This window comes from Pseudomonas entomophila L48, from assembly GCF_000026105.1.
GTDB classification, from domain to species: Bacteria; Pseudomonadota; Gammaproteobacteria; order Pseudomonadales; family Pseudomonadaceae; genus Aquipseudomonas; species Aquipseudomonas entomophila.
Map to the genome: position 1 here is coordinate 4,653,843 of NC_008027.1, position 57,671 is coordinate 4,711,513.

General features: G+C 63.9%; 47 protein-coding genes (2 of these 47 cut by a window edge). 26 read left to right on the top strand and 21 right to left on the bottom strand.

The annotated features are described in order from the left end of the window. The 4 genes from ttgB to PSEEN_RS20195 all read left to right on the top strand — a co-directional run. Nucleotides 1–608, top strand: the 3' end of a protein-coding gene (gene ttgB, locus PSEEN_RS20180) for a multidrug efflux RND transporter permease subunit TtgB (RefSeq protein WP_011535417.1). Its footprint begins 2,545 nt before the window's first position; the window shows 608 of its 3,153 coding nt (coding positions 2,546–3,153); the start codon falls outside the window, past its left edge; it ends in the stop codon at nt 606–608. Further along, entirely contained in the window at nt 605–2,050 is a 1,446-nt protein-coding gene (locus PSEEN_RS20185) for an AdeC/AdeK/OprM family multidrug efflux complex outer membrane factor (protein WP_011535418.1), read from the top strand. The genes ttgB and PSEEN_RS20185 overlap by 4 nt, the downstream gene beginning before the upstream one ends. Before the next feature lie 293 nt (nt 2,051–2,343). Next, a complete protein-coding gene (locus PSEEN_RS20190) occupies nt 2,344–3,597 on the top strand; it encodes an OprD family porin (protein WP_011535419.1) in 1,254 nt (417 codons plus the stop codon). A 180-nt stretch (nt 3,598–3,777) separates the two neighbouring features. Further along, entirely contained in the window at nt 3,778–4,761 is a 984-nt protein-coding gene (locus tag PSEEN_RS20195) for a LysR family transcriptional regulator (RefSeq protein ID WP_011535420.1), read from the top strand. Here PSEEN_RS20195 and PSEEN_RS20200 read toward each other — a convergent pair. Beyond that, entirely contained in the window at nt 4,661–5,347 is a 687-nt protein-coding gene (locus PSEEN_RS20200; protein ID WP_011535421.1) for a Crp/Fnr family transcriptional regulator, read from the bottom strand. The genes PSEEN_RS20195 and PSEEN_RS20200 overlap by 101 nt on opposite strands. 90 nt (nt 5,348–5,437) lie before the next feature. On the opposite strand from PSEEN_RS20200, the gene PSEEN_RS20205 reads away from it, so the two are divergent. Beyond that, entirely contained in the window at nt 5,438–5,962 is a 525-nt protein-coding gene (locus PSEEN_RS20205) for an Mpo1 family 2-hydroxy fatty acid dioxygenase (protein ID WP_011535422.1), read from the top strand. 99 nt (nt 5,963–6,061) lie between these two features. After that, on the top strand, nt 6,062–8,485 hold the full coding sequence (lon, locus tag PSEEN_RS20210; RefSeq protein ID WP_011535423.1) for an endopeptidase La: 2,424 nt from the start codon (nt 6,062–6,064) through the stop codon (nt 8,483–8,485). Nucleotides 8,486–8,576: 91 nt separating this feature from the next. On the opposite strand, the gene PSEEN_RS20215 is transcribed toward lon, so the two are convergent. The 3 genes from PSEEN_RS20215 to PSEEN_RS20225 all read right to left on the bottom strand — a co-directional run bounded on the left by PSEEN_RS20215 (nt 8,577) and on the right by PSEEN_RS20225 (nt 11,760). Beyond that, complete coding sequence (locus PSEEN_RS20215) at nt 8,577–9,527, bottom strand: hypothetical protein (RefSeq protein WP_044488418.1); 951 nt, start codon at nt 9,525–9,527, stop codon at nt 8,577–8,579. Between the two features lie 63 nt (nt 9,528–9,590). Continuing rightward, a complete protein-coding gene (locus PSEEN_RS20220; RefSeq protein WP_044488420.1) occupies nt 9,591–10,583 on the bottom strand; it encodes an alpha-xenorhabdolysin family binary toxin subunit B in 993 nt (330 codons plus the stop codon). Between the two features lie 13 nt (nt 10,584–10,596). After that, on the bottom strand, nt 10,597–11,760 hold the full coding sequence (locus PSEEN_RS20225; protein WP_011535426.1) for an alpha-xenorhabdolysin family binary toxin subunit A: 1,164 nt from the start codon (nt 11,758–11,760) through the stop codon (nt 10,597–10,599). Nucleotides 11,761–11,884: 124 nt separating this feature from the next. On the opposite strand from PSEEN_RS20225, the gene PSEEN_RS20230 reads away from it, so the two are divergent. From PSEEN_RS20230 to cmoB, 3 genes are all read left to right on the top strand, one after another. After that, nucleotides 11,885–12,283, top strand: coding sequence for a protease inhibitor I42 family protein (locus PSEEN_RS20230; RefSeq protein WP_011535427.1), 399 nt, complete (start codon nt 11,885–11,887; stop codon nt 12,281–12,283). 79 nt (nt 12,284–12,362) lie between these two features. Continuing rightward, nucleotides 12,363–13,106, top strand: a complete 744-nt coding sequence (gene cmoA, locus PSEEN_RS20235) for a carboxy-S-adenosyl-L-methionine synthase CmoA (RefSeq protein ID WP_011535428.1) — start codon at nt 12,363–12,365, stop codon at nt 13,104–13,106. Next, a complete protein-coding gene (gene cmoB, locus PSEEN_RS20240; RefSeq protein ID WP_011535429.1) occupies nt 13,103–14,059 on the top strand; it encodes a tRNA 5-methoxyuridine(34)/uridine 5-oxyacetic acid(34) synthase CmoB in 957 nt (318 codons plus the stop codon). Before cmoA ends, cmoB begins: the two co-directional genes overlap by 4 nt. Before the next feature lie 69 nt (nt 14,060–14,128). Here the strand turns inward: cmoB and PSEEN_RS20245 are convergent, their stop codons facing one another. After that, a complete protein-coding gene (locus PSEEN_RS20245; RefSeq protein ID WP_011535430.1) occupies nt 14,129–14,332 on the bottom strand; it encodes a hypothetical protein in 204 nt (67 codons plus the stop codon). Between the two features lie 203 nt (nt 14,333–14,535). Then, nucleotides 14,536–15,504: a type II secretion system minor pseudopilin GspK gene (gene gspK, locus PSEEN_RS20250; RefSeq protein WP_011535431.1), complete on the bottom strand. Its 969-nt coding sequence runs from the start codon at nt 15,502–15,504 to the stop codon at nt 14,536–14,538. A gap of 149 nt (nt 15,505–15,653) precedes the next feature. Here gspK and tatA point away from each other — a divergent pair, with 149 nt between their 5' ends. Further along, the gene (gene tatA, locus PSEEN_RS20255) at nt 15,654–15,869 is read left to right on the top strand and encodes a twin-arginine translocase TatA/TatE family subunit (protein WP_011535432.1); all 216 of its coding nucleotides are present in this window, start codon (nt 15,654–15,656) and stop codon (nt 15,867–15,869) included. Between the two features lie 95 nt (nt 15,870–15,964). Here the strand turns inward: tatA and PSEEN_RS20260 are convergent, their stop codons facing one another. Then, complete coding sequence (locus PSEEN_RS20260; protein ID WP_044488425.1) at nt 15,965–16,198, bottom strand: DUF3077 domain-containing protein; 234 nt, start codon at nt 16,196–16,198, stop codon at nt 15,965–15,967. Further along, entirely contained in the window at nt 16,195–16,434 is a 240-nt protein-coding gene (locus tag PSEEN_RS20265; protein WP_011535434.1) for a hypothetical protein, read from the bottom strand. Before PSEEN_RS20265 ends, PSEEN_RS20260 begins: the two co-directional genes overlap by 4 nt. A 748-nt stretch (nt 16,435–17,182) precedes the next feature. Between PSEEN_RS20265 and PSEEN_RS20270 the strand changes: the two genes are divergently transcribed. From PSEEN_RS20270 to PSEEN_RS20295, 6 genes are all read left to right on the top strand, one after another. Then, the gene (locus PSEEN_RS20270; RefSeq protein ID WP_044488427.1) at nt 17,183–17,914 is read left to right on the top strand and encodes a GntR family transcriptional regulator; all 732 of its coding nucleotides are present in this window, start codon (nt 17,183–17,185) and stop codon (nt 17,912–17,914) included. Between the two features lie 11 nt (nt 17,915–17,925). Continuing rightward, the gene (gene nagA / locus PSEEN_RS20275) at nt 17,926–19,014 is read left to right on the top strand and encodes an N-acetylglucosamine-6-phosphate deacetylase (protein ID WP_011535436.1); all 1,089 of its coding nucleotides are present in this window, start codon (nt 17,926–17,928) and stop codon (nt 19,012–19,014) included. Beyond that, nucleotides 19,011–20,033 carry an SIS domain-containing protein gene (locus PSEEN_RS20280; RefSeq protein ID WP_011535437.1) on the top strand — a complete coding sequence of 341 codons (1,023 nt, stop codon included), beginning with the start codon at nt 19,011–19,013 and terminating at the stop codon, nt 20,031–20,033. The genes nagA and PSEEN_RS20280 overlap by 4 nt, the downstream gene beginning before the upstream one ends. Before the next feature lie 18 nt (nt 20,034–20,051). After that, on the top strand, nt 20,052–22,592 hold the full coding sequence (gene ptsP, locus PSEEN_RS20285) for a phosphoenolpyruvate--protein phosphotransferase (protein ID WP_011535438.1): 2,541 nt from the start codon (nt 20,052–20,054) through the stop codon (nt 22,590–22,592). Nucleotides 22,593–22,604: 12 nt separating this feature from the next. Further along, a complete protein-coding gene (gene nagE / locus PSEEN_RS20290; RefSeq protein WP_011535439.1) occupies nt 22,605–24,269 on the top strand; it encodes an N-acetylglucosamine-specific PTS transporter subunit IIBC in 1,665 nt (554 codons plus the stop codon). A gap of 217 nt (nt 24,270–24,486) precedes the next feature. Beyond that, nucleotides 24,487–26,484 carry an HET-C-related protein gene (locus PSEEN_RS20295; protein WP_011535440.1) on the top strand — a complete coding sequence of 666 codons (1,998 nt, stop codon included), beginning with the start codon at nt 24,487–24,489 and terminating at the stop codon, nt 26,482–26,484. 74 nt (nt 26,485–26,558) lie between these two features. Here the strand turns inward: PSEEN_RS20295 and PSEEN_RS20300 are convergent, their stop codons facing one another. Together PSEEN_RS20300 and purL are read right to left on the bottom strand one after the other, a co-directional pair. After that, nucleotides 26,559–26,870 (bottom strand): YqfO family protein, encoded by a 312-nt coding sequence (locus PSEEN_RS20300; protein ID WP_011535441.1) that lies wholly within the window; start codon nt 26,868–26,870, stop codon nt 26,559–26,561. A gap of 2 nt (nt 26,871–26,872) precedes the next feature. Further along, on the bottom strand, nt 26,873–30,772 hold the full coding sequence (gene purL / locus PSEEN_RS20305; protein ID WP_011535442.1) for a phosphoribosylformylglycinamidine synthase: 3,900 nt from the start codon (nt 30,770–30,772) through the stop codon (nt 26,873–26,875). 279 nt (nt 30,773–31,051) lie between these two features. Here purL and mltF point away from each other — a divergent pair, with 279 nt between their 5' ends. After that, nucleotides 31,052–32,509: a membrane-bound lytic murein transglycosylase MltF gene (mltF, locus tag PSEEN_RS20310; RefSeq protein WP_044488430.1), complete on the top strand. Its 1,458-nt coding sequence runs from the start codon at nt 31,052–31,054 to the stop codon at nt 32,507–32,509. Nucleotides 32,510–32,615: 106 nt separating this feature from the next. Here mltF and tadA read toward each other — a convergent pair whose 3' ends face one another. Together tadA and PSEEN_RS20320 are read right to left on the bottom strand one after the other, a co-directional pair. Next, nucleotides 32,616–33,095: a tRNA adenosine(34) deaminase TadA gene (gene tadA, locus PSEEN_RS20315; protein ID WP_044488432.1), complete on the bottom strand. Its 480-nt coding sequence runs from the start codon at nt 33,093–33,095 to the stop codon at nt 32,616–32,618. After that, the gene (locus PSEEN_RS20320; protein ID WP_011535445.1) at nt 33,095–34,477 is read right to left on the bottom strand and encodes a multicopper oxidase family protein; all 1,383 of its coding nucleotides are present in this window, start codon (nt 34,475–34,477) and stop codon (nt 33,095–33,097) included. Before PSEEN_RS20320 ends, tadA begins: the two co-directional genes overlap by 1 nt. A 196-nt stretch (nt 34,478–34,673) precedes the next feature. On the opposite strand from PSEEN_RS20320, the gene PSEEN_RS20325 reads away from it, so the two are divergent. Further along, the gene (locus PSEEN_RS20325; protein WP_011535446.1) at nt 34,674–37,634 is read left to right on the top strand and encodes a membrane-targeted effector domain-containing toxin; all 2,961 of its coding nucleotides are present in this window, start codon (nt 34,674–34,676) and stop codon (nt 37,632–37,634) included. 50 nt (nt 37,635–37,684) lie between these two features. Here the strand turns inward: PSEEN_RS20325 and guaA are convergent, their stop codons facing one another. The 4 genes from guaA to PSEEN_RS20345 form a co-directional block, all read right to left on the bottom strand. After that, the gene (gene guaA / locus PSEEN_RS20330; RefSeq protein WP_011535447.1) at nt 37,685–39,262 is read right to left on the bottom strand and encodes a glutamine-hydrolyzing GMP synthase; all 1,578 of its coding nucleotides are present in this window, start codon (nt 39,260–39,262) and stop codon (nt 37,685–37,687) included. Between the two features lie 75 nt (nt 39,263–39,337). Further along, on the bottom strand, nt 39,338–40,807 hold the full coding sequence (guaB, locus tag PSEEN_RS20335) for an IMP dehydrogenase (protein WP_011535448.1): 1,470 nt from the start codon (nt 40,805–40,807) through the stop codon (nt 39,338–39,340). A gap of 210 nt (nt 40,808–41,017) precedes the next feature. Next, nucleotides 41,018–41,569, bottom strand: a complete 552-nt coding sequence (locus tag PSEEN_RS20340; protein ID WP_011535449.1) for a hypothetical protein — start codon at nt 41,567–41,569, stop codon at nt 41,018–41,020. A gap of 50 nt (nt 41,570–41,619) precedes the next feature. Further along, the gene (locus PSEEN_RS20345; protein ID WP_011535450.1) at nt 41,620–42,375 is read right to left on the bottom strand and encodes a sulfite exporter TauE/SafE family protein; all 756 of its coding nucleotides are present in this window, start codon (nt 42,373–42,375) and stop codon (nt 41,620–41,622) included. A 97-nt stretch (nt 42,376–42,472) separates the two neighbouring features. Here PSEEN_RS20345 and PSEEN_RS20350 point away from each other — a divergent pair, with 97 nt between their 5' ends. The 7 genes from PSEEN_RS20350 (at nt 42,473) to PSEEN_RS20380 (ending at nt 51,680) form a co-directional block, all read left to right on the top strand. Further along, nucleotides 42,473–43,351: a LysR family transcriptional regulator gene (locus PSEEN_RS20350; RefSeq protein ID WP_011535451.1), complete on the top strand. Its 879-nt coding sequence runs from the start codon at nt 42,473–42,475 to the stop codon at nt 43,349–43,351. A 103-nt stretch (nt 43,352–43,454) separates the two neighbouring features. Continuing rightward, nucleotides 43,455–44,834 carry an exodeoxyribonuclease VII large subunit gene (gene xseA, locus PSEEN_RS20355; protein WP_011535452.1) on the top strand — a complete coding sequence of 460 codons (1,380 nt, stop codon included), beginning with the start codon at nt 43,455–43,457 and terminating at the stop codon, nt 44,832–44,834. A 3-nt stretch (nt 44,835–44,837) separates the two neighbouring features. Then, nucleotides 44,838–45,665: a M23 family metallopeptidase gene (locus PSEEN_RS20360; RefSeq protein ID WP_011535453.1), complete on the top strand. Its 828-nt coding sequence runs from the start codon at nt 44,838–44,840 to the stop codon at nt 45,663–45,665. A 360-nt stretch (nt 45,666–46,025) separates the two neighbouring features. After that, nucleotides 46,026–47,699 (top strand): 2-isopropylmalate synthase, encoded by a 1,674-nt coding sequence (gene leuA / locus PSEEN_RS20365; RefSeq protein WP_011535454.1) that lies wholly within the window; start codon nt 46,026–46,028, stop codon nt 47,697–47,699. 90 nt (nt 47,700–47,789) lie between these two features. After that, on the top strand, nt 47,790–49,133 hold the full coding sequence (locus PSEEN_RS26510; protein WP_162042929.1) for a DUF6384 family protein: 1,344 nt from the start codon (nt 47,790–47,792) through the stop codon (nt 49,131–49,133). Between the two features lie 4 nt (nt 49,134–49,137). After that, complete coding sequence (locus tag PSEEN_RS20375; RefSeq protein WP_011535456.1) at nt 49,138–50,493, top strand: coiled-coil domain-containing protein; 1,356 nt, start codon at nt 49,138–49,140, stop codon at nt 50,491–50,493. A gap of 44 nt (nt 50,494–50,537) precedes the next feature. Next, on the top strand, nt 50,538–51,680 hold the full coding sequence (locus PSEEN_RS20380) for a hypothetical protein (RefSeq protein WP_011535457.1): 1,143 nt from the start codon (nt 50,538–50,540) through the stop codon (nt 51,678–51,680). 99 nt (nt 51,681–51,779) lie between these two features. Here the strand turns inward: PSEEN_RS20380 and PSEEN_RS20385 are convergent, their stop codons facing one another. The 3 genes from PSEEN_RS20385 to zwf are packed head-to-tail and all read right to left on the bottom strand — an operon-like array spanning nt 51,780 to nt 54,641. Next, nucleotides 51,780–52,454 (bottom strand): bifunctional 4-hydroxy-2-oxoglutarate aldolase/2-dehydro-3-deoxy-phosphogluconate aldolase, encoded by a 675-nt coding sequence (locus PSEEN_RS20385; protein WP_011535458.1) that lies wholly within the window; start codon nt 52,452–52,454, stop codon nt 51,780–51,782. 17 nt (nt 52,455–52,471) lie between these two features. Next, nucleotides 52,472–53,185: a 6-phosphogluconolactonase gene (gene pgl, locus PSEEN_RS20390; RefSeq protein WP_044488433.1), complete on the bottom strand. Its 714-nt coding sequence runs from the start codon at nt 53,183–53,185 to the stop codon at nt 52,472–52,474. Next, nucleotides 53,172–54,641, bottom strand: coding sequence for a glucose-6-phosphate dehydrogenase (gene zwf, locus PSEEN_RS20395; RefSeq protein WP_011535460.1), 1,470 nt, complete (start codon nt 54,639–54,641; stop codon nt 53,172–53,174). The genes pgl and zwf overlap by 14 nt, the downstream gene beginning before the upstream one ends. A 211-nt stretch (nt 54,642–54,852) precedes the next feature. On the opposite strand from zwf, the gene hexR reads away from it, so the two are divergent. Beyond that, a complete protein-coding gene (gene hexR / locus PSEEN_RS20400) occupies nt 54,853–55,716 on the top strand; it encodes a DNA-binding transcriptional regulator HexR (protein ID WP_181427842.1) in 864 nt (287 codons plus the stop codon). On the opposite strand, the gene PSEEN_RS20405 is transcribed toward hexR, so the two are convergent. Then, the gene (locus PSEEN_RS20405; protein ID WP_011535462.1) at nt 55,709–56,563 is read right to left on the bottom strand and encodes a D-hexose-6-phosphate mutarotase; all 855 of its coding nucleotides are present in this window, start codon (nt 56,561–56,563) and stop codon (nt 55,709–55,711) included. The genes hexR and PSEEN_RS20405 overlap by 8 nt on opposite strands. 119 nt (nt 56,564–56,682) lie before the next feature. Continuing rightward, a protein-coding gene (locus PSEEN_RS20410; RefSeq protein ID WP_011535463.1) for a carbohydrate porin crosses the window boundary here: on the bottom strand, nt 56,683–57,671 show its 3' portion. Its footprint extends 355 nt past the window's final position; the window shows 989 of its 1,344 coding nt (coding positions 356–1,344); its start codon lies beyond the right edge, outside the window; its stop codon occupies nt 56,683–56,685.

Consider the following 57,671-nt stretch of genomic DNA (forward strand, 5'->3'; position numbering starts at 1 on the left):
TACCAACCGGCATCGGTTACTCCTGGACCGGCATGTCCTACGAGGAAAAACTCTCCGGCTCGCAGATGCCGGCGCTGTTCGCCCTCTCGGTGCTGTTCGTGTTCCTGTGCCTGGCGGCGCTGTATGAAAGCTGGTCGATCCCGATCGCGGTGGTGCTGGTAGTGCCATTGGGTATCATCGGTGCCCTGCTCGCCACCAGCCTGCGCGGTCTGTCCAACGACGTGTACTTCCTGGTCGGCCTGCTGACCACGATCGGCCTGGCGGCGAAGAACGCCATCCTGATCGTCGAGTTCGCCAAGGAGCTGCACGAGCAAGGCCGCAGCCTGTACGACGCGGCGATCGAGGCGTGCCGCATGCGTCTGCGCCCCATCATCATGACTTCGCTGGCGTTCATCCTCGGCGTGGTACCGTTGACCATCGCCAGCGGCGCCGGCGCGGGCAGCCAGCACGCCATCGGTACCGGCGTGATCGGCGGCATGATCAGTGCGACCGTGCTTGCAATCTTCTGGGTACCGCTATTCTTCGTCGCTGTGTCGTCGCTGTTCGGCAGCAAAGAACCGAAACAGGACGCCACCCCTGAAACTCCACGTTATGAGGCTGGGCAATGACCAAGTCTTTGTTGTCCCTGGCGGTCACCGCCTTCATTCTCGGCGGCTGCTCGCTGATCCCCGACTACCAGGCGCCTGAGGCGCCGGTGGCCGCGCAGTGGCCGCAAGGCCCTGCGTACTCGCCGACCGAGTCCGCCAACGTCGCCGCCGCCGAACAGGGCTGGCGCCAGTTCTTCCACGACCCGGCGCTGCAGCAGCTGGTGCAGACTTCGCTGGAAAACAACCGTGACCTGCGCGTGGCGGCGCTTAATATCGACGCCTACCGTGCGCAGTACCGCATCCAGCGTGCCGACCTGTTCCCGGCGGTATCGGCCAACGGCAGTGGCAGCCGCCAGCGGGTACCGGCGAACATGTCGCAGACCGGCGAAGCGAACATCACCAGCCAATACTCGGCGACCCTGGGTGTCAGCGCCTACGAGCTGGACCTGTTCGGCCGCGTGCGCAGCCTGACGGAGCAGGCCCTGGAGACCTACCTCTCCAGCGAGCAGGCACGTCGCTCCACGCAGATCAGCCTGGTGGCCAGCGTGGCCAACGCCTACTACACCTGGCAGGCCGACCAGGCGCTGCTCAAGCTGACCGAAGAAACGCTCAAGACGTACGAAGAGAGCTACAACCTGACCCGCCGCAGCAATGAGGTGGGCGTGGCTTCGGCCCTGGACCTGAGCCAGGCGCGTACCGCCGTCGAAGGCGCGCGGGTCAAGCTGTCGCAGTACCAGCGCCTGGTCGCCCAGGACCTGAACAGCCTGACCGTGCTGGTGGGTACCGGCGTGCCGGCCAACCTGCCCAAGCCGCTTGAGCTCAATGCCGACCAACTGGCCGAGGTGCCGGCCGGCCTGCCGTCCGACATCCTCCAGCGTCGCCCGGACATCCAGGAGGCCGAGCACCTGCTCAAGGCGGCCAACGCCAACATCGGCGCCGCCCGCGCAGCGTTCTTCCCGAGCATCAGCCTGACCGCCAATGCCGGTACCCTGAGCCCGGACATGGGCGGGCTGTTCAAGGGTGGCTCGGGCACCTGGCTGTTCCAGCCGCAGATCAACCTGCCGATCTTCAACGCCGGCAGCCTGAAAGCGAGCCTGGACTACTCGAAGATCCAGAAGGACATCAACGTCGCCAAGTACGAGAAGACCATCCAGACCGCCTTCCAGGAAGTCGCCGATGGCCTGGCCGCACGCAAGACGTTCGAAGAGCAGCTGCAGGCGCAACGCGACCTGGTGGCGGCGAACCAGGACTACTACCGCCTGGCCGAACGCCGCTACCGTATCGGCATCGACAGCAACCTGACCTTCCTCGACGCCCAGCGCAACCTGTTCAGTGCCCAGCAGGCGCTGATCAGCGACCGCCTGTCGCAACTGGTCAGCGAGGTCAACCTGTACAAGGCCCTCGGTGGCGGCTGGTACGAGCAGACCCAGCAACAGGCCTCGATCCAGACGCCGAAAGGCTGATTGGTTCGGTAACAGCATCAAGCCCACCCGCGCGGTGGGCTTTTTGTTTCAAAGCCCGTTCGCCGGCAAGCCGGCTCCTACACTGATCCCGGTAGGAGCCGGCTTGCCGGCGAACCGCTGCCACAATGCGTTCGATAATCGCCCCATTCCGCTTACGACGAATTGCCTCGCCCCCGCCCTGCCCCGCACCATCGCCCACGCAACGTTGCACAAGCTCTCAAAAATGAAGCCAAACCCTGCGGCCCGCACCCGCAGCGCCCCGGCTCGCCCAATAAAAACAAGAGATCCAAGCGATGAGCACTTTGCACCCCGCACGCCAGCTGCTGCCCGGCCTGTTGGCCCTGTCCTGCGCCGTCCCCACCCTGGCCGCCGAAGGCGGCTTCGTGGACGACGCCAAGGCCAGCTTCAACCTGCGCAATTTCTACATCAACCGCAACTTCGTCGACCCAGCCAACCCCCAGGGCAAGGCCGAGGAATGGACCCAAAGCTTCATCCTCGATGCCCGCTCCGGCTTCACCCAGGGCACCATCGGCTTCGGCGTGGACATGCTGGGGCTGTATTCGCTCAAGCTCGATGGCGGCAAGGGCACGGCCGGCACCCACTTATTACCCGTGCATGACGACGGCCGCCCGGCGGATGATTTCGGCCGGCTGGGCGTGGCGCTCAAGGCGCGCCTGTCGCAGACTGAACTGAAGGTCGGCGAATGGATGCCGGTGCTGCCGATCCTGCGCTCCGACGATGGGCGCTCGCTGCCGCAAACCTTCCGCGGCGGCCAGCTCACGTCACGGGAACTCGACGGCCTGACCCTCTACGCCGGCCAGTTCCGCGGCAATAGCCCGCGCAATGACGCCAGCATGGAAGACATGTTCATGCAGGGCCGCACCGGCATTACCTCCGACCGCTTCAACTTTGCCGGTGGCGAGTACACCTTCAACGACAAGCGCACGATGCTCGGCCTGTGGAACGCCCAGCTCAAGGATATCTACCGCCAGCAGTACGTGAACCTGGTGCACAGCCAGCCCCTGGGCGAATGGACCCTGGGCGCCAACCTCGGCTACTTCCTCGGCAAGGAAGACGGCAGCGCCCGCGCCGGCGACCTGGATAACCGCACCGCCTCGGCCATGCTCTCCGCGCGCTACAAGGGGCATACCTTCTATATCGGCCTGCAGAAGGTCAGCGGCGACGATGCCTGGATGCGGGTCAACGGCACCAGTGGCGGCACCCTGGCCAACGACAGCTACAACGCCAGTTTCGACAATGCCAAGGAGCGCTCCTGGCAGCTGCGCCATGATTTCAATTTCGTCACTGTCGGGCTTCCTGGGCTGACCTTGATGAACCGCTATATCAAAGGTGACAACGTGCATACCAGTGCAGTGGACGACGGCAAGGAGTGGGCGCGGGAAACGGAGCTGGCCTATGTGGTGCAGTCCGGGGTGTTCAAGGACCTGTCGGTGAAGTGGCGCAATTCGACCATGCGCCGGGATTTCAGCAGCAATGCGTTCGATGAGAACCGGGTGATCGTGAGTTATCCGTTGAATCTGTTGTGAGGCGGTTCGCCGGCAAGCCGGCTCCTACAATGGCGCGCCGCTCCCAGGTAGGAGGCGGCTTGCCGGCGAACGGTCTATGCACATAACAAAATCTACTAAAAACAACAAATAATCATTGTTGACGCTATATGCAACAGCCACTAAAAACGAGGACTGATCACCCACCACTAGAGCCCGAGCATGGACCTCCGCCAACTGCGCTATTTCATCGCCCTCACCGAATATCGCAGTTTCATCCGCGCCGCCGAGGCCATGGGCATCACCCAACCCGCCTTCAGCCGTGCCATTCAGAACCTCGAACAGACCCTCGGCTGCAGCCTGATCGATCGCGGCAACAAGGTCCTGCCGCCCACTCCGGAAGGCCAGGTGGTGCTGCAACACGCCCGGCGCCTGGTGCAAGGCGCGGCTCAGCTGAACAACGAAGTCCTGCAAATGACCAAGCTCGATGCCGGCGAACTGCATTTCGGCAGTGGCCCCGCGCTGGCCGTGCACCTGGTGCCACAGGCGTTACAGCACTTCATCGAACACCACCCAGGCATCCGCAGCGCGCTGCTGGTCGACAACGCCGAACGCCTGGGCCAGGCCCTGCGTCGCGAACAGATCGAGTTCTTCGTCGATGATATCCGTCCGTTCGAGGCCGACCCGAACTTCCACACCGAGCCACTCAAACCACGCCCCGGCCTGTTCTTCTGCCGCCCCGAACACCCTTTGCTGGCCAAGGACAGCCTGTCGACCAACGACCTGTTCGCCTACCCGCTGGCCAGTGCCCTGCTTGCTCCCGGTGTGCGCAAGCGCCTGGCCAACCTCAGCGGGCGCAGCGACTTCACCCCGCACCTGCAGACCGAACACCTGGCAGTGCTGCGCAGCGTGGTGCTGGCCAGCGATGCGATCGGTACCGCCAGTGAAGAAGCCGTCAGCGAGGACCTGGCCGCCGGCCGCCTGGTGCGCCTGCACTGGCGCAACCTGCCCCCGGGGCTGGAAGTATTGAGCGTACGCTGCGGGGTGATCAGCCGCAGCGGCTATCGTCTGTCACCCGCTGCCCGCGCGATGATCGATACGCTGGTCAGCCTGGATGCTGCGCCATCGCCCGCAGACGCGGCGCATCGACAATCTCCACCTCGCCATAGCCCAGGCGCACCACGCCGGACTGTTCGAGGCTCCTGAGAATCTGGTTGATGGTCTGGCGCGACAACGACAGCATCAAAGCCAGTTGCTCTTGCGAGAGCTGCAACCGCCACTGTGGCACATCCCGTTCACCATAGCCCTCGGCAATCTGCAGCAGCCGATGAGCCAGGCGCGGCGCTGCAGCCAGCAGGCTTTGCTGCTCAAGGGCAATGAACACCCAACGCAGCTTGTGGCTCATCAACAGAGCCAGCTCGCGCCAGTGCCAAGGCTCGCGGTCAAGCCACTCCAACAGCGGCGCCTGGGGTATCCACAGCAACCGTGTCGCACCTTCGGCGAAAGCGTCATGGGTACGCGGCTGGCCGTCGAACAGGCTGATCTCACCAAACCAGTTGGGCGCTTCGACCAGGGTCAGCAACGCCTCCTTGCCTTCGCTGCTGACCGCCCCCACGCGCATCGCCCCGTCGAGCACCGCATACAGGCCGCAGGGCGCGTCGCCGCGCTGGAACAGACACTGCCCGGGTGCCAGCTCGCGAAACCGGGCCAAGGCCAGCAGGCTATCCTGAACATGTACGGGCAACTGCCGGAACCACTGGCCGTGCAACAGCTGGGTACGTGGATCGTGCATGGCACCTCACAAATGGACTCTGTCGGCCAGGCGACAGACGACGATGGATGAACGGGGCAAGCTGGCGTCACAAAGAACGGAGGAACAACAATGAAAAACCTCGTCGATCACCTGAGTCAATACGCGGCCTACCACCGTGACCCACGCAACATCGCCACCCACTTCATCGGCATCCCGTTGATCGTGCTGGCCGTGAGCATCCTGCTGTCGCGGCCCGGCTGGGACGTGGGCGGCCTCTGGTTATCACCGGCCCTGCTGCTGGCGACCTGGTCGGTGTGGTTCTACCTGCGCCTGGACACCCGCTTCGGCCTGGTGATGGGCCTGTTGCTGGGCCTGTGCCTGTGGGCCGGGCAGGCCGTGGCGGTACAGACCACCGGGCTGTGGCTGAGTGCCGGCCTGGGTGCGTTCGTCATCGGCTGGGTCATCCAGTTCGTCGGGCACTGGTATGAAGGGCGTAAGCCGGCATTCGTCGACGACCTCAGCGGTTTGATCGTCGGGCCGCTGTTCGTGGTGGCGGAGCTGGCCTTCATGGCCGGACTGTGCGGCGACTTGAAGCGAGCCGTGGAAGCCAATGCCGGACCGGTAGCGGTGCGTCAGAAGAAAGCGGCGATCTGAGATCTCGGGGGCCGCGATGCGGCCCTCTCCTTCGTCTACCATTGAAACCTGCCAACCACCGCCCCATCTAAGCACCATAGCCATTCACGCAGGTGCCCCATGAGCGACCAGCAGGATTTCCCGGAACGCCCCGACGAACACAGCGAAGTCGAACACCTCGATCCAGCGGCCAGCACCGGCCACCACCTTGCCCTGCCCGGCCAGCAACTGCCGGACAAGGTCTACGTGATCCCGATCCACAACCGCCCGTTCTTCCCCGCGCAAGTGCTGCCGGTGATCGTCAACGAAGAGCCCTGGGCCGAAACCCTCGACCTGGTGGCCAACACCCCGCACCGCTCGTTGGCGCTGTTCTTCATGGACACCCCGCCCGAAGACCACCGCCATTTCGACACCAAGGCGCTCCCTGAGTACGGCACCCTGGTGAAGGTGCACCACGCCAGCCGCGAAGGCGGCAAGCTGCAGTTCGTCGCCCAGGGCCTGACCCGGGTGCGTATCCGCACCTGGCTCAAGCACCACCGCCCGCCTTATCTGGTCGAGGTCGAATACCCGCGCCAGCCGTCCGAGCCCACCGACGAGGTGAAGGCCTACGGCATGGCCCTGATCAACGCGATCAAGGAGCTGCTGCCGCTCAACCCGCTGTACAGCGAAGAGCTGAAGAACTACCTCAACCGCTTCAGCCCCAACGACCCCTCGCCGCTGACCGACTTCGCCGCCGCGCTGACCTCCGCCACCGGCAACCAGCTGCAGGAAGTGCTCGACTGCGTGCCCATGCTCAAGCGCATGGAAAAGGTTCTGCCGATGCTGCGCAAGGAGGTCGAGGTCGCCCGGCTGCAGAACGAGATTTCCGCAGAAGTGAACCGACAGATCGGCGAGCACCAGCGCGAGTTCTTCCTGAAAGAACAGCTCAAGGTCATCCAGCAGGAGCTGGGCCTGACCAAGGACGACCGCAGCGCCGACCTCGAGCAGTTCCAGCAACGCCTTGAGGGCAAGACATTGCCCGAGCAGGCGAAAAAGCGCATCGACGAAGAGATGGGCAAACTGGCCATCCTCGAGACCGGCTCGCCGGAATATGCCGTTACCCGCAACTACCTGGAATGGGCCACCGCCCTGCCCTGGGGCATCCAGGGCAAGGACAAGCTCGACCTCAAGCACGCCCGCAAGGTGCTCGACCAGCACCACGCCGGCCTCGACGACATCAAGGAGCGCATCCTCGAGTTCCTCGCCGTCGGTGCCTGGAAAGGCGAGATCAGCGGCTCCATCGTGCTGCTGGTCGGCCCGCCTGGGGTGGGCAAGACCAGCATCGGCAAGTCCATCGCCGAATCCCTGGGTCGGCCGTTCTATCGCTTCAGTGTCGGTGGCATGCGCGACGAAGCGGAGATCAAGGGCCATCGCCGCACCTACATCGGCGCCCAGCCCGGCAAGCTGGTGCAGGCGCTGAAGGAGGTCGAGGTGATGAACCCGGTGATCATGCTCGACGAAATCGACAAGATGGGCCAGAGCTACCAGGGCGATCCGGCCTCGGCGCTGTTGGAGACCCTCGACCCGGAGCAGAACGTCGACTTCCTCGACCACTACCTGGACCTGCGCCTGGACCTGTCCAAGGTGCTGTTCGTCTGCACCGCCAACACCCTCGACTCGATTCCTGGACCCTTGCTCGACCGCATGGAAGTGATCCGCCTGTCCGGCTATATCACCGAAGAGAAGCTGGCCATCGCCAAGCGCCACCTGTGGCCCAAGCAACTGGAGAAGGCCGGGGTTTCGAAGCACAGCCTGAGCATCAGTGACAGCGCCCTGCGCACGGTGATCGAGGGTTACGCCCGCGAAGCCGGCGTGCGCCAGTTGGAGAAGCAACTGGGCAAACTGGTGCGCAAGTCGGTGGTCAAGCTGCTGGAAGACCCGGACGCCAAACTCAAGATCGGCACCAAGGACCTGGAGTCAGCCCTGGGCATGCCGGTGTTCCGCAGCGAGCAGGTGCTGGCCGGCAAGGGCGTGATCACCGGCCTGGCCTGGACCAGCATGGGCGGCGCCACCCTGCCGATCGAGGCCACGCGTATCCATACCCTGAACCGTGGTCTCAAGCTCACCGGCCAGCTGGGCGATGTGATGAAGGAGTCGGCAGAGATCGCCTATAGCTACATCAGCTCGAACCTCAAGCAGTTCGGTGGCGCGCCTGGTTACTTCAACGAGGCATTCATCCACCTGCATGTGCCCGAGGGCGCAACCCCGAAGGACGGTCCGAGCGCCGGGATCACCATGGCCAGCGCGCTGCTGTCGCTGGCCCGTGACCAGGCACCAAAGAAAGGCGTGGCCATGACCGGCGAGCTCACCCTCACCGGCCAGGTGCTGCCGATCGGTGGGGTACGTGAGAAGGTGATCGCCGCGCGGCGGCAGAAAATCTTCGAGCTGATCCTGCCAGAGGCCAATCGAGGGGACTTCGAAGAACTGCCGGAGTACTTGAAGGAAGGACTTACAGTGCATTTCGCCAAACGTTACGCAGACGTGGCGAAAGTGTTGTTCAGCTGAACGGCCAGGAGACTTGTTCCTGATGCCCTGTACGAAATATGCCTCCCTGCCAAGCCACCGCACGGGCACATTTCGTACAAGGGCCGTACAGCTAGGCAAAGGCGATTTTCAGCCGCTCCCCTAGTGCGCCAACATGCAGCCACTCAGACAAGAACCTTTTGAAATACACCATGAAAATCGCCAAGCGCTGCCGCGTGTCAATTGCCTTCAGGCTATTGGCCGCCCCCTCGGCATAGGCATCCACCTCTTGCCAGGTCGAATGAAACTGTTCGAGGTGCCGAGTGACGCCGATAATCCCTGGGTCCATTCGTTCAAGCCTGGAGTTCAATAGATCGGCGTCGTACGCTTCCAGCAACCTCGGCTCCATCAAACGCCGCCAGAAATCTGGGTACCGTGAGAGGTCGTGAACCTGGGCACGCTCAAGCGCAACACGTTTTCCATTTACCTGAGGCGTCAAGTCGTACCTGTATTTGTCGCGAAATGCCCCGAAGTCGGCCAACAACAACGTGACATCACCCGCAAGGCCGTTGACCAGAAGGCGAAGGGTGTCCAGGCGTTCCGCCATCAACACTACTTGCTGACGATCGCCGGGGCTGAGCGGCAGATCATCGTCCTGTGCCAGTTGCTCCCAGGTGTACTGCCCCCCGCCCAATGCCTCGAGCCGCGACGCAAGGCCCAACGTTTGTTCTCCCAGGCGCTCTACTTCGTGGGTGAGATCCACCAGGTCGCGGCCCATGAACAGTGCGCCATATCGCAAAGGCCACCATTCACGCGCGATCCACCTGAGGCCGTCTACCAGTTCCAGCATTCGTTGGGGCATGAGTTCCGGTTCATCGGTATCGCTGTAGCCCAACCACCAGGTCATCGATTCAAGGCTGGCAGGCAATTGTTCCAGGTAATTGACATGGTCATCCACGCGCTTGACAGCGATGCGTAGAGAGTCATCCCCTATCGTCATCATTCCAGCCAATGCGTTCATCAGCGCATCCACCCGCGTAGAGTCACTGCTCTCCAACTGGCTTGATACAGTCAAGTCCTTCATGACATCTGAACCTTTCCAAGGCGAGACCGCCGCACCTCGATGCGGGGTCTCGCGCGTCAACACTCAGAAGCCATCTCGGATCTGGCCAAGGATGCTTCGCTGATAAGCCAGAAGGCTGTTGAACAGGTCTGCAATGTTCTGCAGGCCCGCCACATCTTGCGGCGTGGTGCCTTTGAGCTCGCTCAGGAAAGTGTCCAGGGACAGGGTCAGGCCATTGACGGCGGTGCTCCAGTCACTGCGCTGGGCCAACAGGGGCGGCACCCCTTCCAGGGCCGTGAGCTGCCGCAGGCATTCAGCGAGTTCTTTGCTCTGCGCCAGCTGTCGCTCCTTGAGTGAGTCCAGGTTGCCCGCCAGCCGGCGACGCTCATCCTGCAACCTGCTGTAGTGCTGGCCGCTGACCAGCAATCCAACAATCTTCTCCAGGTCTTTGAGCGCCTTGGTGGCAGCCTCCGCCAACAACGCGGCCTCGCCACCGGGCAGCGCCAGTGCGGCCAGCTGTTCAGGAGTCGGGACCAACCCTTCGAACTTCACCTCGACCTCGATGGCTTCCAGTGCCTGAAGCGCAGCCCTCACCGCCTCTAACTTGCCTTCCTCGACCTTGATCTCGGCATCCAGCTCCACTTGGCCGCTTTCCAGTTGCGTTTGCCGCTTGGACAGACGCGTCTCGTCGCTCGTGGGATCGAGCGCAGGCAACGCCAGCAGATCGGTTCTCGCCGCCCTGAGCCTGGAAACCTGGAGAGCGAGACGTGTCAGCACGTCTTGGATTTCCCCGTGAGCCATCGACCAAAGTTCCTCATCCTCGAATCCAGCGAGTGCCTCGATGATGTCGTCCAGTGGGTTGATGTTGAGCTTCGCCTCAAGCTTCTGGGCATCAGCCTGCAAGTTTTCAGAAGTCTCTTTCATCAGCTTCGCGTGCCGTTCAAGCGCCTCATGCAACAGCGGCATCGGCTTCAGCCGGCCCTCTTGCCAGGCCCGCAGGAATGCAACGGCGGTGGCGAGAATCCGGTCCAGTTCGGGCTGCTGGGCAGGGGTCATGTGAATCACGTTATCGTTCATGGTGCAGTACCTGTCAGCGGGCCGAAATGGCGTCATCGAATACACGGGTCAAATGAAGGGAGAGGCGCTCGACGCCGTTCCACTGGCCAAGGAATTTTTTGAACATGATGACGAAAATGGCCAACTTCTGGCCATCCTTGATCAGCTCGAGTTGCTCGACTGCTCCGCTGGTATATCCATCGACATACCCCCACATCGAGTGCAGGTGCTTGGCCGACGCCGCTACATCCCGCAGGCGCGCATCCAGGTCATCGACGAACTGGACCAGCTCCGTGAGTCGCCCCTCCAGGTTGAGGCGTACCCTCAGCTGTTCGGCGACGTCGCGACGTTCAACTTCGCGCTTCTTGCGTTCCTTGCGCGCCGTTTCAGCCTTCGAACCATAAATTGAACCACCGATAATCGCCCCAAGGGCACCACCGGCCAGACTTCCCAGCACCAACTTCAGGTACTGGTCGTATTCCGCTTTCCGCTCGGCAATCTCAGCATCGAGGTCCTTGAGCCGTCCTCGCAGACGCTCGACCTCGCCATCGCCCTTCTTGCGCTCAAGAGCGACGTCCTTGTCCGCAACGGCAGGCAGCAACTTCAACTCGATTTCGTCCCTGAACACCGCGCACTCTTCCACCACGCGATCAACACAGTCGGCGTAGGTTCTTGCATCGGCGTTGAGGATCTTCATGTATTCGACCAACAGCGTGACAGCCTCCTGGTCGTTCTCGCTCAGGGGAATTGGCTGGGCCAGCTCCATCTCTTCCCAGGGAATCCCGCCCAGGCCCTTGTCTCTCAGGCGCTCGCACTCATCGACAATCTCCTTGCCCGTCACCTTGAACTTGTTGGCAGTCGACGCCAGCTCGCTCGAAAGCTGTTTGCTTTTGTCAGACAGGGGCGTCCATTTGCCCGCATGGCCACGCAGGTCGCCAAACAGCGCCTCCATGCTCGCAGGTTTCAGCTCGGGTTCGTCGATGTCCTGGTAGCCCAGCCAACGTTCCAGGTTGTCCTGGGTCCTGGGCAAGGCATAGACGTAATTGACGTACTTGTTGATGGTGATGATGTGTTCACGACTGAGCGTCAGGCCACCCTCGTTCTCGCCGTCGCGCTCCGCCATGGCTTGCACCATCGCCAAGGGCTGGTCGGCCGCCGCTTCCGCCAGCTCTTCGAAGCTGACATCTTGATATCTCATACGCTACTCCTTGTACCCAAACCACCGTGGTTTGGTGGTACAAAGCTAGGGCGTGCCTACGGCTGCTAGCAGCAGGCAGTACTTCCTCCTACATCAGTTGTTCCACTTTCCGATCGGGGTTTTCATGCTATCTCGCACTGCATTGTTCCTTCTTGCACTCGGCCTGTTGAGCGCCTGCGCGCCCATGCCCAAGCACCCGGAACCGATCGTCCTGGAAAAAGCCAACCAGTGCCCGATTACACTGGCCGCTGGGCAGACGCTGACATTGCGTCTGCCCAGCAACCCCAGCACGGGCTATCGCTGGCTGGTCCAGCATCCGGCGGCCAATATCCTGCGCAGCCTTGGCCCAGAGGTATACAGCGATCCGGACGATAACGGGGTGGTGGGCAGCGCTGGCCAGTCGCAGTGGCGTTTCCAGGCCCAGGGCAGCGGGGAAAGTCACCTGATTCTGGTGTACCAGCAACCCTGGGCACCTGAAGTCAGCCCTGCGCAAACCTTCGACTGTGCCGTGACCGTCAAGTGAGCCTGCCGGATGGCGATGCACAAACACTGGGCTTTGGCTAAAATGCTTGCCCATTTCGTCGTCCCTCCCTGGTAGATCCGTGAGCAAAGAACCCGACCGCCTATTCGCCCAGCCCCTGGAGCAGGTGCCCGACTTCGTCTTCAACGAAGATGTGGTGCAGGTGTTCCCGGACATGATCAAGCGCTCGGTGCCCGGTTACCCGACCATCGTCGAGAACCTCGGCGTGCTGGCTGCGCGCTTCGCCCAGCCGCACTCCGCGCTGTATGACCTGGGTGCCTCGCTGGGCGCGGTCAGCCAGTCGCTGCGCCGCCATGTGCGCAGCGACGGCTGCCGGGTGATCGCGGTGGACAACTCCGCGGCCATGGTCGAGCGCTGCCGCCAGTACCTCACCGCCCAGGACTCGATGTTCCAGGAGTTGCTGCCGGTTCAGGTGCTGGAAGCCGACATCCTTACGCTGCCCTTCGAGCCCGCCTCGGTGGTGGCGATGAACTTCACCCTGCAGTTCATCGCCCCCGAGCAACGCCTGGCGCTGCTCGGTCGTATCCGCCAGGCCCTGCTGCCGGGCGGTGCGCTGATCCTCTCGGAGAAATTGCGTTTCGCCGACGATCAGGAACAGCAACTGCTCAACGAACTGCATCTGGACTTCAAGCGTGCCAATGGCTACAGCGAACTGGAAATCGCCCAGAAGCGCAGTGCCATCGAGAACGTGATGAAACCCGACACCCTGGAAACCCACAAGGAACGCTTGCACGCCGCCGGCTTCAGCAAGGTCGTGCCGTGGTTCCAATGCCTCAACTTCGCCTCGCTGATAGCCCTGCCATGATCGATCTGTCCCCCCTCGTCCGCCGCCTGGCGGGCACGCCCCTCGCCACCTGGTCCCAAGGCCTGCAGGCACAACTGGAAGCCAAGCTGGAGAAAGGCCACGGCGATCTGGATCGCTGGCGCGGCGCCCTGGAGTCGCTGCCGAAGCTGACACCCAGCCAAGTTGACCTGGTCGACGGCCTGCGTCTGGACTGTGACTGCGACGACGCCACCCGCGCGCAGATGCATCAGGCGCTGATGGGGCTGTCGCCCTGGCGCAAGGGGCCGTTCGACCTGTTCGGCGTGCACGTGGACACCGAATGGCGCTCTGACTGGAAATGGTCACGGGTCGGCCCGCATCTGGACCTCAAGGGCAAGCGCGTGCTCGATGTAGGTTGCGGCAACGGCTACTACCAGTGGCGCATGCTCGGCGCCGGGGCCGACATGGTCATCGGCGTCGACCCCAACTGGCTGTTCTTCTGCCAGTTCCAGGCGGTGCAGCAGTACCTGCCGGAGCTACCGGCCTGGCACCTGCCGTTCGCCCTGGAAGAGCTGCCGGCCAACCTCGAAGGCTTCGACACCGTGTTTTCGATGGGCGTGTTCTACCACCGTCGCTCGCCCATCGAGCACCTGCTGGCGCTCAAGGACTGCCTGGTCAAGGGCGGCGAACTGGTGCTGGAGACCCTGGTGATCGAGGGTGACGAGAACCAGGTGCTGGTGCCTGAAGACCGCTACGCGCAGATGCGCAACGTCTGGTTCCTGCCCTCGGTGCCGGCGCTGGAGCGCTGGCTGCGCCGGGCGGGCTTCAGTGATGTGCACTGCGTCGATGTTAGCGTCACGTCGGTCGAGGAACAGCGTAGCACCGAGTGGATGCGCTACCAGTCGCTGGGCGACTTCCTCGACCCGAACGACCACGGCAAGACCGTCGAAGGCCTGCCGGCACCGCGCCGCGCCACGCTGCTGGCGCGCAAATAAAAAAGGCGCCCATCTGGGCGCCCGAATCCACCTGCGCCGAGGAGCTGACGCGGCGCAGGTGTGTGGTACTCAATCCTTGGCAAGCTCGCGGGCCTTCTCCTCGGCCTTGCGCTCGCGTTCCACCACCGCCTCTTGCTTGTCGCCGTACAGGCGTTGCTGGTCCTGGCGGAAGGCTTCCCAGAACTGCTTGGAACGCTCCGCGCCACCCTCGGCGTAGACGCTGGCGCTGCCCAGGGCGAGGGTCGCCAGCAGCAGGTATTTGGTCAGGTTCATCGTGCTTGCCTCGTGATAACCGTATCGACAGGGCCATCCTAGCGAGGCACAGCTAACGCCAAGGTGAGGCGGACATTACAGTGTTGAAAGGCCGGCTGATGCCCATCGACCTGACATGGCCTCTGTAGGAGCGGCTTCAGCCGCGATCACCCGCAACGCGGGTGCCAGATATCGCGGCGCCTGCATCGCGGCTGAAGCCGCTCCTACAGGGAGATCGCAGGCTCGCGCCCAAGCACCCGCACCTGCTGCGCCGGCACCCGCGCATGCCATTGCACCACCCCCAGCGCCTCGACCCGGAACTGACTGCGCAGGGTGCGCCCCGCTTCCTCAAATGACAGCTGCAACAAGAAGTGCCCGCTGTTGAGCAGCAGGCCCTCGCTCAGCCGGGCGAACGTCTCGTCATCCACAGCACCCAACGCCTGGCGCAATGCGCCTGCATCCACATAGCCCGCAGCAGGCCGGCCGGTGACGATGCGGCTGAGCAACGAACGCGAGAATCGCCCCTCGTACAGCGCTTCCAGCAAGGGCAGGTGTTCAAGCCCCAGGGCGTTGGCATTGAGCCGCCAGCCCGTGGTAAACGGCAACGCACAGAGCATCGGGTAACGCGCCTGACGGCTGGCATCTTGTTCCAGCAGCAGGTTCAGCTCGCTGCTGTCGACCATCGGTTGGTTGGCTGCCAGCCGTGGGGGCTGCTGGCGCAGGTACTGGGCGCTTTCAGCCCCTTGCAAGCGGGCGTCGCTATCACTGTCGAGCCAGTCAGCCAGGCCGTCGACCAGCCGCTCGGCGGCCATGTCGTCCCCCAACAGGTGGCGCAGCTGGCGTTCGGCGCGCTCGCCATCCTCGCCCAGCAACGCGTTGACGTTGAAACAGGTGTGCTGGTCGACCACTCGCAATTGGGCCTTACCGGCACCAAAATCGTAGTCCAGCGGCTGCCCGCGTAGTGCCTGCCAGAACAACGGGCTGGCGCGCCAGCCCGGATCGCGCAGGGCCTGCGAGGCGTAGGCCAGCCCCGCCTGCTCCATGGCCCGCACCTGCACGCGCTGGTGCAGCAGGCGCACGTCATCGACCTGGCGCCGGCCATCTTCCACCAACCAGGCCAGCCCCCCGGCGAGCATCGCCAGTACCACCAGCACCATCAGCAGTGCCGCGCCCCGTTGTCGCCTGGCTGCCATCCTTGCTTCCCTGTGGGTTCCCGAGGGGGCCAGTGAACACTGTGGTTGTTTCAGTCAGATGGCAGCAACACGACCGTCACGCCCGCGTCATCTGCGAAAGGCAGGATTGCGCTTTCGTTTTTTCATCGACCTGACAGGAGTGGTCCTACATGGGTGGCATCGGAATCTGGCAACTGGTGATCGTGCTATTGATCGCCTTCCTGCTGTTCGGCAGCAAGCGTCTCAAAGGGTTGGGCAGCGATGTGGGCGAGGCGATCCAGGGCTTTCGCAAGTCCATGGGCGGCGATGCCGAGGGCAATCCTGCAGTGCAGCAGCCCCCGCTGAGCAACCAACAGGCCAAGCAATCCTCACACACGGACCTGTAGGAGCCAGCCTTGCTGGCGATGCCCGGCATAGCCGGGCCCGATCACCAGCAAGGCCAGACAGCGACCTCCACAGAAGTCGGCGTTGCAATCAACGGCTACGGTTCAACCCCTGACTCCATGTCATCGATCAACGCCTTGGCCATGGCGCTCAGAATCCGCGCCGAACTGCCGGCCAGCAGATCGCCTTCCATCTCTGCCTCGCAGGTCAGGTGGCGGATGCAGCCAAGCAATACTGACAACTCGCTGAAAGCATCCTGGAAGGGAACGCCCGGTTCGACCTTGAACAGGTCCATGCAGGTGGTGCGGCCTGCGGTATGCCCCCTGGTCATGGCTGTACCTCCGGCCTGTGCTCGAGCAAAGCGCAGGCGAGTTGCCCGAGGTAATCGCTGGCAGTGAACAGGCGGTCGCGATAGTCGCTGGGTTCGGTCTTGAAATAGACATCGAGTACGTCGGAAATGGCGGTGGCTACCTCGACGGCAGCGGCCATCGCCTCCTCGCGGGTGAGGGTGGGGCGGATGGTGATGAAGGGGGCGATGCGGGGTGGGTCGGGGTCGATTTTTTTCATCATGAAGTTCCTTTCGTGGATGACAGGAACCGCCACTTGATCGTTCTCACATGATTTGGGTGGCAGCCATGCGCGGAGTGAGAACCCGGCCACGAAGGAAAACCGGTCAGGACGAACCTGCCCGCGCACGGCTGCCATAGCAGAGCGGCGATCTTCGTGGAACGGGTTCTCACACCCGGTCACCAAATACGGCGACCCGGTGAAGTTATCCCCGGGGCATTTCCCCGACAACGCAGCGGCTTCCGACAGGTGCGTAGGATAGTTCCCAAGCGTTCACGGCTGAAGCATTTGGTTTCAGGTTCGGAAATGTCCGACAGGAGATTTGAGGGGCTACGGGGTGTTCGCCGATAGAAATCCTGCGCCCATGAGACCGAGCGCCGCCCGCGCGGCGCTCGATCTCATGGGCGCCACATCTTTACCGACCTGCACTTCTGGTTCGGAAATGTCCGACAGGATATTGGGGGGCTGCGGGAGTGTTCGCCGTTAGAAATTCTGCGCCTATAAGACCGAGCGCCGCCGCGCGGCGCATCGCGGATGAATCCGCTCCTACACAGGTTTGTTTCGGGCCATGCGCCAGGCTGGCAACCATGGCCTGTAGGAGCGGATTCATCCGCGATGCGCCGCACAGGCGGCGCTCGATCTCCTGGGCAACACCTCTGCGCCGACTTGCACCAGCAGACCAGTGGTATTGACCTGGTATTTAAGTGGTATTAACTTTCACCCTACAACAATACCGGACATCTCCGTCATGCGTCCTCTCACCGCCCTGCGCCCCGACGACAGCGCCGCCACCCCACTCTACCTGCAGCTGGCGCGCAACCTCGAACAGGCCATCCACGCCGGCCAGTGGAGCGCCGACCAGGCCCTGCCCTCCGAGCGCACCCTGAGCGAAACCCTCGACATTTCCCGCGTGACCGCGCGCAAGGCCCTCGAAGTGTTGCTCGAGCAAGGCCTGATCCGCCGCATCCAGGGTTCCGGCACCTTCATCACCCCACGCCTGGAACAACCTCTGTCGCGCCTGTCGAGCTTCAGCGAGATGCTGCGCATGAAAGGCTTTGTGCCCAGCTCCCTGTGGCTGGAACGCAGCATCGCCAGCCCCAGCAGCGACGAACTGATCCGCCTGAGCCTGTCGCCCACCGACCAGGTCGTGCGCCTCAAGCGCCTGCGCAAGGCCGACGACATCGTCATGGCGGTGGAGGTCAGCACCCTGCCCGCCCGCCTGCTAGGCGACCCCCAAGCCATCGGTGACTCGCTCTACCAGCACCTCGACCAACTCGGCCGCCCGGTGGTCCGGGCCCTGCAGCACATCCGCGCGATCAACGCCAGCGACGAGCTGGCCGCCCAGGTCGGTATCGCGCCAGGCACCGCCATGCTGCTGATGACCCGTATCGGCTACCTCGACGACAACACCCCCATCGAGCTGACCGACACCTACTGCCGCAACGACTACTACGACTTCGTCGCCGAACTGCGGCGCTGACCGGAGCCTCCATGGACATTGCCAACATCCTCACCCCCGACGGCTGGGTGCACGGCCACCTGCACCTGCGCGACGGGCGCATCCAGGCCATCGAAGGCACCCCGTGCGACCCGCGGGACAACGACCTGCCCTACCTGCTGCCCGGCTTCATCGACCTGCACGTGCACGGCGGTGGCGGCAGCGACATCATGCAGGCTGGCGAGGCGTTCGCCACCATCGCCCGCACCCACCAGCGCTTCGGCACCACCTCGCTGCTGGCCACCACCATGACCGCGCCCCGTGAGGAGCTGACCGACGTGCTGGCGCAGCTGGGCGAGCACCTGCGCGAGCCGCGCCAAGGCGCGCGCATCCTCGGCGTGCACCTGGAAGGCCCGTACATCAACCCGGGCAAGCTTGGCGCGCAACCGAACTTCGCCCACCAGGCCCTGCTCGACGAGGTCGAACAGTACCTGGCGCTGGCGCCAATCAAGGTCATCACCATCGCCCCCGAGATCGCCGGCCACCTGCCGCTGATCCAGGCCCTGAGCGCCCGCGGCATCCGCCTGCAGCTCGGCCACACCCTGGGCAGCTACGAGGAAGGCGTCGCCGCGCTGGAGGCCGGGGCCACCAGCTTCACCCACCTGTACAACGCCATGAGCCCGCTGCACCACCGCGAGCCGGGCATCGTCGGCGCGGCCCTGGCCCACGCCCGCTACGCCGAGCTGATCCCCGACCTGCTGCACGTGCACCCCGGCGCCATGAAAGTGGCCCTGCGTGCGATCCCCTGCCTGTACTGCGTGACCGACTCCACCGCCGCGGCCGGCATGCCCGACGGCGAATACCGCCTGGGCAGCCACACCGTGACCAAGTGCCTGGGCGGCGTACGCCTGCCCGACGGCACCCTGGCCGGCAGCACCCTGACCATGGACCAGGCCCTGCGCAACCTGGTGAAGATCGGCCTGCCCCTGAATGAGGCCTCCGACCGCCTGTCGCGCTTCCCCGCCGACTACCTCGGCATCACCGACCGTGGCCGCCTGCAGCCGGGCGCCTGGGCCGACGCGGTGCTGCTCGACCGCCAACTGAACCTGACCGCCGTGATGATCGAAGGAGAACAAGCATGAGTTCAAGGATGCTCGAAGAGGCGCGCGCCTGTGCCGATGTGGTGGAGCGACAGTTGGGCGCGCTGGCCCCACGCCTGGCCGCGCTGACCGAACAGCTGCGCCGGCTCGACCCGCAAGTGGCGCTGACCGTGGCCCGGGGCAGCTCCGACCATGCCGCCAGCTACTTCGCCTACATCGCCATGCAGCAACTGGGCTTGCCGGTGGCCTCGTTGCCGATGTCGGTAGTCACCTTGCAGCAGGCGCCGCTGCGCGTGCGCGGCCAGGTAGCATTGGGCTTCTCGCAATCGGGGCAGAGCCCGGACCTGGTCGAGAGCCTGCGCCGCCTGGGCCAACATGGGGCGACCACGGTGTCGCTGGTCAATGCCGAAGGCTCGCCGCTGGAGCTCGCTTGCCAACACCACCTGCCGCTGGGCGCGGGGCCTGAACTGTCAGTTGCCGCGACCAAGAGCTTCGTCGCCACGCTCAGCGCCAGCGCACAGCTGGTTGCCCACTGGGGCAAGGACCAGGCCCTGCTGCAGTCCTGCCACGCCCTGCCGGGGCAACTGCGCGAGGCCGCCAACCTCGACTGGAGCGCGGCCATCGACGGCCTGCAAGGCAGCGAACGGCTGATGGTGATCGGCCGTGGCGCCGGCTTCGCCATTGCCCAGGAAGCCGCGCTCAAGTTCAAGGAAACTTCGGTGATCCAGGCCGAGGCCTTCAGCAGCGCCGAGGTGCGCCACGGCCCTATGGCCCTGATCGACGCGCACTACCCGCTGCTGGTGTTCGCCCCGCGTGGCGTTGAACAGGCCGGGTTGCTGCAGCTGGCCGCCGACATGCGCCAGCGCGGCGCGCAGGTGTTGCTGGCGGCACCGGCCGACATCGCCGACCGCGACCTGACCCTCGCCTGCGCCGAGCATCCCGCGCTCGACCCGCTGCTGGCGATCCAGAGCTTCTACATCATGGCCGCGGGGCTCGCCGAAGCCCGCGGCCTGGACCCCGACCAGCCACGCCACCTGAGCAAAGTGACGTGTACGCAATGACGCCGCGAGGACCCGCGCATGTCCAACAATAACAAGATCACCCTCCATGCCCCGCTTGCCGGCCCGCAGGTGGCCCTGGACCAGGTCCCCGACCCGGTGTTCGCCAGTGGCACCCTCGGTGATGGCATCGCCATCGACCCGCTCAACGATTGCCTGCACGCGCCCTGCGCGGGCGAAGTGGTGCACCTGGCGCGCACCGGTCACGCCCTGACCCTGCGCGCGGCCAATGGCGCGGAGATCCTCCTGCACATCGGCGTGGACACCGTGCAACTGCTGGGACGCGGCTTCGAGCCCCAGGTCGCGCTCGGCGCACGGGTCGAACAGGGCCAGCCGCTGATCTGCTTTGACCTGGACCTCGTAGCCCAGCACTGCACCAGCCTGGTCACCGTGATGCTGGTCGGCAACGGCCAGGACTTCACACTGGAAGCGCTAGACGCCCGCGCCAGCGAACTGGGCGCGCCACTGCTGACAGTTAGCGGCAAGACCCAGCTGGCAACGCTCGATACCGCAACCTCCAGCGCACAGGCCAACGGCCATGCCAAGGTCGCCCACCAGGGTGGCCTGCATGCGCGCCCTGCGGCATTGCTGCGCCAGACCGCCCAGGGCTACCAGAGCCGCGTGGAACTGCACTTCCAGGACCGCCATGCCGTCCTCGACAGCCTGGTCGCCGTCATGGGGCTGGGGGTCGGTGAAGGCGACGAGGTCGAAGTCCGCTGCACGGGCTCGGATGCCGAAGCTGCCTTGCAGGCCGTGCTCCAGGCGCTGCGCACGCCCACGGTCGGTGAGCGGCACGCACCCGCGCCAGTGGTGGCCCACGCACCGCCCCGTACGCAGCCCGGCATGCTGGCAGGTGTCAGCGCATCACCTGGCCTTGCCATCGGCCCGCTAGCGCGACTGGATGGCATCAGCCTCCCTCCCGACACTGGCAACAACATCCCCGAGGAACAACACAAGGCGTTGAACAACGCACTGGCCGAGGTGCGCACCGCCATCGACCACGACTGGCGTCACCTGCCCCGTGGCCAGGAAGACGCCGCCGCCATTCTCGAGGCGCACCTGGCCCTGCTCGACGACCCGTCCCTGCTCGATGCCGCACGCCAGCACATCGACGAAGGGGTGGCCGCCAGCCATGCCTGGAGCCGCGCCATCGATGCCCAGTGCCAGGTGCTGCGCGGCCTCGGCAACCCGCTGCTGGCCGAGCGCGCCAACGACCTGCACGACCTGCAGCAACGCGTGCTGCGCGCCCTGCTCGGGGAAACCCGCGAGCTGCGCCTGCCACCGTCGGCCATCGTCGTCGCCCATGAACTCACCCCATCGGACCTGCTGCTCCTGGCCCGTCACGATGTCGCCGGCCTGTGCATGGCCGCCGGTGGCGCCACCTCCCACGTCGCCATCCTGGCCCGTGCCCGTGGCCTGCCATGCCTGGTCGCGCTCGGTGAATCGCTATTGGAGCTGGCGCCCGGCACCACGCTGGTGCTCGACGCCGACAACGGCCGCCTGGAAACCCGTGCCGACGCTTCGCGCCTGGCTGAAGTGCACCAGCTCTGCCAGCAGCGCCGCGAACAACGCCAGCGCCAGCAAGCTGCCGCCCACGACAGCGCGCGCACCCGCGATGGCCGGCTGATCGAGGTCGCGGCCAACGTCGCCAGCGCCGACGAAGCCGCCCAGGCTCTGGCGCTGGGCGCCGACGGCATCGGCCTGCTGCGCAGCGAGTTCCTCTTCGTCGACCGCCACACCGCCCCCGACCAGGCCGAACAGCACAGCGCTTATCAAGCCGTGCTCGACGCCATGGCCGAACGCCCGGTGATCATCCGCACCATCGATGTGGGTGGCGACAAGCAGCTCGATTACCTGCCGCTGCCGGTCGAGGCCAACCCGGTGCTCGGCCTGCGCGGCATCCGCCTCGGCCAGGTACGCCCGGAACTGCTCGACGAGCAACTGCGCGCCCTGCTCCAGGTGAGCCCGCAACGCCGCTGCCGGATCATGCTGCCCATGGTCACCGAGGTCGACGAACTGATCGCCATCCGCCAGCGCCTCGACCGCCTCGCCACCGAACTGGGCGTAACCAAGCGCGCCGAGCTGGGGGTGATGATCGAAGTGCCAGCCGCCGCCCTGCTGGCCGAGCGCCTGGCCGAGCATGCGGACTTCTTCTCCATCGGCACCAACGACCTGTCGCAGTACACCCTGGCCATGGACCGCGACCATGCCGGCCTGGCAGCCCGTGTCGACGCCCTGCACCCGGCGCTGCTGCGCCTGATCGACCTCACCTGCCAAGGCGCGGCCAAACATGGGCGATGGGTGGGCGTGTGCGGCGCATTGGCCTCAGACCCGCTGGCCACGCCCGTGCTGGTAGGGCTGGGCGTGGCCGAGCTGTCGGTCAGCGCCCCGCAGATCGGCGAGATCAAGGCCATCGTCCGCCAGCTCGACGCCAATGAATGCCGTCGCTTCAGCCAGGGCCTGCTGGCCCTGGCCAGCGCCAGTGCGGTACGCCAGGCCTGCCGGGACTTCAGCGCCCAGCCCCATGCCCAACACACGGCCCCCGTGGCCCTACAACAATAATTGGAGCGCACCATGTACCAGCACTTCATCCAGGGCCTGCAACGGCTCGGCCGCGCCCTGATGCTGCCCATCGCCATCCTGCCCATCGCAGGCCTGCTGCTGCGCCTGGGCGACACCGACCTGCTCGACATCGCCCTGGTGCACGACGCCGGCCAGGCGATCTTCGCCAACCTGGCATTGATCTTCGCCGTCGGCATCGCCGTGGGCTTCGCCCGCGACAACAACGGCACCGCTGGCCTGGCCGGCGCCATCGGCTACCTGGTGCTGGTGGCCACCTTGAAGGTGATCGACCCGAAGATCGACATGGGCATGCTTGCCGGCATCCTCTGTGGCCTGCTTGGGGGCGGGCTGTACAACCGTTTCAAGGACATCCGACTGCCGGACTACCTGGCATTCTTCGGTGGGCGGCGCTTCGTGCCGATCGCCACCGGCCTGTCGGCGGTGGCCCTGGGGCTGCTGTTCGGGCTGATCTGGCCGCCGATCCAGAACGGCATCAACGGTCTCGGCCATCTGATGCTGGAGAGCGGTAGTGTCGGCGCGTTCTTCTTCGGCGTGCTCAACCGGCTGCTGATCATCACCGGCCTGCACCACATCCTCAACAACCTGGTGTGGTTCGTCTTCGGCAGCTTCCAGGGCGTGACCGGCCCGGCAGTGACCGGCGACCTGGCGCGCTACTTCGCCGGCGACCCCAACGCAGGCCAGTTCATGGCCGGCATGTTCCCGATGATGATCTTCGGCCTGCCCGCCGCCTGCCTGGCCATGTACCGCCATGCCCTGCCCGAGCGGCGCAAGCTGATCGGCGGTGTGCTGTTGTCGATGGCTCTCACCTCAGCCCTGACTGGCGTGACCGAACCGATCGAGTTCGCCTTCATGTTCCTGGCGCCACTGCTTTACGTGATTCATGCGCTGCTGACCGGGCTTTCGATGGCGATCTGCGACCTGTTGGGGATCCGCCTGGGCTTCACCTTCTCCGGTGGCGCCATCGACATGGCCCTGGGCTGGGGTCGTTCCACCCATGGCTGGCTGGTGTTCCCCGTAGGCTTGCTCTATGGGCTCGTCTACTACTTCGTGTTCGACTTCTGCATCCGCCGTTTCGACCTGAAGACACCCGGCCGCGAAGTGCAGCCCGCCACTGAGAGCGAGGCCGATATCGAAGGTTCTCGCGCCCGACGCTTCATCGACGCCCTCGGCGGTGCCGCCAACCTGGAGGGGGTGGACGCCTGCACCACCCGCCTGCGCCTGGTGCTGGTCGATCGCAACCTGGCAAACGACCAGGCGCTGAAAACACTCGGCGCCATGGCCGTGGTCCGCCCCGGTAGCGGCGGCAGCCTGCAAGTGGTGGTGGGACCGATGGCTGACGCAGTGGCGGACGAGATTCGCGGCGAGCTGCCTCATGCCGTGGCGACCGTCACCACCACAGAGCGCGCAGGTGCCGACGTTGCTCCGAATGTACCCACGGATGCGTGGCTGCAAGCATTGGGTGGGCGCGACAATCTCGGCAAGGTGGCGTGCGTGGCGCATAGCCGGGTCAGGGTGCAGCTCAAGGACAACACCAGGGTGCAACGTGAACGGCTCATGGCTCTGGGTTGCCAAGGCATCAGCCCACAGCCAGGTGGCGTCTGGCATCTGCTGATGGGCCCCCAGGCGCAGGCCCTGAGCCTGGCACTGCAGCACTGACCAACATCCGTGAATGAGAGCAGACGGCTCGTCAGGTGCTCGACCTGACAGCCTCTGCCCTCCCACTCCAATGTAAGAAAGTTCAGTAATTGGCCCCCGTACATTAGACGCCTAGCAAAACATCAGCCCTACACGACGGTAGGGCACTGGTTCCATATTTTTTTACCGCCTCCAGATGCTCACCCTGAGCGTCCCATTCATTGACAAGGGACGCCCCATGAACGACATGGAAATACCCGCCGTGCTGGAAAGCACGTTTGCCCTGGAACAACTCACCCGCATCGCCAACGACATGGACGAACATCAGTTCACGCTCCTGTTCAAACCCATCTTTGGCGTCGACGTATCCGAATCGGTCTATCTGGATATTTGGCAGGCACTGCGTGACGGCATGATCGAAGGGCCTGCCTACGCAGTGGTCGAGCGCAACGAGGCATTTCGCGCCGCCCGTTACGACAGCGAGCAGGACACCCTGCTGGTCAACCGCGACGTCATCGAACAGGCCCTGAACGAGCCGAACACCTCGCCTGGGCTGCTATTGGCGTTGATCGGTGGGTTCGGCCAATACCTGGCGGACCAGATCCACTCCAAGTGCGTCGCCGAAGGTGAAATCGACTCACCGGAACTGGATCTTGAGGATGCCAAGGAAGCCGGCTCGAAATATGCGAGCCTGATGGCATTCCTGGACAGCTCCCCAACAGACGGCCTAGAGTTCGCCCACTATACCCATGACGCGTTGTCGGCACCGCTGGTCCTGGACCTGAGCGATACGCCGGAGCTCGAGGAATTCCTTCCCGAAGCCCCTATCACCATCAGGCCACGCTTCGGCGCAGGCGAAGGCGGTCACGGGACGATCGAGCGCGTTCTCGAAGAGGTCGGCTTCGACGAAACGGAAATCAAGTCCATCTATTTCGGCAACTGGCTACGCGATCACTCGCAACTGGTCGACCCCAAGCTGGTTCGGGCCGAAGATGCGCCAAGGAACTTCCCAAACCAGTTTTCACGGAGCGCGCTCACGGCCATCGTCGATATTCTGGCTGCCAAGGAATTCCGCAACCAACAGGACGACGGTGAAGAACAGGGCGACTTCCAAGTGTCGCCTGAAGTCCTCGGGGTCTATAAGGCCTCCGAGCATATCGACAACCCGACCAACCACGATGAGTCACCTGTGGACCCGACGGAAATCGATCCAGACTTTGAGAAGCCGGTGCTACCGGGCACTGAATCGACGCAGGTTTGCCCCAAGACCTCGATGAAGGCGTACATCGACAAACCGGTCGCCCACATGAGTTCGAAGATCAGGGAAGCAGCCAGAGAGGGCAAGACCGCCGAAGGCATGCGCGCTTTCGGTGAAGCGCTGCATGTGCTCGAAGACTACTTTGCGCACTCCAACTTCGTGGAGTTGAGCCTGCACAAGCAGGGGCACACCCAGGTGCTGCCGTGGACGACGGAAGTCGAATGCGAACATGGCCTGCCGGTGATCACCGGCCTGTTCTCCGGAACAGACATTCTCGGCAGCCTGGCCGAGCCGTTGGGCAAGGTACTGTTCCCCGATGAGTATCCCGCCTTCAAGGAGATCACCCCTGGCTACCGCAGTACTTCCGAACAGATTCTGCTGATTCTGCTCGGTGAACTGGAAAACCCGACCTGGCTGAAAGCCTTCGAGAAACTCTTGGCATTGCGCGACCGATATGCCGACAACCCTCTGTTCCGGTTCGTCCGGCGCGCGACCTGGACCTTGCTGCTGCCGCTGAACCTGGTTCGCTATTACGGCCGCAAACTCTTCCAGGATCTGTTCCAGTGGCTGGGGGACCGGGTCGGCGAGGAACAGACAAGGTCGGGCATGAACCCCAACACCGATGCACGCGCCGACGCTACTCACTCACAATTGTCCAAGGATCACGATTCACATCCGTTCTACGACCTGGCTATCGACATGGCACGTCATGCCGTCAAGCAGGTTGGCGAAGAAATGTTCAGGTTCTGGAACGGTGAGGTTGAACACCCACCAGCGGACCTGGCCAGTGGTTTCATCTGCCATCCCTATGACTCAAGCTGGCAGGACAGCCTTGTGGCCGAATGGCTGGAAAAGCACGAAGACAAGGTCCAGGCGGCCAGTGCCTTCGACAGCCTGAAAGCGATCTACGACAAGCACATCGAAACCCTCCTCGAAAAACTCGAGGCATTGGAGGTGAATTCGATGCAGACGACCTGAAGGCCGGGTGCTGAAAAGCGACAGGGTGGGCTAATGCCCACCCTGTCGAGTACTCACCGGGTAACAGAACGCGCTCAGAAGGCCAGCAACTGCCAGACCTCATAAGCCGGCGTCTCGTAAGGATGACTTTGCTTGAGCGCGGTAACGACCTCACCAATCAGCTCGTCCGCCACCACCAGCTCCACCTTCCACTCCTCGACCACCTCGACCTGACCCGCCTGCCCAATGTACGGCTGGCTGCCGTCCAATGGGCGGAACTGGCCCTGGCCGAGTGTTTGCCAGGCGCAGTGGTCATAGTCGCCGATGCGTCCGCCGCCAGCGGCGAACACAGCGGCCTTGACCACTTCGACATGGCTGTCGGGGACGAAGAAGGCGAGCTTGTACACCCTTAGTTCACCCAGACGCGCGCATTGCGGAACATGCGCATCAGGGCCGCGTCTTCCTGCCACTCATCCGGGCGCCAGGAGTTCTGCACGGCGCGGAACATACGCTCCGGGTGCGGCATCATGATGGTCACGCGGCCGTCACGGCTGGTGAGGCCGGTGATCCCGCGCGGCGAGCCATTCGGGTTGGCTGGATACGCTTCGGTGACCTTGCCGTGGTTGTCGACGTAGCGCAGGGCCACGCAACCGGACAGGTCGGCTTCCAGCAGGGCTTCCTCGCTGGCGAACTCGGCGTGGCCTTCGCCGTGGGCGATGGCGATCGGCATGCGCGAACCGGCCATGCCCTGCAGGAAGATCGAGTTGGACTTCTGCACCTCGACCATGGCCACGCGCGCCTCGAACTGCTCCGAGCGGTTGCGCACGAAGTGCGGCCAGTACTCGGTGCCCGGGATCAGCTCGTGCAGGTTGGACATCATCTGGCAACCGTTGCACACGCCCAGGGCGAAGCTGTCGGTACGTTCGAAGAAGGCCTGGAAGGTGTCACGGGCCCGGGCGTTGAACAGCGCCGACTTGGCCCAGCCTTCACCGGCACCCAGCACGTCGCCGTAGGAGAAGCCACCGCAGGCCACCAGGCCTTTGAAGGCTTCGAAGTCGACACGGCCAGACAGGATATCGCTCATGTGCACGTCGACCGCAGCGAAGCCTGCGCGGTCGAAGGCGGCAGCCATCTCGACCTGGCCGTTGACGCCCTGCTCGCGCAGGATCGCCACTTGCGGGCGCACACCCTTCTTGATGTACGGCGCGGCGATGTCATCGTTGACGTCGTAGCCCAGCTTGACCGACAGGCCCGGGTTGTCTTCTTCCAGCAGCGCGTCGAATTCCTGGTCGGCACAGTCGGCGTTGTCGCGCAGGCGTTGGACCTGGTAGCTGGTCTCGGCCCACTGACGCTGCAGCAGGCGACGGTCGCCCTTGAACAGCTCTTCACCTTCGAACTTGACCAGGACTTCACCGTTATTGATCGGCTGGCCGATCACCGCGACGCAATCCTCGCCCAGGCCTGCGGCGCTGAATTGCGCCAGCACGTCTGGAGTGGAGTCCTGACGCACCTGGATCACCGCACCCAGCTCTTCGTTGAAGAGGATGGCAGCAATCTTTTCACGCTTGCTGGTCAGGGTGTTCAGTTCCAGCTCCAGGCCGCAGTGGCCGGCAAAGGCCATTTCCAGCACGGTGGTCATCAGGCCGCCGTCGGAACGGTCGTGGTAGGCCAGCAGGTGGCCGTCGGCGTTCAGGCCCTGGATCACGGCGAAGAACGCCTTGAGGTCTTCGGCATCGTCGACGTCCGGTGCCTGGGCGGCCAGCTTGCCGTGGGTCTGGGCCAGGATCGAGGCGCCCATGCGGTTCTGGCCGCGGCCCAGGTCGATCAGGATCAGGTCGGTTTCGCCCTTGTCCATGCGCAGCTGCGGGGTCAGGGTCTTGCGGATGTCGGTGACCGGGGCGAAGCCGGTGATGATCAGCGACATCGGCGAGGTGACGCTCTTCTCGACGCCCGCGTCGCTCCACTTGGTTTTCATCGACATCGAGTCTTTACCGACCGGGATGGTGATGCCCAGCTCTGGGCACAGCTCCATGCCGACGGCCTTGACGGTGTCGTACAGACGAGCGTCTTCACCCGGGTGGCCAGCGGCGGACATCCAGTTGGCCGACAGTTTGATGTCGGACAGCTTCTCGATACGCGAGGCGGCCAGGTTGGTCAGGGTTTCGCCGATCGCCATGCGGCCGGAGGCCGGCGCGTCGAGCAGGGCCAGCGGCGTACGCTCGCCCATGGCCATGGCTTCACCGGTGTAGACGTCGAAGCTGGTGGCGGTGACGGCGCAGTCGGCCACCGGCACCTGCCACGGGCCGACCATCTGGTCGCGGGCCACGAGGCCGGTGATGGTGCGGTCGCCGATGGTGATCAGGAAGCTCTTGCTGGCCACGGCCGGGTGACGCAGGACGCGCTCGACCGAATCCTTGAGCTCCAGGGTGCTTGGGTCGAATTCATCGCCCAGCTCGGCTTCGCGGGTCACCGAACGGTGCATGCGCGGCGGCTTGCCCAGCAGCACGTCCAGTGGCATGTCCACCGGGGTGTTGTCGAAATGGCTGTCGGTAACGGTCAGGTGTTTCTCTTCGGTGGCCTCGCCCACGACTGCGAACGGGCAGCGCTCGCGCTCGCAAATGGCCTGGAAGCGCTCGAAGTCCTCGGCGCTGACCGCCAGCACGTAGCGTTCCTGGGATTCGTTGCTCCAGATTTCGTGCGGGGCCATGCCCGGCTCGTCGTTGGGCACGTTGCGCAGTTCGAAGCGACCGCCACGGCCGCCGTCATTGACCAGTTCCGGGAAGGCGTTGGAGATACCGCCGGCACCCACGTCGTGGATGAAGGCGATCGGGTTCTGGTCGCCCAGCTGCCAGCAGCGGTCGATGACCTCCTGGCAGCGGCGTTCCATTTCCGGGTTCTCGCGCTGTACCGAAGCGAAGTCCAGGTCGGCGGAGCTGGCGCCGGTGGCGACCGACGAAGCGGCGCCGCCGCCCAGGCCGATCAGCATGGCCGGGCCGCCCAGCACGATCAGCTTGGCGCCGACGGAGATCTCGCCTTTCTGCACGTGATCTTCGCGAATGTTGCCCATGCCGCCGGCGAGCATGATCGGCTTGTGGTAACCGCGCACTTCTTCACCGTGCGGGGTGTTGATGCCCTGCTCGAAGGTGCGGAAGTAGCCGGTCAGGGCCGGACGGCCGAATTCGTTGTTGAACGCGGCGCCGCCCAGTGGGCCTTCAATCATGATGTCGAGGGCGTCGACGATGCGCTCGGGCTTGCCGTACGGCTTCTCCCACGGCTGTTCGAAGCCCGGGATACGCAGGTTCGACACGGTAAAGCCGGTCAGGCCGGCTTTCGGCTTGGCGCCACGCCCGGTGGCGCCTTCATCGCGAATTTCGCCGCCGGAGCCGGTGGAGGCGCCAGAGAACGGGGCGATGGCGGTCGGGTGGTTGTGCGTCTCGACCTTCATCAGGATGTGTACCGGCTCCTGCACCGCGCCGTACTGGCGGGTCTCAGGGTTCGGGAAGAAACGGCCGGCGACGCTACCGACGATGACCGAGGCGTTGTCCTTGTACGCGGACAGCACGCCTTCGCTGTGCATCTGATAGGTGTTCTTGATCATGCCGAACAGGCTCTTCTCCTGCGCCTGGCCGTCGATGTCCCAGCTGGCGTTGAAGATCTTGTGGCGGCAGTGCTCGGAGTTGGCCTGGGCGAACATCATCAGCTCGATGTCGTTCGGGTTGCGCTTGAGGCCCTGGAAGGCGGTGACGAGATAGTCGATCTCGTCTTCGGCCAGGGCCAGGCCCAGGTCGATGTTGGCTTGCGCCAGGGCCGCGCGGCCACCGCCCAGGATGTCAACCGAGGTCATCGGTTTTGGTTGGGCGTGGCTGAACAGGTCGGCGGCGTCTTCCAGCTTGCCCAGCACGCGCTGGGTCATGCGGTCGTGCAGCTCGGCGGCGATGACGTGAGCGTCGGTGTCACTGAGGCTGCCGGCGACATAGTAAGCGATGCCGCGCTCCAGGCGCTGGATCGACTGCAGGCCGCAGTTGTGGGCGATGTCGCTGGCCTTGCTCGCCCAGGGCGAGATGGTGCCCAGGCGTGGCACCACCAGGAACAGGCGGCCGGTCGGCTCCTGCACCGGCACGCTCGGCCCGTACTTGAGCAGACGGCCCAGCACCTGCTGCTGGTCGGCGGTCAGTTCGCCGTCAACGTCGGCGAAGTGGGCGAATTCGGCATACAAACCAGTAACAGCGGGGACTTTCTGGCTCAGTTGCTCGAGTAATTTACCGTGGCGAAAGGCAGAAAGGGCAGGAGCGCCGCGCAGGATCAACATCGTCGGGACAGCCTCAGAAAGGGGTGTGCTTAGAGGCCGTGCATTCTAGCCTAATTCTCAGGCTTTCGGCACCCGCTCTAGCCCAATGCTGCCGGGCGGTGGAACCGGACTTCGGGGTCAAAAATTTCCACCTCGTGATCGCGGGCCTGCCCCGCGATACTGCCAGCCATCATGAACACATCGCCTGAACGCCCTCATCCCTGGCATACAGCCTGCTACCAGACAACCCACATATTGTCGAGATATGGTGCAACCAGCCGTTTGCGTATACTGCACCTTATGTTCGCCCACACTGCTTTTCGCCAGCGTTGCGCCAGATGGCTCTTCGCAACCGGACTCTTCCTGATGCTCGGTGCCTGCGTTGAAAAACCCAGCACCCTCGAACGCGTCAAGGAGGATGGCGTGCTGCGCGTGATAACCCGCAACAGCCCGGCCACCTACTTCCAGGACCGCAACGGCGAAACCGGTTTCGAATACGAACTGGTCAAGCGCTTCGCCGACGACCTGGGCGTGAAACTGCAGATCGAGACCGCCGACAACCTCGACGAACTGTTCGACCAGCTGGGCAAACCGTCCGGCCCGGTGCTGGCGGCCGCCGGTCTGGTCAGCAGCGAACGGCGTGGTGCACAGGCCAGGTTCTCCCACCCCTATCTCGAAGTCACGCCGCAGGTCATCTACCGCAATGGCCGCTCGCGGCCTACCAACGCCAAAGGCCTGGTGGGCAAGAAGATCATGGTGCTCAAGGGCAGCAGCCACGCCGACCAGCTCGCCGAACTGAAAAAGCAGAACCCAGGGCTTGAATACGAAGAGTCCGACGCCGTCGAAGTGGTCGATCTGTTGCGCATGGTCGACGAGGGCCAGATCGACCTGACCCTGGTCGACTCCAACGAACTGGCCATGAACCAGGTCTACTTCCCCAACGTACGGGTGGCTTTCGACCTGGGCGACACCCGCGACCAACGCTGGGCCGTGGCCGCCGGCGACGACAACAGCCTGCTCAACGAGATCAACGAGTTTCTCGACAAGTCGCAGAAGAACGGCACCCTGCAACGCCTGAAGGACCGCTACTACGGGCATGTCGACGTGCTCGGCTACGTCGGTGCCTACACCTTCGCCCAGCACCTTCAGCAGCGCCTGCCCAAGTACGAAAAGCACTTCAAGGCAACATCGAAAGTCGAGCAGGTCGATTGGCGCCTGCTGGCCGCCATCGGCTACCAGGAGTCGATGTGGCAACCGGAGGTCACCTCCAAGACTGGCGTACGCGGCCTGATGATGCTCACCCAGCGCACCGCGCAGGCCATGGGCGTATCGAACCGGCTGGACCCCAAGCAAAGCATCCAGGGCGGCGCCAAGTACTTCATGGTGGTCAAGGACCAGCTCGACGACAGCATCAAGGAGCCGGACCGCACCTGGTTCGCCCTGGCCGCCTACAACGTCGGCAGCGGCCACCTGGAAGACGCCCGTACCCTGGCCAAGCGCGAAGGCCTGAACCCGAACAAATGGCTGGACGTGAAGAAGATGCTGCCGCGCCTGTCGCAGAAGCAGTGGTACAGCAAAACGAAATATGGCTACGCCCGTGGCGGCGAACCGGTGCACTTCGTGGCCAACATCCGTCGCTACTACGACATCCTCACCTGGGTGACGCAGCCGCAGCTCGAAGGCCAGGTGGCCGAGGGCAACCTGCATGTGCCGGGGGTGAACAAGGACAAGCCGGCGGAGCAGTCGCCACAGATGTAACTGCCCCAACACCTTGTAGGAGCGGCTTCAGCCGCGATCACCCGCGAGGCGGGTGCCAGGCACCGCGTTGCCTGCATCGCGGCTGAAGCCGCTCCTACAGACCTGCCTACCCCTTTGCCCGCCGCGCCTTGAAGAACTCGCTCAGGATCGCCCCACACTCTTGCGCCAGCACACCACCCTCGAACATCACCCGGTGATTGAGAAACCCCTGGCTGAAGAACTGCCCCTGGCTCTGCACGATCCCCGCCTTGGGCTCCAGTGCCCCGTACACCACCCGCGCCACCCGCGAATGGACGATCAGCCCCGCGCACATGCTGCACGGCTCCAGCGTCACATACAGCGTGCTGCCCGGCAGCCGGTAGTTGCTGGCGGACTTGGCCGCGGCACGAATCGCTACCATTTCGGCATGGGCGCTGGGGTCGCTGTCGATGATCGGACGGTTGAAGCCCTGGCCGATCACCTGGCCATGCTGCACCAGCACCGCCCCCACCGGCACCTCGCCCAGGGCCGCGCCTTGCGCCGCCAGCTCGAGGGCCAGGCGCATGAATTCCTGGTCGCGGCTGCGATCGATGATCTGCGGGCGCATCAGACCACCGCGATCGCGGCCATCAGGCCGGTTTCCATGTGGTCGATGACATGGCAGTGGAACATCCAGGTGCCCGGGTTATCCGCCACCAGCGCCACTTGGGCGCGCTCGTTCTTGCCCAGCAGGTAGGTGTCGGTGAACCAAGGCTCGACGATCTTGCGGCGATTGGAGGCGATCACCTTGAAACTCATGCCGTGCAGGTGGATCGGGTGCTGGTATTGGGTCATGTTCTTCAGTTCGAAGATGTAGCTCTTGCCCTTCTGCAGCGTGGCGATCGGCCGGTCGGCGCAGGTCTTGTCGGTGATGTCCCAGGCTTGGCCGTTGATCTGCCACAGGCTCGGCGGCTTGCCATTCTCGGTGTTGACCGAAACCTTGCCGACCCATTCGAAATTGAAGTTGAGCTTCTCGGCGTTCTCAAGGTCCGGCTCGGCCACCGGGTTGGCCGGCAAGGCCTTCGGCCAGTCGCCCGGTGCCTCGCTGCTGGCCACCGAACGCAGGGTGCCCAGGCGCACGAAACCATCTCGCAGAGAGATCTCTTCGCCCGCCTGGGGAATACGAATCGCCAGGCAAATACGCATGCCCGGGCCAAGCCAGTACTCGTCGTCCAAGGGGCGCGGCGTGACCGGGTTGCCGTCGAGGGCGTAGATCATCGCCTCGCAGTTGCCCTTGAGATTGAGCCGGTAGGTCCAGGTGTTGTCCAGGTTCAGCAGGCGCATCCGCACCACTTGCCCTGCCGGCAGCTCGGTCACCGAATCGGCCTGGCCGTTGATGGTGATCAACCGCCCCGCCGTACCGTTGCGTGCGGCCTCACGGGGCACACTGAAGGGCATCCAGGCACCCTGCTCGTCCACATGCCAGTTCTTCAGGCTCAACGTGCGTTCGTGATTGAAGCCGGTCGGCTCGCGCTCTTCGACGATCAGCGGGCCGACCAGGCCGCGGCCCAGTTCCTCGGAGCTGCTGACATGGGGGTGATACCAATAGCTGCCGGCATCCGGCACCTTGAACTTGTAGTCGAAGTACTCGCCCGGCTTGACCGGCAACTGCGAGACATACGGCACACCGTCCATTTCCAGCGGCAGGCGGATACCATGCCAGTGGATGGTGGTTTCCACCGGCAGGTGGTTGATGAAACGCACCCGCAGCCAGGTACCCTGACGCACGCGCAACTCGGTGCCCGGTGCCGACGGGCCGAAAGCCCAAGCCTCGGTCTTGAAGCCCGGCACCAGCTCGACATCCAGCGGTGCGGCGATCAGTTCGTAGTCGTGCCCGGCGTTGTCGTCCTCGACCTTGCCCAGCCAGTAGCGTGCCGCGCCTCCGGCGCCCAGGCCTACCACCACAAGGCCGGTCAAGCCCTTGAGCATTTGTCGACGGGAAAAGGACATCGGTGCGGGTACCTCGTTTCTGCGCGATCAGCCTGCCGGCAGGGCCGGCGATGAAGGGCGAATACGATACACCTGCATTTGCGAAATATTAAGTGAAAGCCACCAAAACCCGGCCGCCAGCCAAGCAATATGTAACGCCTGCCGGCCTCTCGACCGCTTGAGACTGATGGTCATCCTCCTGCATTGGAAACGCGTGATGCCCATCATTACCCACACCTCCAGCGATCGGCAAACCCTGCTGACAATCGCCGGGCAACTCACTGAAGACTGTCCGGACATGCGCGAGATGGCTCGTAAAGTCGCGCAACAGGTCCTCGACCGCAATGGCCTGAAAGCGCTCGACCCCGACAGTGTGTACCTGCACCGCTTCAATACCGCCGTAAGCAGCCCCAGGACCTTCAACGGCTGGCAGCACTTCGATCAACCTTACGAATCCCTGACTCTGCCACAATTGGTAATGCACCGTTTCGATGTCCATGATCAGGACAACGCCGACTTGCTCAGCTATCTGGTGGGTTTCTACAGCGATGGGCCAGGCAAGGACGTCTACGATGAACACAATGAAGTACGGCTCGATGCCAAGGATGTGCTGGAAGACTTCTGGAATATTGACTTCGCCGCTGATTTCAAGCGGCGGCTGGACACCTTCTGGACGAACCATTCGGAAAACTTCCGCACGCTGGCCAAGGCCAACTTCCTGAGCAAAATACTGGAAGCCTGCGCCCATGACCCCGACTCAGCGCTCGCCCGCCAGTGCAGTGACATCGTGCGGGCACTGACGGGCGCAATGCCCTGGCCGCCATCAGCGCAAGCGTTGCACCAACGGACGCTGCCGGGTGACGACGTGCGCGTATGCACGTTCGATATCGGCGGCCATGTGGCGACGGATATCCTTCGCCTGCAGATGCAAGACGGTAGCCAGGTCATTTACCTACCTGGAGACGTCGAAGGCCTGTATTACTTTCAGGATGTGCAGACACTATTCCTGTGGGTGCTCAACCACTGCAATCATGCCGATAACCGGGCACGCTTCGTGGCGCACTTTTCGTTGAACGATCGCGACGAGGGCGACAGCCAGGTCGGGTTGAATCACATGATCGACCTGCTTTACCACGGCTGGGGCAGGCAGGATTACTCCGGTCTCAATATCCTGGACCAGCAGATCGACGAAGACGCCTTCGACTGGCTGCGCAGCAAAGCTCACCAGCGGATGCTTGATGATGCTCACTTCGTCCTGCGCTCCAACGCCGACCTGCGCAAACAGCTATGGATCGGTTACTTGAAGGCCGGCCTGCAAGTGTTCGGCCCCATGGCAGCGGTGGACTGGCCGGTGGCCTTGGCGCTGGTGGGTGCCGGCATCGCCGAAACAGGCTTGAACATCGACCAGGCAATTACCGGGCACACGACCCGCGAACGCAAGGCAGGCATTACGGGCGCGATTTTCGCCGCCATCGAAACCCTGTTCAATGCGACCTTTCTGCTCAGCGTTCCCGGCAAACCCCTTGCCGAGCTGGGTGAGGCCGGTGAAGCAGACGGGGCTTCGGGTATCGGGGAGCGCCCAATCGAGGCAAAGGAGCCCAGCGGTTCGGGCGATAACGAAATTGAAGGTGAGACAACCACAAGCGTGGCGGATGCCATCCGAACCTGGGTGCCCGGCCCCTTCCAACCAGCGCAGAGCTGGGAGCTGCTGCACCCTTTCGAAACCAATGTAGTGCTCAGCGGCGAGCCAGGGACAGGCGCCCTTGAAGGGATCTACACGCAAGGCAGGCAATTCTACGCACTGGTTGAAGATATGCCTTACCAAGTGCGTTTTGTTTCAGAACTGAAAATCTGGACCATCGTCGACCCCGACAACCCGTTCTCCTTTTACAAGAACCAACCAATCCGCCTGGATGCAGAGGGACAATGGCAACCCGTGGATCGCCCTGACCTCAAAGGGGGCATGCTCGCACGCCTGAAAGCCTGGGGCCACTCGTCAACGTCTGCGAACCCACCTGCACTTGCAGACACACCTTATGATGTCCCCGCCAACCTGCGCCCTTCACTCACGGATGTTTCAGAGCATGAGATAACGGGTGCTCGGGAACGACTGGATGCACCAGATCGCAGCGCCGCCATCAAGCGCTTCCGCCAACTGCGTGATCAGTTGGCGACAGACGCCAATGACTTCATGAACACGGTGCAGCCTCCCGCACGCCCGCAGATACCTGAGATCCCTCCCAGCGCCGCCTCCAACAGGGTGCTGCAAAGTATCTACGAGAACAGCAACGGCTTGGTGATAGGAGAGGCGCATAGTGGCCTTGGCAGCAAGCGACTACTGATCGACAACATGCGCCTGCTGCGCAAGTTGAAGGTCAGGACACTGTACATGGAGCACTACACGACCGACTTCCAGCAAGCGGACCTGGACGCATTCAATCGCAGCGGCGTGATGCCCAAAGCTCTGGATAACTACGTCGCGGAGCAGGATCTCGGGCACGGCACTGACCCGGCTGGCCGCTACACCTTCCGCCGGGTAATGCTTGAGGCGCAGAAGAACGGCGTACGCATCCAAGCCATCGACTGCATGGCAAGCTATCGCCAGGCTTGGGCGAACCCGGTTGCCGATGGGACACGCCAGCAGATGATGAACTTCTATGCGCACCTGATCATCGAGGCCGACCAGGCTGCACGAGGTCCGGGAAAATGGGTTGCACTGGTGGGCAGCAGCCATGCCAACAACTTCCATGGCGTTACCGGTTTGGCTGAAACGGAAGGCGCGATCGGCCTGCGTGTCGAAGACGGTCCGATCGACGGAGTCGACACCTACAGCGTCGACCCAGGCAGGGATGCCATGGACCCGAAGGGTAAAGTCCGACACCTGCAAAGCGATCTGCTCCTGCGTGCCGCAGTGCTGCCCGCCCGCTCGACGCCCCCCGACTTCAACAGCATGCTGGTCAAGCCTGGCGACTACACCATCGAACGGGTCAATGGCGAGGAGTACGTGATCAACCGCAGCCATAATTCCACCCTGCGACGTACCTTGATCAACCGAGACGGGCGCTACTACTACATCGAACGCCCTGACTGGCCAGACGTGCATGAGCGTCGCTTCGAACACCTTGCCGACCTGCATACCCGCCTGAGCCTGCGCGGCATGCGCTACATCAGCCGTTGAGCTGAGCGCAGATACGACAAGGGCGCCTTGCGGCGCCCTTGTGGCTCAACTCATTCCCACTCGATAGTGGCCGGCGGCTTGCTCGACACGTCGTAGGTGACGCGGGAGATGCCGTCGATTTCGTTGATGATACGGCCGCTGACGGTTTCCAGCAGCTCGTACGGCAGGTGCGCCCAGCGCGCGGTCATGAAGTCCACGGTCTCGACGGCACGCAGGGCCACGACCCAGGCGTAGCGACGGCCGTCGCCGACGACGCCGACCGACTTGACCGGCTGGAACACCACGAACGCCTGGCTGGTCTTGTGGTACCAGTCGGCCTTGCGCAGCTCTTCGATGAAGATGTGGTCGGCGCGACGCAGGATATCGGCGTACTCTTTCTTCACTTCACCCAGGATGCGCACCCCCAGGCCCGGGCCCGGGAACGGGTGGCGGTAGACCATGTCGTACGGCAGGCCCAGCTCCAGGCCGATCTTGCGCACTTCGTCCTTGAACAGTTCGCGCAACGGCTCGACCAGCTTGAGGTTCATCTCCTCCGGCAGGCCACCGACGTTGTGGTGCGACTTGATCACGTGGGCCTTGCCGCTCTTGGCGCCGGCCGACTCGATCACGTCAGGGTAGATGGTGCCTTGGGCGAGGAACTGGATGTTCTCCAGCTTGCTGGCTTCGGCATCGAACACGTCGATGAAGGTGCGGCCGATGATCTTGCGCTTCTTCTCAGGGTCCGCTTCGCCTTCCAGGTTGTCGAGGAACTGCTTTTCAGCGTCGGCGCGGATCACCTTGACGCCCATGTTCTCCTTGAACATGGCCATCACCTGGTCACCTTCGTGCAGGCGCAGCAGGCCGTTGTCAACGAACACGCAGGTCAGCTGGTCGCCGATGGCGCGGTGCAGCAGCGCGGCAACCACCGAGCTGTCAACGCCGCCGGACAGGCCCAGCAGGACGTTGGCCGAACCAACCTGTGCGCGTACCTGGGCGATGGCGTCTTCGACGATGTTCGAAGCCGTCCACAGGGCTTCACAGCCGCAGATGTCCTGGACGAAGCGCGACAGGATGCGACCGCCCTGCTTGGTGTGGGTCACTTCCGGGTGGAACTGCACGCCGTAGTAGCCCAGGGCATCGTCGTACATGCCGGCGATCGGGCAGCTCGGGGTGCTGGCCAGCACGCTGAAGTTGCCTGGCATCTGGGTGACCTTGTCGCCGTGGCTCATCCACACGTCCAGGCCCAGCACGCCGTCATCGTCGACGTGGTCTTCGATGCCGTCGAGCAGGCGGCTCTTGCCGACCACGTCGACGCGGGCGTAGCCGAACTCGCGCAGGTCGGAACCTTCGACCTTGCCGCCCATCTGCTCGGCCATGGTCTGCATGCCGTAGCAGATGCCCAGCACCGGGACCTTCAGGTCGAACACGGCCTGCGGGGCGCGTGGGCTGTTGGCTTCGTGGACCGACTCGGGGCCACCGGCCAGGATGATGCCGCGCGGGTTGAATTCGCGGATCGCTTCATCGTCCATGTCGAACGGGTGCAGCTCGCAGTACACACCGATTTCGCGCACGCGGCGGGCGATCAGCTGGGTGTACTGGGAACCGAAATCGAGGATCAGGATGCGGTGAGCGTGAATGTCGAGGGCCATGACTCAATCTCGTCAGTGGAAATCGGAAACGACACGGGGCTGTCATGACAGCCCCGCTTGCTATTGCTTGAAGCCTCAGCCTACGCGGTAGTTAGGGGCTTCTTTGGTGATCTGTACGTCATGCACGTGGGACTCGGCCATGCCGGCACCGGTGATGCGCACGAACTCCGGCTTGGTGCGCATCTCTTCGATGGTCGCGCTGCCGGTGTAGCCCATGGACGAGCGCAGGCCGCCCATCAGCTGGTGGATGATCGCCGCCAGGGCGCCCTTGTAGGGGACGCGGCCTTCGATGCCTTCCGGGACCAGCTTCTCGGCGCCGGCCGAGGAGTCCTGGAAGTAACGGTCGGAGGAACCTTGCGCCTGTGCCATGGCACCCAGCGAACCCATGCCGCGGTAGGCCTTGTACGAACGGCCCTGGAACAGCTCGACCTCACCCGGGGCTTCTTCGGTACCGGCGAACATCGAACCCATCATCACGCACGAGGCGCCGGCGACGATGGCCTTGGACAGGTCACCCGAGAAACGGATGCCGCCGTCGGCGATCAGTGGCACGCCAGTGCCTTCCAGTGCGGCGGCGACGTTGGCGATGGCGCTGATCTGCGGCACGCCGACACCGGCGACGATGCGGGTGGTGCAGATCGAGCCTGGGCCGATACCGACCTTGACCGCGTCGGCGCCGGCTTCAGCCAGGGCCTTGGCGGCGGCGCCGGTGGCGATGTTGCCACCGATCACCTGCACTTGTGGGTAGTTCTCTTTCACCCAGCGAACGCGGTCGATCACGCCTTTGGAATGACCGTGGGCGGTATCGACCACCACCACGTCAACGCCAGCTGCTACCAGCGCCGCAACGCGCTCGCCAGTGTCCTTGCCGGTGCCGACCGCGGCGCCGACGCGCAGGCGACCCTGGTCGTCCTTGCTGGCCAGCGGGTAGGCCTTGGCCTTCTCGATGTCCTTGACGGTCATCATGCCCTTGAGGGCGAACTTGTCGTCGACGATCAGGACTTTTTCCAGGCGGTGCTTGTGCAGCAGCTCGCGGACTTCGTTCTTGTCGGCGCCTTCGCGGACAGTGACCAGACGCTCTTTGGGGGTCATCACGTCGCGGACCTTGGCGTCCAGGCGGGTTTCGAAGCGCACGTCACGGGAGGTGACGATACCGACCAGGTCGCCGTTCTCCAGCACCGGAACACCGGAGATGTTGTTCAGGCGGGTGAGGTCGAACAGGTCGCGCACGGTGGCGTCGGCGTCGATGGTGATCGGGTCCTTGACCACGCCAGCCTCGAACTTCTTGACCTTGCGCACTTCGCCGGCCTGCTGCTCGATGGTCATGTTCTTGTGGATGATGCCGATGCCGCCTTCCTGGGCCATGGCAATGGCCAGGCGCGCTTCGGTGACGGTATCCATGGCGGCGGAAACCAGGGGAATGTTCAGCTCGATGCCACGAGTCAAACGTGTCTTGAGACTGACTTCATTGGGCAGTACCTCGGAGTAGCCGGGTACAAGGAGGATATCGTCGAAGGTCAGGGCTTCTTGGCTGATACGCAGCATCGCGGGGGCTCCCGGGAGGGAAAAATGGAAGCGCGCCATTATACCCATCCATGGCGCGCCGCTCAATGCAAAATAAGGGCCTTCGGCCCAGTGGTGATTCGTGGGTGTATCAGGACCGCTTCGCCGGCAAGCCGGCGCCTACGGGAGTGGCGCGGTACAGGTAGGAGCCGGCTTGCCGGCGATGGACCGCAAAGCGGTCCCGAACCACCCTCACCCCACCTTCACCTGCACCACCGCCACCGGCTGATCGAGCCAGTCGGCGAAGCTGTCGAGGAAAGCCTGGGTGAAGCCCGCCTCGCCCCAGTTGTTGAAGATGAACCCGAGGTTGGAAAAGGCACATGGCTGCAGGTAAAGAAAGCCATTGATGTCGTCTTCGAAGCCGCACAGGGGGCAGGTGAAGTTGTCGCTCACCCCCGGCATCCACTCCTCCAGGCTCTCGAACAGCGGCTCGCCGACTTCGCGCCGGCATTCCGGGCAGCCGGCTTCTTCGAGAAAGCCCTCGGTGGGGGTATAGATGCAGCGCTTGAGCATCACCTCCAGGCCGTTGACCTGCTCACCGAGCGGCAGTTTCTGCGGATGCAGGGCCACCTTGCGCGCGCCTTCAGCCAGGGCATGGCCCATGCGGTTGCCGGTGCGCCCGCACGTGGTCAACTGCTCCTCGACGATCTTCTCGCGTACCAGCCAGCGCAGGATGGCCCGGGCACGGGCTTCGTGGACCGGCACGGTAGACAGCTTGGGAACGATGATGCTTTGGGTGTTCATGAACGAAACGAGCCTGCGGACAGCGATAATCGCGCAATTCTAGCGCCTGCTCAGGCGCTCAGGTAGCGACCGATCAACGCCAGGCCGCTGGCCAGCACCAGCCAGGTGATCAGCCGCACGAAGGCTTCGCGAGACAGCTTCAGGGTCAACCGGCGCCCCAACCAGGTACCTGCAAACATCACCGGTAACAGGCAGGCGGCCAGAAGCAGCAGGCTGGCATCGGCGTACACCCCGGCGATCATGAACAACGAAAGACGTACCACCGTGCTGCAACTGATCAGCGCGACCTGGGTCGCCCGCACCTGCTCCTTCGCCTGCAACCGGGCGCTCAGGTAGATCGCGTATAGAAAGCCACCGCTGCCGAACATGGCGCCGAACAACCCGCCCACCGTACCCATCGGCACCGCCCAGGCGCCCGACAAGCTCGCCGGCCGCACCTTCACCGCCAGACCGTATACCGCGTAAGCGGTGACGAACAGTCCCATCAGCAGCAGCAAGACATCCGACTTCAGGTGCAGCAGGAACACCACGCCCAATGTGCAGCCCACGGCCATGAAGGGCAACAGACGCAGCAATTCGCCGCGCACCACATCCCGCCGGGACGGCAGCAGATTGCCTAATGAGGCAACGAAATCCAGCAGGACCAGCAGTGGAACGATCCGCGACAACGGCATGAAGTGAATCAACACAGGGCCGGCGACCAACGCAGTGCCGAAGCCGGCAATGCCGAAGACGATATAGGCCACGGCCACGCCAAGCAGGATCGGCAGCCAGTCAAGGCCGGAGAACGACAGTTGGGCAAGCATTGCAACGACTCCTGGGAAGACACCTGCAGATTAGCCAGTCGCCAGCCATGCCGACTAATATGCCTTAGCGCCACAAGCCATCTCAAAAAGGCATGACATGACTTCGATCCGCCAACTGCGCTACTTCGTCGAAATCGCCGAGTGCGGCAGCTTCAGCGCTGCCGCCGAGCGGCTGTACATCGCCCAGTCGGCCCTGAGCCGGCAGATCAAGGAGCTTGAACAGCAATTGGCAACGCCCTTATTCGAGCGCACCGCCCGCCAGCCACGGCTGACCGCTGCCGGGCTAGCTTTTCTCGACCGGGCGCGGCGCCTGCTGGCCGACCTGGACAAGGCCGAACGCCTGGCCAGTGAAATCGGTCAGGGCCTGCGCGGCAGCCTGCGTCTGAACCATTCCAGCACCGTGCCATTGACCGGGCGTTTGCTCGAGCGGCTCGGCGGTTATCTGGATGACAACCCGGGCGTGTCCCTGGAAATCGCCCAGCAATCATCGGAAGCGCAATTGGAAGATATCGCCGAGGGGCGCCTGGAGATCGGCCTGCTGCGCCTGCCCGTGCTGCGCCAGTATGAGGGCGTGGCGCTGCACGCCTTGTTCGATGAGCCGTTGCTGCTGGCGGTGGCCGCCCAACATTCACTGGCATCCGAAGCCAGCGTGAGGTTGGAGCAACTGCGTGAAGAGCGCTTCATCTCCATTCCCCATCGGCAACGGGGCGGCTTGAGCTATCTGTCGGCATCGCTGTGCATGAGCGCAGGGTTCTTCCCCCAGGCCGCGCAGGTGGTGTCGCGCAAGACCACGCAGCTGCAACTGATCCAGGCGGGGTTCGGGGTGGCGTTGCTGCCGGCGAGCATGCGTGAGATTGCGCCAGCGTCGGTCTGCTTCGTGCCACTGCTCGAAGCTTGTCAGAGCACCGTGGCGCTGGCCTGCCGGCGGGATGCCGGGGATCTGGTGCGACAGTTCGTGACGGCGATGCGCAACTGAATGCCCTTTCGCCAGCAAGGCTGGCTCCTACGGTGGACAAGGGCACGAACTGCGTAACGGGCGAACACAGACAACCCGGTCCATGTCCTTTATGATGCCCGCCATGATCAAAGACCCCTTCGAACGACTCGGCCTGGACCGCGAGGTCCTCACCGTCAGCCAGCTCAACGGCCGCGCCCGCGTGCTGCTGGAGGATGTGTTCCGCAGTGTCTGGGTGGAAGGCGAGATATCCAACCTCGCCCGCCCGGCCTCCGGGCACATGTACTTCACCCTCAAGGACAGCGGCGCGCAGATCCGTTGCGCACTGTTCCGGCAGAACGCCCTGCGCGTGCGCCAGGCCCTGCGCGACGGCCTGGCGGTGCGGGTGCGTGGCAAGGTCTCGCTGTTCGAAGGGCGCGGCGACTACCAGCTGATCCTCGACACCGTCGAGCCCGCCGGCGACGGCGCCCTGCGCCTGGCCTTCGAAGCCTTGAAGGAAAAGCTTGGCGCCGAGGGGTTGTTCAGCACCGAGCGCAAGCGGCCGTTACCCGCGCACCCGCAGCGCATCGGCATCATCACCTCGCCCACCGGCGCGGTGATCCGCGACATCATCAGCGTGTTCCGCCGCCGCGCGCCACAGGTCGAACTCAACCTGATCCCCACCGCCGTGCAGGGTCGCGAGGCCATCAACCAGATCGTCCGCGCCCTGCAGATGGCCGACCGGCAAGGCTTCGACGCACTGATCCTGGCCCGTGGCGGCGGCTCGCTGGAAGACCTCTGGTGCTTCAACGAAGAAGCCGTGGCCCGTGCCGTGGCCGCTTGTGTCACGCCGATCGTCAGCGCCGTGGGCCATGAGACCGATGTGTCGATCAGCGACTTCGTCGCCGACGTGCGCGCGCCTACGCCATCCGCCGCCGCCGAACTGCTCGCCCCCGACAGCAGCGGCCTGCAACAGCGCCTCGACAGCCTGCAGCGGCGCCTGTTGCTGCGCATGCAGAGCCGCCTGGCCCACGACCGCCTGCGGGTCGAGGGCCTGGCCCGGCGCCTGCGCCACCCGGGCGAGCGCCTGCGCCAGCAGGCCCAGCGCCTGGACGACCTGGACATGCGCCTGCGCCGCGCCTTCGCGCTGAACATGAACCAACGCCACGAACGCCTCGGCCGCCTGGACACACGCCTGGCCGCGCAACACCCCGGGCGCAGCCTGAAACTGCTGAAGCAGCGCCTGGACAGCCTCGCCGAACGCCTGCCCAAGGCCATGCGCGACGTGCTCAAGGACCGCCGCCAGCGCTTCCAGGCGCAGCTGCAGACCTTGCAGGTCGTCAGCCCGCTGGCCACCCTCGCCCGCGGCTACAGCATCCTGCTCGACGAACACGGCCAGGCCATCCGCAGCGCCGCCCAGACCCACAACGGCCAGCGCCTGACCGCCCGCCTCAACGAAGGCGAGCTCAAGGTGCGGGTCGAGGACAACCACCAGACCCCGGTCACCCTCTCGCTACTGGACTGACACATGCCCCGCCTGTTCGCGCCCCTGCTCGCCCTCGCCCTGCTGCTGCCGCTCACCGCAGCCCAGGCCAGCTACATCACCCGCACCCTCGACAAGCCGGTGCCCGGCGGCGTGGCCGTGGTCAACCTGGGGCCGTCCGCCAGCGCGCCGACCGCGCGCTTCGACGGCAAGCCGGTGCTGGTGGTCAGGGAGCAGGACAACTGGCTGGCCATCGTCGGTATCCCCCTCACCCAGAAGCCCGGGAGCGCCGTGCTCACCCAGGAGGGGCGCAACATCCCTTTCAGCGTGGGCAGCAAGAAGTACCCCGAGCAGCACATCACCCTGAAGAACAAACGCCAGGTCAACCCTGAGCCCCAGGACCTCAAGCGCATCGACCGCGAATTGGCCGAGCAGATCAAGGCCTATCGCAGCTTCAGCCCGGCCGTGCCCAGCAACCTGATCCTCGACAAGCCGGTCAACGGCCCGCTGTCGAGCAAGTTCGGCGTGCGCCGGTTCTTCAATGGCGAGGAGCGCAACCCCCATGCCGGCCTGGATTTCGCGGTGCCCGCCGGCACGCCGATCAAGACCCCGGCCAACGGCAGGGTAATCCTGGTAGGTGACTACTTCTTCAATGGCAACACCGTGTTCGTCGACCACGGCCAGGGGTTCATCAGCATGTTCTGCCACATGTCGAAGATCGATGTGAAACCGGGGCAGGTGTTGCGCCGGGGCGAGGTGGTCGGGCGTGTGGGCTCGACCGGGCGAGCGACCGGGCCGCACATGCACTGGAATGTCAGCCTCAACGACGCGCGGGTCGATCCGGCGATCTTCATCGGCGCGTTCCAGCCCTGACGCAGGGCAAGCCCGCTCCCACGATGCCACCCGCGATCATGTGGGAGCGGGCCTGGCTCGTGACTTGCGCAATGAAAAAGCATCGCGCAATCAAATCTCAACAAATAAAAAAACACGGCCACAAGATTTCGACAAAGCAGTTTTTTTAAGCATTTCTCTCAATTTTCCCGCAATGCTTGCCATCCCCCAACCCACTGGTTAGGGTTGAGCACATGAACATCTTCAGCACCCTGCTCCGACAACACCGCAGCCTCTGCCTGGTCAGCGCCCGACTACCAGGGTGAATCGCGTCGCCTCGCCTTTTTCTCTCGTTTTCGTTTGGCAGGCCCGATCACGGCCGCACATAAAAGGAATGCTTGCATGACCATGCTCAAAGACCCATCGAAGAAATACCGCGCGTTCCCGACCATCGACCTGCCCGACCGTACCTGGCCGTCGAAGACCATCACCCAGGCCCCGATCTGGTGCAGCTCCGACCTGCGTGATGGCAACCAGTCGCTGATCGAGCCGATGGACTCGGAGAAAAAGCTGCGGTTCTGGAAAACCCTGGTGCAGGTGGGCGTGAAGGAAATCGAAGCCTCGTTCCCATCGGCCTCGCAGACCGACTTCGACTTCGTGCGCACCCTGATCGAAGACGGCCACATCCCGGACGACACCACCATCCAGGTGCTCACCCAGGCCCGTGAAGACCTGATCGCCCGTACCTTCGAATCCCTGCGTGGCGCCAAGAAGGCCATCGTCCACCTGTACAACGCCACCTGCCCGTCGTTCCGCCGCATCGTCTTCAACCAGGACAAGCAAGGCGTGAAGGACATCGCGGTCAATGCCGCCAAGCTGTTCGTCAAGTACGCCGCCCAGCAGCCGGACACTCACTGGACCTTCCAGTACTCGCCGGAGACCTTCAGCGCCACTGAGCTGGAGTTCGCCAAAGAGGTGTGCGACGCGGTGATCGAGGTGTGGAACCCGACGCCTGAGCACAAGATCATCCTCAACCTGCCGGCCACCGTTGAAGTCGCCACCCCCAACGTCTACGCCGACCAGATCGAATGGTTCTGCCGCAACATCAACCGTCGCGACAGCGTGATCATCAGCCTGCACACCCACAACGACCGCGGCACCGGCATCGCCGCCACCGAACTGGGCCTGATGGCCGGCGCCGACCGTGCCGAAGGCTGCCTGTTCGGCAACGGCGAGCGCACCGGCAACGTCGACCTGGTCACCCTTGCGCTGAACCTCTACACCCAGGGCATCGACCCGCAACTGGACTTCTCCGACATCGACGGCGTGCGCAAGGTCGTCGAGGAGTGCAACCAGTTGCCGGTGCACCCGCGTCACCCCTACGTCGGCGACCTGGTCCACACCGCCTTCTCCGGCTCGCACCAGGACGCCATCCGCAAGGGCTTCGCCAAGCAGCAGGAAGGCGAACTGTGGGAAGTGCCATACCTGCCGATCGACCCGGCCGACATCGGCCGCAGCTACGAGGCGGTGATCCGCGTCAACAGCCAGTCGGGCAAGGGCGGCATCACCTACCTGCTCGAGCAGGAATACGGCATCAGCCTGCCACGCCGCATGCAGATCGAGTTCAGCCAGGTGGTGCAGGGCGAGACCGACCGCCTCGGCCTGGAAATGACCGCCGAGCAGATCTACAAGTTGCTGCAGAAGGAATACCTGCAAGCCAACGCGCCGTATGCGCTGGTCAGCCACCGCTTGCAGGAAGAGAACGGCAGCAGCCACGTGCAGGTGGAAGTCTCCGGTGAAGGCGAGACTACCCTGCACTGGCATGGCAAGGGCAACGGCGCCCTGGAAGCGCTGGTGGCGGGTCTGCCGGTCAATGTGGAGATCATGGACTACAACGAACACGCCATCGGTGCTGGCACCAATGCCAAGGCGGCCGCATACATCGAACTGCGTGTGGCCGGTGGCCGTCCGGTGCATGGGGTGGGGATCGACGAGAACATCACCACCGCCAGCTTCAAGGCCTTGTTCAGCGCGCTGAACCGGTCGTTGAGCCAGCAGCAGGCCAAAGCAGCCTGACGCGTTGATCGCCCCGAAGAGCCCGCAGAGATGCGGGCTTTTTTGTGCGCGCTAGACGGCATCTTCAGGCTGCAGTGAGCGAGCCATCATTTGGCCGTTATTCATGGGTATACTGCACGACCCCTCTCCCACTCATGCAAGGAGCACCATGAGCTATTGCCTGGCGCGCGCAACGCGCCACCGCCCCCTGGAATGCAATCGATGAGCATCCCATTGAGTGAACGGATCGGTGCCATGGCGCTGGTTGACCAACTGCGTCATCGCGAAATGGCCATCCAGGAGCATCTTGACTTACCTCGGCGCCGCGCCGAAGTGGCCGAAGGCATTCGTACTTACTACCAGAGCCATGGCATCGCCTTTGACGAAGCAACGGTCGAGGAAGGCGTACGCCAGTTCTTCGCACGACGCCTCGAGTTCCAAGCGCCTGCCCTGGGCTTCACGCAGCGCCTGCTGGCTCGCCTGGCCATGGCCTACCGGCCGCTTCTCAAAGGCGTGGCTTACAGTGTGCTACTGATTGCACTGGGCTTGGGCACACGCTTTCTGGTGGAGAGTGGATTAAACATTCGGGCGGGCCTGAGCGCCGATCAACTGGCCATCGACGTCCAACTGCTGCAGATGGATCTAGCCAAGCAGCGCCAGCGTCTGGAGCAATCCAAGGCTCGTCAGGCACGCCAACCGGTTCCAGTGGTGGCGGACCTGCTCGTCAAGATCGAGCGTGTGCTGCCCAGCCCCAGCCAATCATTGAATGTCGCGCGACCCGATCCGATCACCCGCGACAACCGCGCCACCTTGAATGCTCGAATCGAACAAGCGTACTTCGTGTTGGCCGGCGCGCAAAACAACCTGGCAAAGGCCAAAAAACGACTCAACCGCGTGGACCACGTCTACATCAGCCTCGACCAGCAGCAGCAACTGCACAATCGCCTGAATGCCATGCCGCTGCCCAAGGCCGATCATGAGCAACTGGCTGACTGGCTCAACCTTGCCGGTGAAGATATCGCCAAGCTGCAACTGGAAAAGGCCGACTCCACCCTCGATGCAGTGAAGGACTACCTGATTTACGCCGCAGAACCCCTGACCATCGAGCTGGTCGATCGCCCCGGCATCAAGTCGGGCGTGGAGCGCTGTTACGAAAACTCCGGCTGCAATCCGAACAGCACGCGAGGCAAAAGCTGGTACCTGATCGTCGAACCCTTCGACGCTGCCGGCAAGCAGACGTGGGTGCCGGTGACCAGCGTGGAGACCGGCAAGACCCGCTGGGCCAATCGTTTCGGTGTGCGCGTCAGTTACGACGAATATCTGCGTGTCAGGCAGGACAAGCTCGAAGATGGCCATATCAGCCAACGCCTGATTGGCAGAAAACCGGTGAACAGCCTGAGCATGCACTTCAGCCAAAGCACCAACGCCACCCCTGAGATGATTCTGGAATGGTGATGCAATGAAACCGATCGCCCTTGTCAATGCGCTCGAACACAACTCGCGCCAGGCCGAACAGACCAGGCGTGAAGCCGAGCAGACGCTGTATGCCCAGCTCGACCAGGAAGCCCGGCTGGAAGACCAGATCACCTCAAAGCTGGGACAGATCGCCACCCTGCAGCTGAACATCGACCCCGAGCTGGACCTGCAGACCCGGCAGTTGTTCGAGCAGCGCGAGCACGCCCGAGCGAACCTGGTCCAGGCGCTCGAACGAGTCGAGCAACTGATAGCCACCCGACTGGACAAACGTCAGCAGGTGCGCAGTGATCTCGGCCAGCTCGATGCCCAGGCACAGCGCATGCTCGACGAAGACCCTGCTTTCGCTCGATTGCAGGAACGACTGAATGCAAACCGGCAAGCTGAACAGCAGTCCGATGCTAGCTACGCGGAAATCCGCAACGAGTGCGCCAACAAGCTGGAAGGCTACAAGAGCAACCCGCTCTACCGTTTTCTCAAGGCCTGTGGCTATGGCACCGAGCAATACCGACCTTACCTCTTCCAGCGAACGTTGGACGACTACCTGGCGCGCAAGGTCGACTTTCACGCCAACTACGCCAACGAACAGACCTTGTTGGCCATGTACACGCGCAACGAGACCCAGCGCCAGACCCTCGCCCAGACGCGGCAGCAATTGCAGGCGCAACACCAGCAGCATCTGGAGAAAGCCCGTGAAGCAGCTGGCATGCAGGCCTTGCTGGCCGAAGAACAAGAGCTGGAAGTGTTGTTGAGCGAGGCCAAGGCCAACGCCAGCTCACTGCATGCTCAACTGGCCGACTTCAATCAGCAGCGCGATCCCCACCTGTTGCAGATTCGCCAGAGCATCACCGACAGGCTCAGGGCACGCCCCTTGGCCGAGCTGATCATCGAGGCGGCCAGGACACCGAACCCGGATGACGACCTCCTGGTCAGTGACCTGCAGTTGCTGCACGCACGGCTGCGGGAGATTCAGCAGCATCTGAACGGCTTGCGCGATGAGAGCGACAAACAGCGCCAACGCTATGACCGGGCCAAGACCTTGGAGTACGCGCTGCGCGATGCCCATTACCGCGATCCAAGCCATGAATACCGGCTGCAGCAGCCCATCGAACAAATACTCGACGACTACATGCGCGGCCAGCTGGAACAGTCCGAAGTGCAACGCTTGCTCGATGAAGGTCGGCAGTTTGTGTCGTCACAGCACTGGGATGACAGCAGGAGCCCCAGCCGGGGCAACGACTCGACCAGCTCCCATGGCACCTCTGGCAGTTTCGGTGGAGGCGGTTTCAGCACCTCCAGCAGTTCCGGCGGTGGTGGTTTTCGCACCACCGACAGTTTCTGAATCGCGCAACTCAATTGCAGATATCCACTCAGGCAAGGATCACCATGAGCCAATACCTCGAACGCGCCCTAGACGGCCTGCGCAAACTCGGCATCGCCTTCGGTCAAGCGCCACAGCCAGCACCCGTACTGACCCTGCTGGACAAGGTCGCGCATTACGACAACCAGCGTGTCACCGGCATCGCCGCGGTACTGCAGCAGGCGTCGTTGTTCAACCAGACCGTACGCGAGCAGATCGCCGGGATGGATATCTCTGACCGCTACATGGATATCACCGACAGCTTCACGTCGATTCGTGAAGACGCGGCTGCCATGGCCACATGGATGGACGATGGCCGCCTGGACACCCTCGAACGCCTCAAGCTGGCCTGGATGCGCATGCTGCGAGGCTCGATTCCGAGCCGTTTCGAGGACATCCGCAAGCACTACCTCGACGTGTGCGCGGCCGCCAGCGACCAGATCACCCGCGAAAACCTGATCCTGGAAGCGTACATGGACTTCCGCCTGGCCATGAAGACTGCCGAGGTCGACGCCCAGCAAGTTCTGGCTATCGCAGGGCAGTCCCTGCAGGAGTGCACCGAAGCCCTGGACACCGCCAACGCTAACGTGGCTGCGGCCGCAAGCGAAGCGCCCGCCCGCGTCGCAGCACTGGAGCTGGCGCGTGACGAAGCGGTACGAGCGCTGCAGAACGAAGACAAAAGCTACCAGATCGTCAAGGATATCGCTGACGACCTACGGGTCGGCTACAACACCGCCGAGATGGTGTTCGCCCGCATCAGCCAAGTGCATGTGGTCAAGGAGCGTCAGTACCAGCGCATGGTGTCGTTCTTCGCCACCAACGAAGTCGTGCTCACCAGCCTTGCGGTTTCGTTCACCGCCAACCAAGGCATGGCGGAGGCCACCCATACCCTCAACGCCACCACTGCCGGTATCAACAAGGGCCTGGAAGCCCTGGGCGAGCTGGGCAACCAGCAACTGGGGGCGGCGATGAAAGCCAGCTATGGCGCGACTCTGCGTGTCGAATCGGTGCGCGCCCTGGCCCAAGCCACCCTGGACTTCCAGAATGACATGAAAGGCCTGACCGAAACCTACCGGGCCGAATCGACCAAGGCTGCGCTGGAAATCTCCAACGCCGTGGAGGACGCCAAGCGCGCCTTCTCCAGCTTGCTGACCAAAGCCTCGCAGTGATCGGCACCCGGGAAGCCCCCAAACACCAAAAACCTTCAGGCAAAAAAAAGGGGCGCCGACCAAGCGCCCCACAAGCCGTGTAGCACACAACGAAATCTGTCAGTCCAGCAGCGCCATCGCCTCGGCGCTGCACGCCTCGATCCGCGCCCAGTCGCCGTTCTTGATCCAGCTGCTGTCGAGCATCCAGGTGCCGCCCACGCACATCACGTTGGGCAGGGCCATGTAGTTGCGCACGTTGGCCGGGTTCACCCCGCCGGTGGGGCAGAAACGAATGTCGCCGAACGGGCCGGCGAACGCCTTGATCGCCGCCACGCCACCGCTGATCTCGGCCGGGAACAGCTTGAAGCGGCGGTAGCCGAGGGCGTAGCCCATCATGATTTCGGACGGCGTGCTGATGCCGGGCAGCAGCGGAATGTCGCTTTCCACACCGGCCTCGAGGATGTCCTGGGTGATGCCCGGGGTGACGACAAACTGCGCGCCCGCCGCCTCGACGGCAGCGAACATGCCGCGATCGAGCACGGTGCCGGCGCCAACGCACAGCTCCGGGCGCTGCTCGCGCAGCACCTGGATGGCCTTCAGGCCATGCTGCGAGCGCAGGGTCACTTCCAGGGTGCGGATGCCGCCGGCGGCCAGGGCGTCGGCCAGGGGCAGGATGTCTTCCTCACGGGCGATGGTGATCACCGGCAGGATGCGCGCCTGGTCGCAGATCGCGTCGATCCGCGCGGCTTTGTCGGCCATCGAGAGCAAAGGCTGTGGGCGTTCAAGGGTGGTCATGACAGTAGATCCTTGGCTCATGGGCACCAGTAGATGTCCAGGGGGTCGTGAAGAAAGGCGCGAATCGGCATTTCGGTAGGGTCTTCGGCCGCCAGGGCGGCACGCAGGGTGGCAAGCTTGCCCGCGCCTTGCACGGACAGGGCGGTGAAGCCGGCGCTGGCCAGCAGGGCACGGGTCATGCTCAGGCGCTGGTGCGGCACGCTGGGTGCCAGCATGGCCAAGCAGCGACGCTCACCGACCTTGGCCAGGCCCTGGCGCAAGTTGGGGCTGGCCGGGAACAGCGAAGCCGTGTGGCCATCGTCACCCATGCCCAGCACCAGCACATCGATCGACGGCAGGTCGGCGAGCACCTGGTCGGCCTGCTCAGCGGCGGCCTCCAAGGTCGCGGCGCTCTGGTACAAGCCGATAAAACGCGCCTTGGCCGCCGCGCCCTTGAACAGGTGGCGGGCCAGCAAGCCGGCATTGCTGTCGTCGTGCGCCACCGGCACCCAGCGTTCGTCCGCCAGGCTCACGGTGACCTTCGACCAGTCCAGCGCTTCTGCGGCCAGCTTCTCGAGAAACGGCACCGGGCTGCGACCACCGGAAAGCACCACGCAGGCCTGGCCCTTGCTGGCGATGGCCTGGCGCAGGCGCTCGACCACATCGCGGGCCAAGGTCGCCGCCAGGGTTTTCGCATCAGCCAGCTGATGCGCCTTCACCGTTGCCGGCAGTTGCAGTTCAGATATCGCCATACCAGGCCCTCCCATCGCGTGTGATCAATGCAATCGAGCTCATCGGCCCCCAGGAACCCGCCGCGTAGGGCTTGGGCGCATCGCCGCTGGCTTTCCAGCCGGCGATCAGCTGGTCGCACCATTTCCAGGCGTATTCGATCTCGTCCTTGCGCACGAACAGGTTCTGGTTGCCGCGCATCACTTCCAGCAACAAGCGCTCGTAGGCGTCCGGAATCCGCGCACTGCGCCAGGTGTCGGAGAAATTCAGTTGCAGCGGGCCGCTGCGCAGTTGCATGCCCTTGTCCAGGCCCTGCTCCTTGGTCATCACCCGTAGCGAAATACCTTCGTCCGGCTGCAGGCGGATGATCAGCTTGTTGCCGATCTGCAGGCGTTGCTCCGGGGCGAAGATGTAGTGCGGCGTCTCCTTGAAATGGATGACGATCTGCGACAGCTTCTGCGGCATGCGCTTGCCGGTGCGCAGGTAGAACGGCACGCCCGACCAGCGCCAGTTGCGGATGTCGGCGCGCAGGGCGACGAAGGTTTCGGTGTCGCTCTGGGCGTTGGCGTTGTCTTCCTCCAGATAACCCGGCACCGGCTTGCCGTCGCTGTAGCCAGCGATGTACTGGCCGCGTACCACGCGGGTGCTAAGCCCTTCGCCGGTGATCGGCGCCAGCGCCTTGAGCACCTTGACCTTCTCGTCGCGGATGCTGTCGGCCGACAGGTCGCTGGGCGGGTCCATGGCGATCAGGCAGAGCAGTTGCAGCAGGTGGTTCTGGATCATGTCGCGCAGCTGGCCGGCCTTGTCGAAGTAGCCCCAGCGGCCCTCGATGCCGACCTTCTCGGCGACGGTGATCTCTACATGGGAGATGGAATTCTGGTTCCACTGGGTTTCGAACAGGCTGTTGGCGAAGCGCAGGGCGATCAGGTTCTGGACCGTCTCTTTACCGAGGTAGTGGTCGATGCGGTAGACACGGTTTTCCGGGAAGAAGCGCGCCACCGCGTCGTTGACCCGGCGTGACGACTCCAGGTCGTGGCCGATGGGCTTTTCCAGCACCACCCGGGTGCGCGCGGCAAGGCCGGCCTTGTCGAGGTTTTCGCAAATGGCGCCGTAGACGGCCGCGGCGGTGGCGAAATAGGCGATCAGCGGCAGCGCGGCCGGCGCCTGCTCGGCCAAGGCCTGGTAGCCCTCGGGCTGGACGAAATCCACATGCAGGTAACTCAGGCGCCCGAGAAAACGCTCGAGCGCAGCCGCGTCGATTTCCGCCGCGGGCACGTGGCGGCGCAAATGCGCCTCGATGGTGCCCAGGTGCTCCAGCGCGGTGCCCGGCTCGCGGGCCAGGGCCAGCAGGCGGGTGTCCGGGTGCAGGAGGTCGGCGCAGTCGAGCTGGTAGAGCGCGGGAAACAGCTTGCGCAATGCCAGGTCGCCGAGGGCGCCAAAGAGGGCAAAGGTGCAAGGTTCGACACTGATCGCAGCCATGATGTTGGTTCTTTTATAAAGTTGAGCTAGGAATACCGCTTTCAACCCTGCTTTTCAAGGGTTAATGTAGTAAAAACCACAACATTAAACACATCCATTACAGACAAGTGGTGTGACAACCCCACCGCCAGTAGGATACACAACACTGCAAAAAGCCTGCTGTCGCGCCAGCCGGCTGTCTCTGAGCCCCAAAGGACACACCATGGACCGCGTGCGAAACCTCCTGGAACAGATCCAGGGCCGCCTGGACGAGCTGAACAAGGCCGAACGCAAAGTCGCCGAAGTCATCCTGCTCAACCCGCAACAAGCCACCCGCTTCAGCATCGCCGCCTTGGCCCAGGCGGCCAAGGTCAGCGAACCTACCGTCAACCGCTTCTGCCGCTCGTTCGGCGTCAGCGGCTACCCGGAGCTCAAGCTGCAACTGGCCCAGAGCCTGGCCAGCGGCGCCGCCTACGTCAGCCGGGCGGTGGAGGCCGACGACGATCCGGCCGCCTACACCCAGAAGATCTTCGGCAGCGCCATCGCCTCGCTGGACAGCGCCTGCCAGGCGCTCGACCCACAGCAGGTCAGCCGCGCCGTGGACATGATGATCCAGGCCCGGCAGATCCACTTCTTTGGGCTGGGGGCTTCCGCCCCGGTGGCCCTGGATGCGCAACACAAGTTCTTCCGCTTCAACCTCGCCGTCTCGGCTCACGCCGACGTGCTGATGCAACGCATGCTGGCCTCGGTGGCGCACACCGGCGACCTGTTCGTGATCATCTCCTACACCGGGCGCACCCGCGAACTGGTCGAGGTGGCGCGCCTGGCCCGGGAGAACGGTGCCTCGGTGCTCGGCCTGACCGCCGCCGGCTCGCCACTGGCCCAGGCCTGCAGCCTGAGCCTGCACATCCCGCTGCCGGAGGACACCGACATCTACATGCCGATGACCTCGCGGATCATCCAGCTCACCGTGCTCGATGTACTCGCCACCGGCATGACCCTGCGCCGTGGCGTGGACTTCCAGCCACACCTGCGCAAGATCAAGGAAAGCCTCAACGCCAGCCGTTACCCGATCGAGGACGACGACCTCAGCTGAGCCGGTGCGCCTGCAACCGCAGGTGCGCGCGCTCGCCCGGCGCCAGGCTCAGGCCTTCGCCACTGCCACTGGTGGCCTCGACGCAGACGAAGCCCTGGCATTCGCGCCCGGTCACCCCCATCAGCGGGCGGTTGCCCGGGTGCCAGACCACGGTGTCGTCGCTGTCGCCGGTGTCGATGCACAGCTCGCGCTGCCAGGCCGGGTCCTGCAACTGCACCTTGGGCGTGCCCGGGTAGACCTTCTGGCAACCGCCCTTGAGCTTCAGCGCGCCGTCTTCGCGACAGGCCTGGCGATTGAGGCGGTCGTAGCCCTCGATATCCTCGAGCCCGGACAGCGCTATCTTCGACACGTCGCTGATACGCCAGTAAGCCAGCAATGCATGGCTCAGCTGGCAGGGTTCGCTGTCCTGGTGCACGGTACTCAGGCTCAGTTCCATGCTCGCGCCCAGACGGGCATGCAGGTCGACCTGCCAGTCGCACAGGTCCAGGCGCCACTTCAGGGCGACCCCCTCCTCGTCCTCGCGGCTGTCCACCAGCTTCCAGTCCAGCAATCGCGCCCAACCGTGGGCCGGCCACAGGTCTTCGCTGGGGTGGCGGCCATACCAAGGCCAGCACACCGGCACGCCGCCACGGATGGCGCCGACCTGCGGCCACTGCTCGGCGCACCACAGCCAGGGCTTTTCGCCGGCCGGCTGAAAGTGCAGCAACTGCGCGCCCTGGCGGCTGAACACCGCCTGGCAGCGTGGGTGGTCGATGATCAGTACATCGCGCTGCTGGTAACGCTCCCACTCGAAGGTCGGCCTGGGCCGTTGCGACGTGAAGAAGCGATGTAGCGGATGTTCAGGCATGGTTCCAAGCTCTTTTGTTGTTCGAGATAGCGCTGTCTCAGCCTGTACCCGCTAACCACTGCAGACCAGTGGCTAGCGGGAGGCCGAAAATGGATGGCGTAAATTTACAACAATTTTTCTCAGAATGACGACTGAATCTTCAACCCCGCGACCAGCGCGTTGTCCACCTCGTCGACACCGCCCGGGCTCTTGATGTACTGCAGGTTGGGCCGCACGGTCAGCCAGTTGGTGACGTGGAAGCCGTAGTAGAGCTCGGCGTTGTACTCGGTGCGCTGCAGCGGCACGAAACCTGGGTTGTCGTAGTCGTTGATGCCGGACTGGGCGTTGAGCAGCTCGGCGCGTTTCTTCACGTCGTCGTTGACATGGATGCGGGCGACACCGAAGCCGATATCATCCTTGGGCCGGGCGTCGAAGGCGCCCTTGTAGACCAGACCGACCTGTTGGTAGTTGTCGACCACGTTGGTGGCCTTGTCATGCACGGTGAAGTTGGCGAACAGGCTCAAGCCACGGTTGATGTCGCCGGCATGGGCGGTCACCTGCTGCTGCGCCACCACCCACCAGCCATGCTTGCTGGAGTGCGACTTGAACGCCGCGCCCGTCAGCGCCTGCGGGTTGCCGTTGATGTCGTCGTACACATCGTCGGCCTTGGCGGTGCTGTAGTAGTAGCCCAGGCGGTACTCGCCCGGCAGGCCGTTGACCTTCGGCGACCAGACCGCCTCCACCGGCAGGATCGCGCCCTTGGTGCCACTGCCGCTGAGCTTGAAGCCGTTGCCGATTTCCAGGTTCGAAGGGTTCTGCTCGTAGGCACCGACCTGGACGAAGAATTCCGGGGTGATGTTGTACTTCACCCGCAGCGCCCACTGGCTGACCGGCCAGTTGTACCAGATGCCGCCTACCCAGTTGCCCACCTGCGAGCCGCAGAAGGCCAGGTTCTGGAAGTCGCAGGGGAAGCTGTTGAAGTCCTCGCCTTCACCGAAGCGGCCGAATTTCACGTCCAGCGCGCCGTCGAAGTACTTCTGCTTGATCCACATCTGGGTCAGGCGCCAGGTCTGGCCACGGCCCCAGACTTCCTGCACCGAGCTGAACTGCCCGGCGCGCGGGTCGCTGA

Coding starts and splice junctions, on each gene's coding strand:
- PSEEN_RS20280 (WP_011535437.1), top strand. CDS start 19,011: ATGAGTTCAAGGATGCTCGAAGAGGCGCGCGCCTGTGCCGATGTGGTG.
- PSEEN_RS20350 (WP_011535451.1), top strand. CDS start 42,473: ATGACTTCGATCCGCCAACTGCGCTACTTCGTCGAAATCGCCGAGTGC.
- nagE (WP_011535439.1), top strand. CDS start 22,605: ATGTACCAGCACTTCATCCAGGGCCTGCAACGGCTCGGCCGCGCCCTG.
- PSEEN_RS20260 (WP_044488425.1), bottom strand. CDS start 16,198: ATGACCAGGGGGCATACCGCAGGCCGCACCACCTGCATGGACCTGTTC.
- PSEEN_RS20205 (WP_011535422.1), top strand. CDS start 5,438: ATGAAAAACCTCGTCGATCACCTGAGTCAATACGCGGCCTACCACCGT.
- PSEEN_RS20190 (WP_011535419.1), top strand. CDS start 2,344: ATGAGCACTTTGCACCCCGCACGCCAGCTGCTGCCCGGCCTGTTGGCC.
- PSEEN_RS20405 (WP_011535462.1), bottom strand. CDS start 56,563: ATGCCTGAACATCCGCTACATCGCTTCTTCACGTCGCAACGGCCCAGG.
- tatA (WP_011535432.1), top strand. CDS start 15,654: ATGGGTGGCATCGGAATCTGGCAACTGGTGATCGTGCTATTGATCGCC.
- mltF (WP_044488430.1), top strand. CDS start 31,052: ATGTTCGCCCACACTGCTTTTCGCCAGCGTTGCGCCAGATGGCTCTTC.
- cmoB (WP_011535429.1), top strand. CDS start 13,103: ATGATCGATCTGTCCCCCCTCGTCCGCCGCCTGGCGGGCACGCCCCTC.
- PSEEN_RS20345 (WP_011535450.1), bottom strand. CDS start 42,375: ATGCTTGCCCAACTGTCGTTCTCCGGCCTTGACTGGCTGCCGATCCTG.
- PSEEN_RS20230 (WP_011535427.1), top strand. CDS start 11,885: ATGCTATCTCGCACTGCATTGTTCCTTCTTGCACTCGGCCTGTTGAGC.
- PSEEN_RS20375 (WP_011535456.1), top strand. CDS start 49,138: ATGAAACCGATCGCCCTTGTCAATGCGCTCGAACACAACTCGCGCCAG.
- PSEEN_RS20385 (WP_011535458.1), bottom strand. CDS start 52,454: ATGACCACCCTTGAACGCCCACAGCCTTTGCTCTCGATGGCCGACAAA.
- xseA (WP_011535452.1), top strand. CDS start 43,455: ATGATCAAAGACCCCTTCGAACGACTCGGCCTGGACCGCGAGGTCCTC.
- lon (WP_011535423.1), top strand. CDS start 6,062: ATGAGCGACCAGCAGGATTTCCCGGAACGCCCCGACGAACACAGCGAA.
- ptsP (WP_011535438.1), top strand. CDS start 20,052: ATGTCCAACAATAACAAGATCACCCTCCATGCCCCGCTTGCCGGCCCG.
- PSEEN_RS20195 (WP_011535420.1), top strand. CDS start 3,778: ATGGACCTCCGCCAACTGCGCTATTTCATCGCCCTCACCGAATATCGC.
- PSEEN_RS20320 (WP_011535445.1), bottom strand. CDS start 34,477: ATGTCCTTTTCCCGTCGACAAATGCTCAAGGGCTTGACCGGCCTTGTG.
- PSEEN_RS20380 (WP_011535457.1), top strand. CDS start 50,538: ATGAGCCAATACCTCGAACGCGCCCTAGACGGCCTGCGCAAACTCGGC.
- PSEEN_RS20340 (WP_011535449.1), bottom strand. CDS start 41,569: ATGAACACCCAAAGCATCATCGTTCCCAAGCTGTCTACCGTGCCGGTC.
- PSEEN_RS20360 (WP_011535453.1), top strand. CDS start 44,838: ATGCCCCGCCTGTTCGCGCCCCTGCTCGCCCTCGCCCTGCTGCTGCCG.
- zwf (WP_011535460.1), bottom strand. CDS start 54,641: ATGGCTGCGATCAGTGTCGAACCTTGCACCTTTGCCCTCTTTGGCGCC.
- PSEEN_RS20200 (WP_011535421.1), bottom strand. CDS start 5,347: ATGCACGATCCACGTACCCAGCTGTTGCACGGCCAGTGGTTCCGGCAG.
- PSEEN_RS20185 (WP_011535418.1), top strand. CDS start 605: ATGACCAAGTCTTTGTTGTCCCTGGCGGTCACCGCCTTCATTCTCGGC.
- nagA (WP_011535436.1), top strand. CDS start 17,926: ATGGACATTGCCAACATCCTCACCCCCGACGGCTGGGTGCACGGCCAC.
- PSEEN_RS20270 (WP_044488427.1), top strand. CDS start 17,183: ATGCGTCCTCTCACCGCCCTGCGCCCCGACGACAGCGCCGCCACCCCA.
- gspK (WP_011535431.1), bottom strand. CDS start 15,504: ATGGCAGCCAGGCGACAACGGGGCGCGGCACTGCTGATGGTGCTGGTG.
- PSEEN_RS20245 (WP_011535430.1), bottom strand. CDS start 14,332: ATGAACCTGACCAAATACCTGCTGCTGGCGACCCTCGCCCTGGGCAGC.
- PSEEN_RS20225 (WP_011535426.1), bottom strand. CDS start 11,760: ATGAGATATCAAGATGTCAGCTTCGAAGAGCTGGCGGAAGCGGCGGCC.
- pgl (WP_044488433.1), bottom strand. CDS start 53,185: ATGGCGATATCTGAACTGCAACTGCCGGCAACGGTGAAGGCGCATCAG.
- PSEEN_RS20295 (WP_011535440.1), top strand. CDS start 24,487: ATGAACGACATGGAAATACCCGCCGTGCTGGAAAGCACGTTTGCCCTG.
- PSEEN_RS20325 (WP_011535446.1), top strand. CDS start 34,674: ATGCCCATCATTACCCACACCTCCAGCGATCGGCAAACCCTGCTGACA.
- purL (WP_011535442.1), bottom strand. CDS start 30,772: ATGTTGATCCTGCGCGGCGCTCCTGCCCTTTCTGCCTTTCGCCACGGT.
- leuA (WP_011535454.1), top strand. CDS start 46,026: ATGACCATGCTCAAAGACCCATCGAAGAAATACCGCGCGTTCCCGACC.
- PSEEN_RS20220 (WP_044488420.1), bottom strand. CDS start 10,583: ATGAACGATAACGTGATTCACATGACCCCTGCCCAGCAGCCCGAACTG.
- tadA (WP_044488432.1), bottom strand. CDS start 33,095: ATGCGCCCGCAGATCATCGATCGCAGCCGCGACCAGGAATTCATGCGC.
- PSEEN_RS20215 (WP_044488418.1), bottom strand. CDS start 9,527: ATGAAGGACTTGACTGTATCAAGCCAGTTGGAGAGCAGTGACTCTACG.
- PSEEN_RS20265 (WP_011535434.1), bottom strand. CDS start 16,434: ATGAAAAAAATCGACCCCGACCCACCCCGCATCGCCCCCTTCATCACC.
- guaA (WP_011535447.1), bottom strand. CDS start 39,262: ATGGCCCTCGACATTCACGCTCACCGCATCCTGATCCTCGATTTCGGT.
- guaB (WP_011535448.1), bottom strand. CDS start 40,807: ATGCTGCGTATCAGCCAAGAAGCCCTGACCTTCGACGATATCCTCCTT.